At 48.8% G+C, this 57,671-nt stretch carries 57 protein-coding genes and 1 tRNA gene (1 of these 58 running past the window's edge); 50 read left to right on the top strand and 8 right to left on the bottom strand.

What is annotated here, in order from left to right:
• The 19 genes from V2P20_RS04665 to V2P20_RS04575 all read left to right on the top strand — a co-directional run.
• A protein-coding gene (locus V2P20_RS04665; protein ID WP_331816598.1) for a mannose-1-phosphate guanylyltransferase/mannose-6-phosphate isomerase crosses the window boundary here: on the top strand, positions 1 to 1,246 show its 3' portion. The gene continues 191 nt to the left of window position 1, outside the view; the window shows 1,246 of its 1,437 coding nt (coding positions 192-1,437); the start codon falls outside the window, past its left edge; it ends in the stop codon at positions 1,244 to 1,246.
• Positions 1,243 to 2,610 (top strand): phosphomannomutase CpsG, encoded by a 1,368-nt coding sequence (locus V2P20_RS04660; RefSeq protein ID WP_331816596.1) that lies wholly within the window; start codon positions 1,243 to 1,245, stop codon positions 2,608 to 2,610. Before V2P20_RS04665 ends, V2P20_RS04660 begins: the two co-directional genes overlap by 4 nt.
• Positions 2,610 to 3,404 carry an ABC transporter permease gene (locus tag V2P20_RS04655; RefSeq protein WP_331816595.1) on the top strand — a complete coding sequence of 265 codons (795 nt, stop codon included), beginning with the start codon at positions 2,610 to 2,612 and terminating at the stop codon, positions 3,402 to 3,404. Before V2P20_RS04660 ends, V2P20_RS04655 begins: the two co-directional genes overlap by 1 nt.
• Positions 3,401 to 4,651, top strand: a complete 1,251-nt coding sequence (locus tag V2P20_RS04650; RefSeq protein ID WP_331816594.1) for an ABC transporter ATP-binding protein — start codon at positions 3,401 to 3,403, stop codon at positions 4,649 to 4,651. The genes V2P20_RS04655 and V2P20_RS04650 overlap by 4 nt, the downstream gene beginning before the upstream one ends.
• On the top strand, positions 4,648 to 6,246 hold the full coding sequence (locus tag V2P20_RS04645; RefSeq protein WP_331816592.1) for an FkbM family methyltransferase: 1,599 nt from the start codon (positions 4,648 to 4,650) through the stop codon (positions 6,244 to 6,246). Before V2P20_RS04650 ends, V2P20_RS04645 begins: the two co-directional genes overlap by 4 nt.
• Complete coding sequence (locus V2P20_RS04640) at positions 6,246 to 9,971, top strand: glycosyltransferase (RefSeq protein WP_331816590.1); 3,726 nt, start codon at positions 6,246 to 6,248, stop codon at positions 9,969 to 9,971. The genes V2P20_RS04645 and V2P20_RS04640 overlap by 1 nt, the downstream gene beginning before the upstream one ends.
• Before the next feature lie 199 nt (positions 9,972 to 10,170).
• Positions 10,171 to 11,145, top strand: coding sequence for a glycosyltransferase (locus V2P20_RS04635; RefSeq protein WP_331816588.1), 975 nt, complete (start codon positions 10,171 to 10,173; stop codon positions 11,143 to 11,145).
• 31 nt (positions 11,146 to 11,176) lie between these two features.
• Complete coding sequence (locus tag V2P20_RS04630) at positions 11,177 to 11,572, top strand: hypothetical protein (RefSeq protein ID WP_331816586.1); 396 nt, start codon at positions 11,177 to 11,179, stop codon at positions 11,570 to 11,572.
• Between the two features lie 21 nt (positions 11,573 to 11,593).
• The gene (locus V2P20_RS04625) at positions 11,594 to 13,726 is read left to right on the top strand and encodes a glycosyltransferase family 39 protein (protein ID WP_331816584.1); all 2,133 of its coding nucleotides are present in this window, start codon (positions 11,594 to 11,596) and stop codon (positions 13,724 to 13,726) included.
• Positions 13,727 to 13,740: 14 nt separating this feature from the next.
• Positions 13,741 to 14,832, top strand: coding sequence for a GDP-mannose 4,6-dehydratase (gmd, locus tag V2P20_RS04620; protein WP_331816582.1), 1,092 nt, complete (start codon positions 13,741 to 13,743; stop codon positions 14,830 to 14,832).
• Entirely contained in the window at positions 14,829 to 15,677 is an 849-nt protein-coding gene (locus V2P20_RS04615) for a GDP-mannose 4,6-dehydratase (RefSeq protein ID WP_331816580.1), read from the top strand. The genes gmd and V2P20_RS04615 overlap by 4 nt, the downstream gene beginning before the upstream one ends.
• Positions 15,677 to 16,840, top strand: a complete 1,164-nt coding sequence (locus V2P20_RS04610; RefSeq protein WP_331816578.1) for a glycosyltransferase family 1 protein — start codon at positions 15,677 to 15,679, stop codon at positions 16,838 to 16,840. The genes V2P20_RS04615 and V2P20_RS04610 overlap by 1 nt, the downstream gene beginning before the upstream one ends.
• Positions 16,841 to 17,019: 179 nt before the next feature.
• The gene (locus V2P20_RS04605) at positions 17,020 to 18,171 is read left to right on the top strand and encodes a glycosyltransferase (RefSeq protein WP_331816576.1); all 1,152 of its coding nucleotides are present in this window, start codon (positions 17,020 to 17,022) and stop codon (positions 18,169 to 18,171) included.
• A gap of 37 nt (positions 18,172 to 18,208) precedes the next feature.
• Entirely contained in the window at positions 18,209 to 18,340 is a 132-nt protein-coding gene (locus V2P20_RS04600) for a hypothetical protein (RefSeq protein ID WP_331816574.1), read from the top strand.
• Entirely contained in the window at positions 18,337 to 19,170 is an 834-nt protein-coding gene (locus V2P20_RS04595; RefSeq protein ID WP_194969603.1) for an ABC transporter permease, read from the top strand. The genes V2P20_RS04600 and V2P20_RS04595 overlap by 4 nt, the downstream gene beginning before the upstream one ends.
• 285 nt (positions 19,171 to 19,455) lie before the next feature.
• A complete protein-coding gene (locus V2P20_RS04590) occupies positions 19,456 to 20,364 on the top strand; it encodes a glycosyltransferase family 2 protein (RefSeq protein WP_331816571.1) in 909 nt (302 codons plus the stop codon).
• A complete protein-coding gene (locus tag V2P20_RS04585) occupies positions 20,357 to 21,247 on the top strand; it encodes an NAD-dependent epimerase/dehydratase family protein (protein WP_331816569.1) in 891 nt (296 codons plus the stop codon). Before V2P20_RS04590 ends, V2P20_RS04585 begins: the two co-directional genes overlap by 8 nt.
• Before the next feature lie 178 nt (positions 21,248 to 21,425).
• Positions 21,426 to 22,688, top strand: a complete 1,263-nt coding sequence (locus V2P20_RS04580) for a lipid II flippase MurJ (RefSeq protein ID WP_331816567.1) — start codon at positions 21,426 to 21,428, stop codon at positions 22,686 to 22,688.
• A 78-nt stretch (positions 22,689 to 22,766) separates the two neighbouring features.
• Complete coding sequence (locus tag V2P20_RS04575) at positions 22,767 to 23,693, top strand: glycosyltransferase family 2 protein (RefSeq protein WP_331816565.1); 927 nt, start codon at positions 22,767 to 22,769, stop codon at positions 23,691 to 23,693.
• Here V2P20_RS04575 and V2P20_RS04570 read toward each other — a convergent pair.
• Positions 23,653 to 24,027, bottom strand: a complete 375-nt coding sequence (locus tag V2P20_RS04570; RefSeq protein WP_331816563.1) for a hypothetical protein — start codon at positions 24,025 to 24,027, stop codon at positions 23,653 to 23,655. The genes V2P20_RS04575 and V2P20_RS04570 overlap by 41 nt on opposite strands.
• Before the next feature lie 300 nt (positions 24,028 to 24,327).
• On the opposite strand from V2P20_RS04570, the gene V2P20_RS04565 reads away from it, so the two are divergent.
• The 17 genes from V2P20_RS04565 (at position 24,328) to tatC (ending at position 39,039) form a co-directional block, all read left to right on the top strand.
• Complete coding sequence (locus V2P20_RS04565) at positions 24,328 to 25,479, top strand: glycosyltransferase family 4 protein (protein ID WP_331816561.1); 1,152 nt, start codon at positions 24,328 to 24,330, stop codon at positions 25,477 to 25,479.
• Entirely contained in the window at positions 25,476 to 26,426 is a 951-nt protein-coding gene (locus V2P20_RS04560; RefSeq protein WP_331816559.1) for an SDR family oxidoreductase, read from the top strand. Before V2P20_RS04565 ends, V2P20_RS04560 begins: the two co-directional genes overlap by 4 nt.
• A gap of 8 nt (positions 26,427 to 26,434) precedes the next feature.
• On the top strand, positions 26,435 to 27,430 hold the full coding sequence (locus V2P20_RS04555; RefSeq protein ID WP_331816557.1) for a glycosyltransferase family 4 protein: 996 nt from the start codon (positions 26,435 to 26,437) through the stop codon (positions 27,428 to 27,430).
• 72 nt (positions 27,431 to 27,502) lie between these two features.
• Positions 27,503 to 29,389, top strand: coding sequence for a nucleoside-diphosphate sugar epimerase/dehydratase (locus V2P20_RS04550; protein WP_331816555.1), 1,887 nt, complete (start codon positions 27,503 to 27,505; stop codon positions 29,387 to 29,389).
• Positions 29,390 to 29,861: 472 nt separating this feature from the next.
• Entirely contained in the window at positions 29,862 to 30,770 is a 909-nt protein-coding gene (locus V2P20_RS04545; protein ID WP_194969612.1) for a LysR family transcriptional regulator, read from the top strand.
• 92 nt (positions 30,771 to 30,862) lie between these two features.
• Complete coding sequence (locus tag V2P20_RS04540) at positions 30,863 to 31,354, top strand: methyltransferase domain-containing protein (RefSeq protein ID WP_331816552.1); 492 nt, start codon at positions 30,863 to 30,865, stop codon at positions 31,352 to 31,354.
• A gap of 7 nt (positions 31,355 to 31,361) precedes the next feature.
• A complete protein-coding gene (locus tag V2P20_RS04535; protein ID WP_331816550.1) occupies positions 31,362 to 31,754 on the top strand; it encodes a rhodanese-like domain-containing protein in 393 nt (130 codons plus the stop codon).
• A gap of 161 nt (positions 31,755 to 31,915) precedes the next feature.
• Entirely contained in the window at positions 31,916 to 33,727 is a 1,812-nt protein-coding gene (gene typA, locus V2P20_RS04530; protein ID WP_331816548.1) for a translational GTPase TypA, read from the top strand.
• 420 nt (positions 33,728 to 34,147) lie between these two features.
• Positions 34,148 to 34,741 carry an imidazoleglycerol-phosphate dehydratase HisB gene (gene hisB, locus V2P20_RS04525; RefSeq protein ID WP_331816546.1) on the top strand — a complete coding sequence of 198 codons (594 nt, stop codon included), beginning with the start codon at positions 34,148 to 34,150 and terminating at the stop codon, positions 34,739 to 34,741.
• 36 nt (positions 34,742 to 34,777) lie between these two features.
• The gene (gene hisH, locus V2P20_RS04520; protein ID WP_331816544.1) at positions 34,778 to 35,419 is read left to right on the top strand and encodes an imidazole glycerol phosphate synthase subunit HisH; all 642 of its coding nucleotides are present in this window, start codon (positions 34,778 to 34,780) and stop codon (positions 35,417 to 35,419) included.
• 24 nt (positions 35,420 to 35,443) lie between these two features.
• Positions 35,444 to 36,175, top strand: coding sequence for a 1-(5-phosphoribosyl)-5-[(5-phosphoribosylamino)methylideneamino]imidazole-4-carboxamide isomerase (hisA, locus tag V2P20_RS04515; protein WP_331816542.1), 732 nt, complete (start codon positions 35,444 to 35,446; stop codon positions 36,173 to 36,175).
• An 8-nt stretch (positions 36,176 to 36,183) separates the two neighbouring features.
• A complete protein-coding gene (gene hisF, locus V2P20_RS04510) occupies positions 36,184 to 36,960 on the top strand; it encodes an imidazole glycerol phosphate synthase subunit HisF (RefSeq protein ID WP_331816540.1) in 777 nt (258 codons plus the stop codon).
• Complete coding sequence (gene hisI, locus V2P20_RS04505; RefSeq protein WP_331816538.1) at positions 36,957 to 37,349, top strand: phosphoribosyl-AMP cyclohydrolase; 393 nt, start codon at positions 36,957 to 36,959, stop codon at positions 37,347 to 37,349. The genes hisF and hisI overlap by 4 nt, the downstream gene beginning before the upstream one ends.
• Positions 37,346 to 37,672, top strand: coding sequence for a phosphoribosyl-ATP diphosphatase (locus tag V2P20_RS04500; protein ID WP_331816536.1), 327 nt, complete (start codon positions 37,346 to 37,348; stop codon positions 37,670 to 37,672). Before hisI ends, V2P20_RS04500 begins: the two co-directional genes overlap by 4 nt.
• 32 nt (positions 37,673 to 37,704) lie before the next feature.
• Complete coding sequence (gene tatA, locus V2P20_RS04495; protein ID WP_331816534.1) at positions 37,705 to 37,920, top strand: twin-arginine translocase TatA/TatE family subunit; 216 nt, start codon at positions 37,705 to 37,707, stop codon at positions 37,918 to 37,920.
• Positions 37,921 to 37,922: 2 nt separating this feature from the next.
• Positions 37,923 to 38,249, top strand: coding sequence for a Sec-independent protein translocase protein TatB (gene tatB / locus V2P20_RS04490; protein ID WP_331816532.1), 327 nt, complete (start codon positions 37,923 to 37,925; stop codon positions 38,247 to 38,249).
• On the top strand, positions 38,236 to 39,039 hold the full coding sequence (gene tatC, locus V2P20_RS04485; RefSeq protein ID WP_331816530.1) for a twin-arginine translocase subunit TatC: 804 nt from the start codon (positions 38,236 to 38,238) through the stop codon (positions 39,037 to 39,039). Before tatB ends, tatC begins: the two co-directional genes overlap by 14 nt.
• Positions 39,040 to 39,053: 14 nt before the next feature.
• On the opposite strand, the gene V2P20_RS04480 is transcribed toward tatC, so the two are convergent.
• Positions 39,054 to 39,659 (bottom strand): arylesterase, encoded by a 606-nt coding sequence (locus V2P20_RS04480; protein WP_331816529.1) that lies wholly within the window; start codon positions 39,657 to 39,659, stop codon positions 39,054 to 39,056.
• 20 nt (positions 39,660 to 39,679) lie between these two features.
• Between V2P20_RS04480 and V2P20_RS04475 the strand changes: the two genes are divergently transcribed.
• Positions 39,680 to 40,411, top strand: coding sequence for a pteridine reductase (locus V2P20_RS04475; protein WP_331816527.1), 732 nt, complete (start codon positions 39,680 to 39,682; stop codon positions 40,409 to 40,411).
• On the opposite strand, the gene folK is transcribed toward V2P20_RS04475, so the two are convergent.
• Positions 40,400 to 40,900: a 2-amino-4-hydroxy-6-hydroxymethyldihydropteridine diphosphokinase gene (gene folK, locus V2P20_RS04470; protein WP_331816525.1), complete on the bottom strand. Its 501-nt coding sequence runs from the start codon at positions 40,898 to 40,900 to the stop codon at positions 40,400 to 40,402. The genes V2P20_RS04475 and folK overlap by 12 nt on opposite strands.
• 3 nt (positions 40,901 to 40,903) lie before the next feature.
• A complete protein-coding gene (folB, locus tag V2P20_RS04465) occupies positions 40,904 to 41,257 on the bottom strand; it encodes a dihydroneopterin aldolase (protein WP_331816523.1) in 354 nt (117 codons plus the stop codon).
• Between the two features lie 92 nt (positions 41,258 to 41,349).
• On the opposite strand from folB, the gene plsY reads away from it, so the two are divergent.
• Positions 41,350 to 41,934 carry a glycerol-3-phosphate 1-O-acyltransferase PlsY gene (plsY, locus tag V2P20_RS04460; protein ID WP_331816521.1) on the top strand — a complete coding sequence of 195 codons (585 nt, stop codon included), beginning with the start codon at positions 41,350 to 41,352 and terminating at the stop codon, positions 41,932 to 41,934.
• Here the strand turns inward: plsY and tsaD are convergent.
• Positions 41,923 to 42,933 carry a tRNA (adenosine(37)-N6)-threonylcarbamoyltransferase complex transferase subunit TsaD gene (gene tsaD / locus V2P20_RS04455; protein ID WP_331816519.1) on the bottom strand — a complete coding sequence of 337 codons (1,011 nt, stop codon included), beginning with the start codon at positions 42,931 to 42,933 and terminating at the stop codon, positions 41,923 to 41,925. The two genes, plsY and tsaD, sit on opposite strands and share 12 nt — an antisense overlap.
• Before the next feature lie 107 nt (positions 42,934 to 43,040).
• Here tsaD and rpsU point away from each other — a divergent pair, with 107 nt between their 5' ends.
• The 11 genes from rpsU (at position 43,041) to V2P20_RS04400 (ending at position 53,988) form a co-directional block, all read left to right on the top strand.
• Positions 43,041 to 43,274 carry a 30S ribosomal protein S21 gene (rpsU, locus tag V2P20_RS04450; protein WP_194969631.1) on the top strand — a complete coding sequence of 78 codons (234 nt, stop codon included), beginning with the start codon at positions 43,041 to 43,043 and terminating at the stop codon, positions 43,272 to 43,274.
• Between the two features lie 15 nt (positions 43,275 to 43,289).
• Positions 43,290 to 43,739, top strand: a complete 450-nt coding sequence (locus V2P20_RS04445; RefSeq protein ID WP_331816516.1) for a GatB/YqeY domain-containing protein — start codon at positions 43,290 to 43,292, stop codon at positions 43,737 to 43,739.
• A 31-nt stretch (positions 43,740 to 43,770) separates the two neighbouring features.
• A complete protein-coding gene (gene dnaG, locus V2P20_RS04440) occupies positions 43,771 to 45,504 on the top strand; it encodes a DNA primase (protein ID WP_331816514.1) in 1,734 nt (577 codons plus the stop codon).
• Between the two features lie 80 nt (positions 45,505 to 45,584).
• Positions 45,585 to 47,390 carry an RNA polymerase sigma factor RpoD gene (gene rpoD / locus V2P20_RS04435; RefSeq protein ID WP_331816512.1) on the top strand — a complete coding sequence of 602 codons (1,806 nt, stop codon included), beginning with the start codon at positions 45,585 to 45,587 and terminating at the stop codon, positions 47,388 to 47,390.
• A gap of 12 nt (positions 47,391 to 47,402) precedes the next feature.
• Positions 47,403 to 47,479, top strand: a tRNA-Ile gene (locus tag V2P20_RS04430).
• Between the two features lie 67 nt (positions 47,480 to 47,546).
• Complete coding sequence (gene metK / locus V2P20_RS04425; protein WP_331816510.1) at positions 47,547 to 48,707, top strand: methionine adenosyltransferase; 1,161 nt, start codon at positions 47,547 to 47,549, stop codon at positions 48,705 to 48,707.
• 25 nt (positions 48,708 to 48,732) lie between these two features.
• Complete coding sequence (gene ahcY, locus V2P20_RS04420; RefSeq protein WP_331816508.1) at positions 48,733 to 50,025, top strand: adenosylhomocysteinase; 1,293 nt, start codon at positions 48,733 to 48,735, stop codon at positions 50,023 to 50,025.
• Positions 50,026 to 50,124: 99 nt separating this feature from the next.
• On the top strand, positions 50,125 to 50,985 hold the full coding sequence (gene metF, locus V2P20_RS04415; RefSeq protein ID WP_331816506.1) for a methylenetetrahydrofolate reductase [NAD(P)H]: 861 nt from the start codon (positions 50,125 to 50,127) through the stop codon (positions 50,983 to 50,985).
• Positions 50,986 to 51,005: 20 nt separating this feature from the next.
• Complete coding sequence (locus tag V2P20_RS04410) at positions 51,006 to 52,355, top strand: adenosylmethionine--8-amino-7-oxononanoate transaminase (protein WP_331816504.1); 1,350 nt, start codon at positions 51,006 to 51,008, stop codon at positions 52,353 to 52,355.
• A 2-nt stretch (positions 52,356 to 52,357) separates the two neighbouring features.
• A complete protein-coding gene (locus tag V2P20_RS04405) occupies positions 52,358 to 53,095 on the top strand; it encodes a 16S rRNA (uracil(1498)-N(3))-methyltransferase (protein WP_331816502.1) in 738 nt (245 codons plus the stop codon).
• Entirely contained in the window at positions 53,092 to 53,988 is an 897-nt protein-coding gene (locus V2P20_RS04400) for a CPBP family glutamic-type intramembrane protease (RefSeq protein WP_331816500.1), read from the top strand. The genes V2P20_RS04405 and V2P20_RS04400 overlap by 4 nt, the downstream gene beginning before the upstream one ends.
• On the opposite strand, the gene V2P20_RS04395 is transcribed toward V2P20_RS04400, so the two are convergent.
• Together V2P20_RS04395 and V2P20_RS04390 are read right to left on the bottom strand one after the other, a co-directional pair.
• The gene (locus V2P20_RS04395) at positions 53,978 to 54,460 is read right to left on the bottom strand and encodes a YajQ family cyclic di-GMP-binding protein (protein WP_331816498.1); all 483 of its coding nucleotides are present in this window, start codon (positions 54,458 to 54,460) and stop codon (positions 53,978 to 53,980) included. The genes V2P20_RS04400 and V2P20_RS04395 overlap by 11 nt on opposite strands.
• Positions 54,461 to 54,509: 49 nt before the next feature.
• Positions 54,510 to 55,736, bottom strand: coding sequence for a multifunctional CCA addition/repair protein (locus V2P20_RS04390; protein WP_331816496.1), 1,227 nt, complete (start codon positions 55,734 to 55,736; stop codon positions 54,510 to 54,512).
• Positions 55,737 to 55,822: 86 nt separating this feature from the next.
• On the opposite strand from V2P20_RS04390, the gene V2P20_RS04385 reads away from it, so the two are divergent.
• On the top strand, positions 55,823 to 56,614 hold the full coding sequence (locus V2P20_RS04385) for a sulfite exporter TauE/SafE family protein (protein ID WP_331816656.1): 792 nt from the start codon (positions 55,823 to 55,825) through the stop codon (positions 56,612 to 56,614).
• Positions 56,615 to 56,747: 133 nt separating this feature from the next.
• Here the strand turns inward: V2P20_RS04385 and V2P20_RS04380 are convergent, their stop codons facing one another.
• Positions 56,748 to 57,587 carry a heme-binding protein gene (locus V2P20_RS04380; protein ID WP_331816494.1) on the bottom strand — a complete coding sequence of 280 codons (840 nt, stop codon included), beginning with the start codon at positions 57,585 to 57,587 and terminating at the stop codon, positions 56,748 to 56,750.
• Between the last annotated feature and the right edge of the window lie 84 nt (positions 57,588 to 57,671).

Raw genomic sequence — 57,671 nt, 5'->3', positions numbered from 1 at the left:
TTTCTTCAAAACCGAGGACGAGTATCGCCAAGTGGCCGGCAGCACTTATAAACATCTTGGCAATAGCTTCATCCTGGAGCCCTTTGGCCGCAATACGGCTCCGGCTATCGCCGCAGCTGCGCTGCAAGTAGCGAAAACCCATGGGCAAGACGCTCTTTTGCTGGTGTTGGCCGCCGACCATCTGATTGTTGATCAGCCGGCTTTTGCCGAGGCCGTGGCGCAGGCCAAGCAGCTTGCGCAGCAGGGCAAGCTTGTCACTTTCGGCATTCGGCCCGAAGCACCTGAAACCGGCTACGGTTATATTGAAGCCGAAGGCAATGCCGTCCTGCGTTTTGTAGAGAAACCCAGCCTCGATAAAGCCAGGGAATATGTCGAATCAGGTCGCTATTTCTGGAATTCGGGTATGTTCTGCTTTGCCGCCGGTACGCTGATACATGAAATGGAACAACATTGCCCGGCGATATTGTCCGCTGTCCGCGCCTGCATGGAGCAATCCCGCAGGGCCGAAGGCAAAGGCTTTACGCAGGTCGAGCTCAATCCGGAAGCCTTTGATCCAGTGCCCGACGATTCCATTGATTATGCGGTGATGGAAAAATCCGGCAATGTTGCGGTCGTGCCCTGCAGCATCGGCTGGAGCGACATCGGTTCCTGGAGCGCACTGGGCGATCTGTCCGAGCCCGATGCGCGAGGCAACCGCATTGAAGGCGAAGCGCTGCTGCATGATGTGAGCAACTGCTATATTAAAAGCAATGGACGCATTATCGGCGCCGTGGGCGTCAACAATCTGATCGTTATCGATACGCCGGACGCGCTGTTGGTTGCGGACCGCGATCGTGCCCAGGATGTCAAACATCTTTATGCCGGCCTTAAAACCCAAGGTCACGAAGCCCATAAACTCCACAGGACCGTATATCGCCCCTGGGGGACTTACACCGTTCTGGAAGAAGGACCGCGCTTCAAGATCAAGCGAATCGAAGTCAAGCCGGGCGCCAGCCTCAGCTTGCAATTGCATCACCACCGCAGCGAACACTGGATTGTGGTCAGCGGCATGGCGAAAGTGGTCAATAGTGATCGAGAACTATTCGTCAATACTAACGAGTCTATATGTGTTCCAGCCGGTCACAAGCACCGCCTGGAAAATCCGGGGGTAGTCAATCTGATCATGATTGAAGTGCAGAGCGGTGAATATCTGGGCGAGGATGATATCGTCCGTTTCGATGATAAATATGGTCGGGTTGCATCATGAAGTTACCTTGTTTTAAAGCCTACGATATTCGCGGGCGTTTGGGCGAAGAGCTCAATGAAGAAATCGCCTACCGCATTGGCCGCGCCTATGCGCAACATCTAGGCGCCAAGCGGGTTGCTGTCGGAGGTGATATTCGCCTCACCAGCGAGCCTCTCAAGCAGGCTCTGGCCAATGGCTTGATGGATGGCGGCGCCGATGTGATCGATATCGGCATGACCGGCACCGAAGAAGTGTACTTTGCCGCGTTCCATCTGGATGTTGACGGCGGCATCGAAGTGACCGCCAGTCATAATCCCATGGATTATAACGGCATGAAGCTGGTGCGCCGCAATGCTCAGCCTATCAGCGGCGATACGGGGCTGAAGGCTATTCAGGCGCTGGCCGAAGCTAATCAGTTTGAACCGGCAGCCGGGCGAGGCACACTGACCCGACAATCCGTTCTTGCCCCCTATGTGGCCCATTTGCTGACCTATATCGATACCGCCGCATTGAAACCGCTTAAACTGGTCGTCAATGCCGGCAATGGCGCGGCCGGCCATGTTATTGACGCGATAGAGTCAGTATTCAAGCAACAGGGCGTGCCGGTTATGTTTATCAAAGTTAACCATCAGCCCGACGGCACTTTTCCGAACGGCATTCCCAATCCCTTGCTGCCGGAAAACCGCGCCGCGACGGCGCAGGCTGTCAAAGACCATCGAGCCGATATGGGCATTGCCTGGGACGGTGATTTCGACCGCTGCTTCTTGTTCGATGAAAACGGCGAATTTATTGAAGGCTATTACATCGTCGGCCTTTTGGCGGCCGCTTTTCTGGCTAAGCACCCCGGCGAAAAAATCATCCATGACCCGCGCCTGACCTGGAATACGATTGACGTTGTGACGTGCGCAGGCGGTATTCCCGTCCAGTCCAAAACCGGGCATGCTTTTATTAAAGAACGCATGCGCGCTGAAAATGCCATCTATGGCGGCGAAATGAGCGCTCATCACTACTTCCGTGATTTTGCCTACTGCGATAGCGGCATGATACCCTGGCTGCTGGTAGCCGAATTGATCTGTCATAGCGGCAAACCTTTGTCGCAACTGGTGGGCGAACGTATTCAGGCCTATCCGTGCAGTGGCGAAATCAATTACACAGTTGCTGATGCCGAAGCGGCGTTGCAGGCAGTACGCGATTACTATGCTGATTCACACGCACTCACAGACACGACTGACGGTCTCAGCCTGGAATTTGCCGATTGGCGACTTAATTTGCGCAGTTCAAACACTGAACCGTTGCTGCGCTTGAATATTGAAACCCGATCCAATCCATCAGCCGTACAGGAACGGCTTGCTGAAGTTGAATCACTTATCCGGAAAAACGCTTGATGTTCGGAATGCTGTCTGCCGCTTGGCGTTATCGCTTTTTTATTTTTTCATCCATTAAAACTGAATTACAGACTAAATTCATACGCAGTAAATTGGGCGGCCTTTGGATGATTCTGCACCCGCTTTCGCAGGTGCTTATTTTTGCCTTTGTGTTGTCGGCCGTGTTGTCGGCCAAGCTGCCCGGCATCGATAATCAATACGCTTATGCCATTTACCTGATGTCGGGTACTTTGGGCTGGTCTTTGTTTGCTGAAATCGTTAATCGTTGCTTGACGCTGTTTATCGATAACGGCAATCTCCTCAAGAAACTGGTATTCCCGAAGATTGCCTTGCCGCTTATCGTTACCGGCAGTGCTTTAGTCAACAATACCTTGCTCTTTGCCGCCATTTTGGCGATTTTCGGTGCGCTGGGGCACATGCCCGGCGTAGAGGTTTTTTGGCTGCCTGTGCTCATGGTAGTCAATATCGCACTGGCGCTCGGGCTGGGTCTGGCCTTGGGCGTGCTCAACGTCTTTATGCGCGATATCGGACAGATCGTGCCCGTCATTATGCAATTTCTGTTCTGGTTCACCCCTATTGTTTACATGGCAAATATTATCCCGGAAGAATACCGAAACTGGCTTGAGTTTAATCCGCTGATTCCCATCATCACGGGCTATCAAAATATACTTTTGTATAACCATGCCCCTGATTGGGCCGGTTTAGGCGTAATCGCTCTTATCGCAATGATTCTGCTCGCTTTTGCTCTGTTTTTGTTTCGCAAAGCCAGTCCTGAAATGGTGGACCAACTATGAGTGGTGAACTGCACGTACAAAATCTGGGAAAGTCCTACCGCCAGTGGGGCAGCGAATGGCGGCGGATGGCTTCGTGGTTTTTTCCATTCATCGCGCCACGCGAGGAGCACTGGGTTCTCAAAGATGTGAGTTTTTCCATTGGCCCTGGCGAGGCTGTAGGCATCGTCGGCCAGAATGGTGCCGGCAAAAGTACTCTGCTCAAGCTCATTACCGGCACTACCAGCCCTACGCAAGGCCAAGCCCAGGTGTGTGGGCGCGTGGCGGCAATCCTGGAGCTGGGCATGGGCTTCAGCCCTGATTTGACGGGGCGGCAGAACGCCTATCATTCCGCTGGGCTCATGGGATACAGCCAGGCTGAAATTGAACGGGCAATGCCTGAAATCGAAGACTTTGCCGAAGTCGGGGAGTATTTTGACCAGCCTGTGCGCACTTACTCCAGCGGTATGCAAATGCGCGTGGCATTCAGCGTGGCAACGGCTTTTAAACCTGACCTGCTCATTGTGGATGAGGCGCTGTCAGTGGGTGATAGTTACTTTCAGCACAAGAGCTTTGATCGTATGCGTCAGTTCCGAGATGAGGGCGTTTCCATCATGCTCGTTACCCACAGTATGGGGGATGTGCGTACCTTGTGTGATCGTGTCATTTTGCTGGATAAAGGGCGTGTGCTCAAAGACGGTCAACCTGACGAAGTCGTCGATTATTACAACGCACTTATCGCCGAAAAAGAAAACGCCAATCTGAATGTCGAACAGCGTCGTGAAAAAAATGGCTGGTTGTTGACCAAAAGTGGTACCGGCGAGGCACGCGTTAAAAAGCTTCAGTTGCTGGATGCCGCTTCAGGCGACGAGTTAGCCGCTGCCCAAGTCGGGCAAGCCGTGGAACTGCGGTTAGAAGCATCCGTTCATGCAGATATCCCCAATCTGGTTCTTGGCTACATGATCCGCGATAAACAAGGCCATGTAATATGGGGTACCAATACATGGCACACGCGCCAAATACAAAAGGATGTCAAACCTGGCGAGACAGTTGTCTTCAGATTGCCTTTTACTTGCACCTTAGGGCCGGGTTCTTACTCTGTATCCCCGGCATTGGTTAGCTCTGATACACATCTAACCGATAACTATGAATGGGTGGATAACCTTCTTGTGTTTGATGTAATCAATATGAATCAAGAATATTTCATCGGTAGTAACTGGCTTGATGCTCAGTTTTCCATCTTTCGCCAGCAAGAGGAATATGCTCAATGAGTTTTGTCTCATATGCTCAAAATTTTGAAGATGTGATGCTTTGGCGTGCGCTCAAGCATGTGCAAAATGGTGTTTATGTTGATGTAGGCGCACAGCATCCTGTAGTTGATTCTGTCAGCAAGGCCTTTTATGAGCATGGTTGGCACGGTATTCACATTGAGCCAGTTCCCGCCTATGCTGAGCTTTTGCGAAAAGACAGACCTGATGAAACGGTGTTGCAAGTGGCATTGGCAGATGTCGAAGGTATGCTTGAACTTAATGTCATTCCTGATACGGGTTTAAGCACCGCTGTGGATGAGTACGCGCAGCTCCATCGGATTGAGAGAGGCTATGTGCCTCAACGTATCCAAGTGCCTGTTTTAACATTGAAAACAGCAACTGAGTCGCTAATGGGTAAAGATGTCCATTGGCTAAAAATCGATGTTGAAGGGCTTGAAGAACAAGTACTCAAAGGCTGGGACAGCCAAGTTTTGCGCCCTTGGGTTATGGTTGTAGAAGCTACCATTCCTAGTTCACCAGAAACTGGCTATACAAGCTGGGAACCCGTTTTAACAGCGGCTGAGTATCAGTTTGTCTATTTTGATGGGCTCAACCGTTTTTATGTAGCCAGAGAGCATGCCGAACTTGCTGAAGCGTTTTCTTCTCCACCCAATGTATTTGATCGTGTAGAACTAAGCGGCTTGGCAAGCTCAACATTGTGCCAAGGGCTGATAGCAGCACATCAGGCAAGTGAACAAGCATCAGCAGCTCAAATTAATGCTGCCAATGAACATAATACTCAATTGCAAGCCCATGCCCAATGGCTACAAAACGAATGGGATGCGGCAAACAATCATAATACTCAATTGCAAACCCACGCTCAATGGCTACAAAATGGATGGGATACTGCAAGGCAGCGGATCGAAGAACTAAGCAGGAGCATGGGGCAGTTAGAAGCACAGCTTGCATCTGATCAGCAGAGAAATGGGCATCTTGTCTCTGAGCTAAAAGCAGCCAATGAACATAACACTCAATTACAAGCTCATACTCAATGGCTGCAAAATGAGTTTAACGCAGCCAACGAACATAATGCTCGGCTACAAGCCCATGCTCAATGGCTGCAAGGTAATCTAGATGAAGCTAATGCCAAAGTTCATGAACTCAGCCAGGAACATCAACGCATTTATGCCAGCACATTCTGGCGTCTTACCTGGCCATTGCGTAAAACTATGCAAATTGCTAAATGGTCACTGGCTTTACCTGCACGCATAATAGAATGGGCCATTCGCCTGCCCAAGCGTATGGCCAAGCTTTTATTGGTATGGGCTATGCGCAAGAGCCTCAATAATCCTAGTATAAAAAATCGTGCATTAAGTAAGCTTGCTAAATACCCTCGCCTTAAACAACACCTGCGCCTATTAGCCACGAGATCGGGCTTAATAGCTGGTGGAAATATGACATCGAGAGCGGGTCACTCCTTTAGCTTTGAATCTCAGAGTGCTGTTGCGACTACGTATTCATCAAACATGCAAGAAGAGTCAATAGACACCCTCTCGCCCCGTGCCGCTCGTATCTATGCTGAACTCAAAAAATCTATTGATACTAGGAACAATTGATGCGCATTGTGATTGATATGCAAGGAGCCCAATCTACAGGCTCTCGAAATCGCGGCATTGGTCGCTATACTCTTTCTTTGACGCAGGCTATTGCACGCAATCGTGCCGAGCATGACATATTTCTCACTCTCAATGGCTTATTCCCCGACACGATTGAAACGATACGTGCTGCGTTCGAGGATTTGGTGCCGCAAGAAAACATCCGTGTCTGGCAGATGCCCGGTCCGGTGTGTAGCTCGAATAATGAGAATGATTGGCGTCGCCGCAGCGCTGAATTGGTTCGCGAGGCTTTTTTAGCTAGTCTTAAGCCGGATATCGTCCTTGTCAGCAGTTTGTTTGAAGGATTAGGTGATGATGCTGTAACTAGCGTCGGAATTCTAAGCCGCATCATACCAACGGCAGTGGTTCTATACGACTTGATCCCATTGATTCAGCGTCGGCCTTATCTAGAAAATCCAGTGGTTGAATCCTGGTATGAGAATAAACTCGACCATTTGCGACGGGCAGATTTGTTGCTCGCCATTTCTGAATCATCCCGGCAAGAAGGAATTCGATACCTCGGTTTTCCGGGTGAGACATGCGTTAATATCTCAACGGCCGCTGATCCGCAATTTCAACCGCAACAAATTAATTGCGAGAGAGAACAGGAGATTCGTCAGCGTTACGGTTTAAATCGGCCATTCGTGATGTATACAGGAGGCATTGACCACCGCAAGAATATAGAAGGTCTTATTCGCGCCTATGCAATGCTGCCCAAAGCAATCCGCACTGTTCATCAACTTGCCATTGTCTGTTCTATTCAGCCACAAAGTCGAGACTCGCTTGAGAAGCTGGCTAAGGAACAAGGGCTGAAGTCTGATGAGCTAGTGCTGACAGGATTTGTGCCTGAAGAAGATTTGTTGGCGCTCTACAATTTGTGCAAATCATTTGTATTCCCGTCGTGGCATGAAGGCTTTGGCTTACCCGCATTGGAAGCCATGTCTTGCGGCAGGGCGGTGATCGGCGCTAATACTTCCAGCTTGCCGGAGGTAATTGGGCGAGACGATGCATTATTTGACCCGATGTGTGACGAGGCAATCGCTGAAAAACTTGAAGAAGTGCTTACTAATGACGCCTTTCGGTTGGAACTGGAGCGGCATGGGCTGGAGCAGGCTAAACTCTTCTCTTGGGATGTTTGCGCGCGACAGGCAATCACTGCATTTGAAATATTGCATGATAAAGAGATTAGTCAATCGTTGCCAAATGTCATATCAGTTCGCCGTCCTAAACTGGCGTATGTATCGCCATTGCCTCCAGAGCGGAGCGGCATAAGTGATTACAGCGCCGAGCTTCTGCCCGAGCTTTCTCGGCACTACGATATCGATGTAATTATAGCGCAAGAAGCGGTATCCGATCAGTGGATCAAAGCCAATTGCCCGTTACGTAGTGTGGAGTGGTTTAGGGCTCATTCAGATCGTTACGATCGGGTGCTCTACCATTTTGGTAACTCACATTTCCATCAACACATGTTCAGTTTATTAGAAGATGTGCCGGGCATTGTTGTTCTTCATGACTTTTTCTTGTCAAGTATTATAGCGCACATGGAGTTCGTCGGTTATCAGCCTAATTCTTGGGTGAAAGCTCTTTACCGAAGTCATGGCTATGCGGCTGTGCAGAAACATTTTCATGCATCTGACAATGCAGAAGCAGTTTGGCATTATCCGTGCAACCTTGGAGTGCTTCAGAGTGCGCTGGGTGTGATTGTACATTCCGAAAACTCCAGGCGACTGGCAACCCATTGGTATGGTAAAGATGTGGCAAATGATTGGGCCATTGTTCCACATCTGAGAGTCCCAAGATTTAATATTGCTCGAGCGGAAGCACGTAGCCGATTAAAATTAAGCAATGATGATTTTGTGGTGTGCAGTTTTGGTTTGCTGGGACCAATCAAGCTGAACCACCGCTTGCTCAATGCGTGGCTAGCCTCGACGTTGGCGAAAAACGCCAATTGCGTGTTGGTGTTTGTCGGAGAAAATCACAGCGGTGATTACGGAACGGACCTCGTTGCCACGATACGCCGCAGCGGCTTGGACAAGCGTATACGCATCACCGGCTGGGCAGATGCCGATACTTTTCGTCATTATCTTTCGGCGGCCGATGTTGGCGTGCAATTGCGTACACAATCCCGTGGTGAAACGTCGGGAACCGTGCTGGACTGTATGAATTACGGTCTTCCAACTATCGTCAATGCCAATGGTAGTATGGCGGATTTGCCGGATGACGGAGTGTTGAAGCTAGCGGATGAATTTGATGATACGGCATTGATAGCAGCGTTGGAAACTCTATGGCGTGATCCTGCATATCGGCATCAACTGGGGGCAAAGGCGCGAGAGATTATTCTTGAACATCATGCGCCTCGAGCCTGCGCCGATCTCTATGCGGAGGCAATCGAGACAACATACAGAGCGGAGCATACCGGCGTGTCTGCGTTATCCCATGCATTGGCTCACCTTGAGTCGGCGCCAAAAGAAGCACAATCATGGATTTCGTTGGCGGAAGCAATGGCTCTTGTTATTCAGCCCCGGATTGCTCCGCGACAGTTGCTGGTGGATGTCTCGGAACTGGTGCAATATGATTTAAAAAGCGGTATTCAGCGTGTAGTACGCAGTATTCTGAAAGAATTGCTTATCAATCCGCCTGATGGTTATCGGGTGGAGCCAGTCTATGCCTCTACAGATCAAGGCTATCGCTATGCACGCTGCTTTGCTCTCAATTTCCTTGGCATATCCGAGCCCTCTCTAGAGGATGACTTCATTGAGTATCATGCAGGCGACATGTTTCTCTGCCTCGATTTGTCTCATCTAGTCATTTCTCGCCGAGCAGATTTCGAGCAAATGCGGAATCATGGAGTACAAATCTGGTTTACAGTTTATGACCTTCTGCCGATTTTATTACCTAAGGCATTTCCTGATGCGGTCGAGCAACTGCACCATGATTGGCTAGAGGTGCTTGCCGAAGTCGGTAATGCCATATGCATATCCAAGGCTGTAGCAGATGAATTAGCGGCATGGCACAAGATGAGCAGAACAGTCCTTCGACGCCCTTTTAAAATAGACTGGTTTCATTTGGGAGCGGATATAAATGCTTCGATGCCATCGAAAGGTATGCCGGATGACACTAAGCTGGTGTTAAACGCCATTAGCGCTTATCCGAGTTTCTTAATGGTCGGCACACTGGAGCCCCGCAAAGGGCACATTCAAACACTCGACGCGTTTGAAAAAGTATGGTCGCAGGGTATCGAAGTGAATCTGGTTATCGTCGGCAAACAAGGCTGGAAAATGGATTCACTGGTAGATCGCTTGCGTCATCACCCTAGGCTGGGGAAGAATCTATTTTGGTTAGATGGTATCAGCGACGAATACTTAGAAAAAATCTACGCAGTCAGTACGTGTTTGATTGCCGCTAGTGAAGGTGAAGGTTTTGGTTTGCCTCTCATTGAAGCTGCGCAACATAAATTGCCTATTATTGCGCGGGATATTCCAGTATTTCGCGAGGTAGCTGGCGATCATGCATACTACTTCAAAGGCCAGAAGGCTGATTCTATTAAAAAGGCACTTGTTTCATGGCTGAGTTTGAACGCCCAAGGCAAATCGCCAAGTGCAGAAGGGATGGAGTGGTTGACTTGGAAAGGTAGTGTACAGCAGCTTATGGCCAAAATTTTGCCCACTTTACAGCCCAAGAATTAAATAAAACGCTTATAAAAAATATTATTTATACATCCTAAATTATCAACAGCTAGACGAAGCAGATATCGAAATATTACACGCGATACTCAAACTCGCACCATATAGTGAGCTCGTTTTTACGGGATAAGAGTGATTGATTATTAACTCGTAGCGAATGCCAGGAAACATCACTGAACAAGAATCAAGGAGACTAGAAAATATGAGTAATATCGCCACACCATCCTTAAAAATTGCGGTTGTAATACCTGCTTATAAAGTTGGCAATCACATTTTTGGGGTAATAAATAAAATTGGTCCGGAGGTGTGCCGTATTTATGTTGTCGATGATTGTTGTCCTGAGGGATCTGGGGAGCAGGTTAAGGAAACCTGTACAGACGAGCGAGTTAAGGTCATTCGAAATTCAGAAAATCAAGGGGTAGGTGGTGCGGTAATAATAGGCTACAAAGCCGCGATTGCTGAAGGAATGGATATTATCGTTAAGGTAGATGGTGATGGTCAGATGAATCCAGGCCTAATTCCAGATTTTGTGGCGCCGATTGCAGGCGGCGAGGCCGACTATACGAAAGGAAATCGCTTTTTCGATCTGGAAGAAATTCATGTGATGCCGAAAATGCGCTTATTCGGCAATGCAGTATTGTCCTTTATGACGAAGCTTTCGTCTGGCTATTGGGATTTATTTGACCCAACCAATGGCTATACGGCGATTCATGGGGATGTTGCCCGATATCTTCCGTTCAATAAGATTAGCCACCGCTATTTTTTTGAGACCGACATGCTCTTTCGGCTTAATACCCTACGTGCAGTGGTTGTGGATATACCGATGGATGCGAAGTATGACGATGAAGTTAGCAATCTGAAAATATCAAAGATTGTTGGGGAGTTTTTGTTCAAGCATATCCGAAATTTCGCGAAGCGAATTTTTTATAATTATTACCTCAGGGATATGTCGATAGCGTCGATTGAACTGCCTTTGGGAATAATTATGCTGGTGTTTGGGCTTGTGTTTGGAAGTTATCATTGGATAACTTCTTTGCAAGCGGGAGTAGTAACTCCGGTCGGCACGGTTATGCTTGCGGCACTGCCTGTAATAATAGGCCTTCAATTTATTTTGGCTTTTTTAGCATATGACATTTCCGCCACCCCTCGACGTCCTTTACATCGCAATAAAAATTAACAATATCTTTGACAAATAAACAGGTTCTTTAATGTCTTTATTACAGCTTGTGTTCATCCTCTTGACAGTGCTGGCACTGTCTGCTGGTCAGATATTGTTCAAAATGGCTTCAAGCAGTTTTGAATTTTCCATTGCTGGATTAGCTGCTAGTCTTCTAAATATCAAACTTATTGTTGCGCTAGTCGTGTATTTTTTTGCCACAATTATGTGGCTTCTTGTACTCAAAGTGACTCCATTACGAGTGGCATATCCTTTTGTTGCTTTAGCTTTCTTCATTGTACCGATACTTGCCCATTTTTTGCTGAATGAGAATATAAGCTGGAATACCTTTGTTGGAGCCATTTTCATAGCACTTGGTGTCTGGGTTTCTGTATATCCAGGGCTTCCTCTTCTCATTAAAAAATTTGCCAGACTATGGTTTTTTTGAGTGGAAAGAAGGTAAGCGGTAATGATGGAATCGGAAGAGATGAGCTTTGGGAGTGTTTCTTGCGTTGTTTCAATGCAAAAAACATTGAGAGGATGTGTGCTTAAAATAAAATCAAACCTTAACAGTGAAATTAGAAAAAATTTCCTAACTTTTGCTGTTTGCTTAAGCATAGTATTTGCTGCTCTTTTATTTAGAAACTGGGATATTTATCCTACTGTTTTTGCCGATGAATATATCTATAGCAAATTCTCTAGACTTTTACCGCTCTCGGATTCAACAATTCCGGGCTACGTATATTTAGCAATATACAGTATTACCAATACGTGCGGAGATGGTTTTCTCAGTTGCGCGAGAATATTAAATGCCCTGTTTTTTGTTGCGGCCGCGCCTTTTATTTATCTAACGGCCAGACGGGTATGCACTAGAGGCATTGCGTCAATTGTTGCATTTCTGGCCCTATTGGGGCCAATTAATAGTTATACAGCGTATTACATGCCAGAAGCGCTATATTTCTTTTCCTTTTGGCTCTTCACATGGTTTGTCTTGCAGTTAGATAATTCGTCTGATTCAGTGGCATGGAGCTTGGGGGGAATACTATTAGGCCTTTCTGCACTGGTTAAGCCCCACTCTCTGTTTTTCTTGCCTGCAGTCGTGATATATGTCTTATATGCCAGCAGAAAAAATGGAGATGACTGGATTCTGCAGGCCTTCAGGAATGTCTTCTTTTTTATTGCCTTTGTTTTTTTTACGAAATTATTACTTGGTTATTTTCTTGCCGGTAAGTCTGGAATTACTATTTTTGGTCCTATGTATAGTTCAGTAGCGAGTTCTACTACATCAAATTTTCAACGCTACTTGGAACTATTAAATGCGTCAGCTGAAATTCTCAAAGGGCATGTATTAGCAATTTCCTTAATGTTTGGTATGCCGATCGCTTTCGCGATTAGTTTCTTATTTAATGCGATAGGCACTAAAACAGAAGTAAAAACAGATCAAAAAATTACGTTTTATACCCTTGCGATTCTGGCTAGCCTTATTTTAGTTACTTGCCTTTTTACAGCTTCGGTTGCAAATACTGGACCATACGAGACGGCCGCCCGTCTTCATATGCGCTACTATAATTTCATGCTACCCTTATTACTCATAATTGCTACTTCCCAGTTGTCTTTAGAGCCAATTAATGGCACGCTCAAATGGAGGGCGATTGCTGCTTTTCCAATTGGTGCTACGATTTTATATGCTGTTTATACCCATTTGATGCCTTATACACCAAGTCTTGTTGACAGCCCAGAACTACGCGGTTTTACTTCTAACTCGACTGTCTTTCATGTTTTGAGCGGAATATCTTTTGTCACTCTTACTGTATGGGTTTACGATGCTCGAGCCGGTGCTAAATTTTTCATTTATCTATTTATGCCGCTTTCAGTGTTTTTTTCAACAATATATATCAATCAGGAACTTAGACAGAGACTTATCCCTGATGTTTATGACAAGGCGGGAATATTCGCTAAACAGCATTTATCTAATGAGGAAATTTCGAAGCTATTGATTGTTGGTTCAGATCTATCTGGATTGTTCCGCTCACTGTTTTACCTTGATAGTACGCAGGCTTCATTTGAGGTAATTCCTGAAGGAACAAGCTATGATTTATCGAAAATTCCGGTTGGCAAAGAGTGGGTTTTGGCTATTGGAGATCATTTATTGCGAAAAGAAATGTCTTCCCAATTTCCAATGAATGGTTTTACTCTGGATCGGATAGTTATTGTTGATTTCAAAAAGTCTTCATGGCCGGGCGTTATTACAAAAAGTCGTGGATTGTGCTCTGCAGAGGGATGGGGGCGATGGTCAGCAGGTGAGACTGTAACTCTTGAGTTTGCAATGCCTTTGCCAGAAAAATTTGCGGTTCAGCTAGTGGCGCGCGCATTCGGACCTAATGTTGGAAAAGAATTTATGGTCCATGTAGGTGGAATTACAAAAAACTTTAAGTTGAATGCCTCACATGAAAGAAAGGTGATTGAGTTTGTTAACTCTCAAAAAGATAAAACTATTAAATTTGATATTCCATCTCCGGCTTCGCCTAAAGATTTGGGTTTGAGTGCCGATGAGCGAAAATTAGGTATTGCTTTTACTGAATTAAGAATTGTTCCTTTATAAAGTTGGATGTAAAGATGTCTAGTAATAAAAAATTAAAGAAAGCGGTTATTACAGGAATCACCGGTCAAGATGGTGCTTATCTGACGGAGTTACTGTTGGAAAAAGACTATACCGTCTATGGCACTTACCGCCGCACCAGTTCCGTCAACTTCTGGCGCATAGAAGAGCTGGGTATCCAGAACCATCCCAATTTGCATCTGGTGGAATATGATCTGACGGATTTGGGTTCCAGCATCGCGCTGGTGCAGAAGGTGCAGCCGGATGAAATTTACAACCTGGCAGCGCAAAGCTTTGTCGGCGTGAGTTTTGAACAGCCTAGCGCCACGGCCCAGATTACCGGCATTGGTGCATTGAACTTGTTGGAAGCCATTCGTCTTGTTAATCCGAAGATCCGGTTTTATCAAGCGTCCACATCCGAGATGTTCGGCAAGGTTCAGGCCATTCCCCAGGTGGAAGATACCCCGTTTTACCCGCGCAGCCCTTATGGTGTGGCCAAGCTCTATGCGCACTGGATGACGGTCAATTACCGTGAAAGTTATGACATTTTTGGTTCCAGCGGCATTTTGTTCAACCATGAAAGTCCTTTGCGGGGCCGCGAGTTCGTTACGCGCAAGATCACCGATTCAGTAGCCAAAATCAGGCTGGGCAAGCTGGATGTTCTGGAACTCGGCAATATGGATGCCAAGCGCGATTGGGGCTTCGCAAAGGAATATGTGGAAGGCATGTGGCGTATATTGCAGGCTAATGAGCCCGATACATTCGTGCTGGCGACCAATCGCACGGAAACCGTGCGTGATTTTGTACGCATGGCGTTCAAGGCGATTGGCGTAGAGCTTGAGTTTAAAGGCCACGGCGATGAGGAATATGCTGTGATTGCAGCTATTCACTCTGACTCCGCTCAAGGCGAGAAGGCGTTACAAGTAGGACAAACGGTGGTACGCGTTAACCCCAGATTCTATCGCCCTGCCGAAGTGGACTTGCTGATCGGCAATCCGGCCAAGGCCAAAGCCAAGCTGGACTGGACGCCTAAAACTACGCTGGAGCAGTTGTGTCAGATGATGGTGGAGGCTGATCTGCGCCGCAATACACAGGGGTTCTCATTTTGAGGCTGCTGGTCACGGGCGGACAGGGTTTTACCGGGCAGCACTTTGTCAAGGCTGCCCGTGCCTGTGGGCACGAGGTTATTACTCTGCAAGCCGATCTCAAAGATCGTGAAGCAGTACGGCAGCAGGTAATTGAAGCAGCGCCGGAAGCCGTCGTTCATCTGGCTGCGATCAGCTTCGTCGGGCACGCCGATGCCAGTGCGTTTTACAATGTCAACGTGATTGGCACGCTGAATCTGCTGGAGGCTCTGGCCGCCCTTGCGCAGCCGCCACGCAGTGTCTTGATCGCCAGCAGCGCCAATGTGTATGGAAACTGCGAGCGGTCACCCATTACGGAAGAGCAAGCGCCGGCGCCGGTCAATCATTACGCCATGAGCAAGCTGGCCATGGAGTATATGGCCAGAACTTATCTCGACAGGCTGCCGTTGTTTTTCGCGCGGCCTTTTAACTATACAGGCCCGTTGCAGGCCAAGTCGTTTGTCATTCCCAAGCTGGTCGCGCATTTTGCGCAGAAGGCAGAGGCGGTTGAGCTAGGCAATCTTGATGTGGAGCGCGAGTTTAACGATGTGCGCTTTGTCTGCGAAGCCTATTTGCGATTGCTGCAGAAGGCTACTCCCGGCGAGGTCTATAACATCTGCTCCGGCAAGCCGGTAACGCTCAAATCCGTGATTGAGCTGTTGGGCCAGATCACGGGTCATCAATTGCAGGTCAACGTAAACCCGGCCTTTGTACGCAGCAATGAGATTCACCGCTTATGCGGCAGCCCGGCAAAACTGGTTGGTACAGTAGGGGAGATTCCGTCGCCGGCCTTGGTTGATACGCTGCGCTGGATGTTGGTCGAAAGTTGATGAAGGTTATTGTATCGATTGACCCGGTACGATTCCCTCTGACAGGCATTGGGCGTTATACCTTTGAATTAGTGCGCCACCTTGCTAAGCTGGACGATGTCGGTGATCTGAGGCTGCTGTCCGGATCCCGTTTTGTGCCGTCTCTGCCAGCGGCGGCAGCGTGTGTTGACGATGGCAGAACATCGCTGATCAGGCAGTTAAAAAAACAGCTGCTGAAAAGCCACACAGTAGTGGATCTGGCCAGTGGATTCAAGAACTGGAGAAGGCAGCGCGTTTTGCTTGGGCTTGAGGATTTTGTCTTTCATGGGCCTAATTACTATCTGCCCGGGTTTGCCGGCGTCAATGTCAGCACTTTTCATGATCTGTCGGTGTATAGTTGGTCTCACTGCCATCCGCCGGAGCGTGTGCGGTTCATGCAAAAACAGATTGTGCTTTCGTTGCGCAGGGCCGACATGTTGATTACGGACTCCGAATTTACCCGGCAGGAAGTCGCGCAGCATTTCTCTTGGCCGCTCGATAAAATTCGCAGCGTATCGTTGGCCAGCAGTCCGGAGTTTTATCCTCGCAATCAGGCCGAATGGTCTGCAACAGGTGCTCGCTATGGTTTAACCATGGGTGGGTATACGCTTTTTGCAGGGACCATAGAGCCTCGTAAGAATCTGGATGTCCTGCTCGATGCTTATGGGTTACTGCCTCTGAACTTGCGGCAGCGATGGCCGTTGGTTATGACGGGCTATCAAGGCTGGCAAAGCGAAAAACTGCATGAACGCATCAAGGCGGCCAGTCGTGAGGGTTGGGTACGTTACTTAGGCTATGTGCCTGCCGAGGATTTGCCCTTGCTTTATGCCGGCGCCCGTCTGTTTGCATTTCCTTCGCTGTATGAGGGTTTTGGCTTGCCGATACTGGAGGCGATGGCTTCCGGAGTGCCGGTGGTCTGCTCAAATGCTTCTTCCTTGCCCGAGGTCGCGGGTGATGCGGCCGGCATGTGCGAAGCAATGGACGTGGATAGTCTGTCGGGATTGATTGCGGCAGGGCTGGAAGACGACATCTGGCGTAACAGTGCAATTGAAAAGGGACTGGCCCGGGCCGCTGGATTCAGTTGGCAGCGTTGCGCCGAAGAAACGGTTGCAGTTTACCTTGAAGCAATCAGTGCCAGATCTTAGCTTCTAAAATAACGTAGGAACAGTTGCTGAAATACCGTAATGAAAAAAGCAGTTGCTGATCTGGCACAGGGATGTGATAGGCTATGACTATATAGCATTGGCTATCTGCACTACATTTACATAGATAGCTGTCACCGGTTTCTATTTTTGCGAGTTAATCGATTGCAACAGGCGTTTTAATGAAAGTTCTTCATGTTTATAGAACTTATTTTCCCGATACCCAGGGCGGTCTGGAAGAAGTGATTCGGCAGATCTGCCGTAATACCAAATGCCATAATGTGGAAAGCAGGGTTTTTACCCTAAGTCCGCAATCGGGGCAATCTGTCATATCGAGAAAAGAGGCCGATGTTTACCGTTTTAACCGGACCTTTGAAATTGCTTCATGCAGTGTGTCTATCAGTGCATTGTCAGGCTTCAAGCAATTGGTGGAATGGGCGGATATTGTGCATTATCATTTTCCCTGGCCTTTTGCCGACTTGCTTCATTTGTTAGGGCAAGTCAAGAAGCCCTCGATTGTTACTTATCATTCCGATATTGTCAGGCAGAAGGGTTGGTTAACGTTATACCGTCCCTTAAAGCAGTATTTTCTTACGCACGTTGACTGTATCGTTTCAACCTCGCCCAATTACTTTGCAACGAGCGATGTCCTGGGGACTTTTTCCGAAAAAGTGGAGATTATTCCTATCGGATTGGATGACGCCAGCTATCCGGTTGTAGATGCCGAACAGATGGAATCCGTTCGGGCGCAATGCGGGGAAGGTTTCTTTCTATTTATAGGCGTGCTTCGTTATTACAAAGGACTGCGTATTCTGCTTGAAGCCATTAAAAATACGGCATTGCGGGTCGTCATCGTCGGTTCGGGACCGATAGAGAATGAATTGCGGCAGCAGGCCAGTGAACTGGGTTTAGAAAATGTCCAGTTTCTGGGCTACGTCAGCGATGAAGAAAAAGTCGCACTGATTCGATTATCAAGAGCAATTGTTTTTCCTTCTTATCTACGCTCGGAAGCCTTTGGCGTCACTTTGCTGGAAGGGGCCATGTTTGGCAAGCCCTTGATTTCTGCGGAAATCGGCACAGGCACCAGCTATGTCAATAGTGACAAGGAAACGGGTTTTGTAGTGCCGCCATCCGATTCAAGACGGTTACGCGAAGCCATGGAAAAACTGGATCAGGATGAGCAGCTGGCTAAACGCATGGGACAAGCGGCACGAGAAAGATATGAAAAATTGTTTACCGGGAAAAGAATGGGCGAACAATATGTGCAGTTGTATAAGAAATTGCTGGCCGAAGTGGTTTACGCGAAACCAGAGGCACAATCTAAAATAATCTAGGCAGGGTAAGTGTCCAGACATCCACCAAGAGAACTACATGTCATTTTATCAAGGTTTCAACCACAATACCGGCAGTCAGGCGGCGGATCTGGGTATTGAATTTACAATCAACGTTATCATCTGCTTGATTCAGGCTATACCTTTGAAACAAACCGGGACATGCCCATGAATCCATATGCCGTGCAATCCGCATCACCCAAGGCGCTGGCACGAAGCCTATGGTGCAACCGGCAGCTTATCAGGCAAATGACCGTGCGCGAAGTAGTCGGACGCTATAAAGGTTCTGTCATGGGATTGTTCTGGTCGTTTCTCAATCCCGTGTTCATGCTGGTGGTATATACCTTTGTTTTCTCGGTTGTCTTTAAAGCCCGCTGGGGCGTGGGAGGCGCGGAGGAAACCAAAACCCAGTTTGCCGTGGTGTTGTTTGTCGGCATGATTGTGCATGGGCTGTTTGCTGAAGTGCTCAACCGCGCGCCTGGCTTGATTCTGGCCAATGCCAATTATGTCAAAAAGGTGGTGTTTCCGCTGGAGATATTGCCTATTGTCAGCATGGGAGGAGCGCTGTTTCACAGCCTGGTCAGTTTAAGCGTGCTGCTTGCCGCGTTTGTTATATTTAACGGCTATCTGCATTGGACGGTAATTTTCATTCCATTCGTATTGCTGCCTCTGGTTATCCTCGCCCTGGGCCTTGCCTGGATGCTCGCTTCCCTGGGGGTATTCCTTCGGGATGTGGGGCAAACCATCGGCATCATTACCACGGTAATGATGTTTTTATCGCCGGTGTTTTTTCCTGTTACGGCCTTGCCGGAACAATACCGTCCCGTCATCATGGCCAATCCACTCACTTTTATTATCGAGCAGTCGCGCGATGTGCTCATTTGGGGACGATTGCCTGATTGGACCAGCTTGGGTGTGTATATGTTAGTCGCTAGTGTTATAGCCTGGGCAGGTTATATCTGGTTTCAAAGGACCAGAAAGGGTTTTGCCGATGTGCTTTGATCTGCGGGATGTCGTTTATCCACTGACCCTACACAACGGTAGGGGTAGGCATTCCGGTGGGGCAAAATGCATAAGTCCTGATAGTCTCTAATTTAATGGCAGTGATATACTTCACAATTGCACAGATAGGGCAAAGTTATTCTGTGGGTAAAGTGGCTACTATTTCAATGATGGTGACACTCTAAATCAATCGAAGCTCACTGTATCAGTGTGCAAGATTTGACAATTAATTAAATAATCAAATTATTCCTGCAAGACAATGCAGCGGAGAGAAGTTCGAGGTCGATGAGTAAACAACTTGATGCTGTGACCCTGGTGACTGTCAATTATAATGCGGGCGATATGCTTTTGAGCTGTATTCGTTCCGCGGCAGGTCAAGTCGGGGAAATCATTGTTGTGGATAATGCTTCCTCCGACCAAAGCCTGGTGAACTTGAGCGCCCAGGATGAGTTGTTGGGAACCGTCAAAATTATCCGGAATTCACGAAATCTGGGATTTGCCGCAGCTTGCAATATCGGAATGCAGGCTGCCAAAGGCGACTACATATTGTTTCTTAATCCGGACTGTGAGCTTAATCCCGATGCCATTCAAGCCATGCTGGATGTGTTCCATGAGTGCGCCGAGGCCGGCATGGCAGGCGGATTGCTGATTGGTCCCGATGGCAGGGAGCAGGGCGGCGGAAGGCGGGCCATTCCCACACCTTGGCGTTCTTTTGTAAGAGCCTTCGGTTTATCTCGATTTGAGCACCGCTGGCCAAAACTGTTTTTTGATTTCCACCTGAATAAGCAGCCGTTGCCGGTTCATCCTGTCGAAATAGAAGCCATCTCCGGGGCTTGCATGCTGGTCAAACGCAAAGCGATTGAAGATGTCGGGCTGTGGGATGAGGCGTATTTCCTGCATTGCGAAGATCTGGACTGGTGCATGCGCTTTCGTCAGAAAAAATGGAAGATTCTATTTGTGCCGGATGCGCACGTGGTTCATCACAAGGGCATGTGTAGCCGCTCTCGTCCCATATTTGTGGAATGGCACAAGCATAAAGGCATGATGCGCTTTTACCGTAAGTTTTTCAGCCATCAGTATCCAAGGCCTTTAATGTGGCTGGTCGGCGCGGGTATCGGCCTGCGGTTCAGCATGCTGGTTGTTTATTTTACCAGTTGTCATATTGTGCATCGTCTGAGGTTGTTGAATGGATAAGCAGCAAGTAGGGATTATTGGTGCGACCAGCTTTGTCGGAGAATGTCTCCTGGATAGATTGGCAGGGCTGGATGTCGAGATTACGGCATTTTCGCGCAAACCTCAGAAAATCAGCTCTGATCATCATGCATCAAAACTAAGTTGGCGTGTTTTAGGTGAGAACGCGGCCGATCCGTTGACCACGCCTTATTCTGTTGAAACGCGAACAATTGAAAATTGGGTCAGCCTGGGACCTATCTGGGTTTTGCCAGCGTTGTTTCCGATGCTGGAAGCCTATGGCATTCGCCGTATCGTGGCGTTGAGTTCAACCAGTCGCTTTACCAAAAAGACATCCAAGGATGCATCGGAGCAGGCGCTGGCCGAGCATCTGATCAGCGGTGAAGAAAGCTTGAAAGCTTGGGCTGAAAAACAAGGCGTGGAATGGGTCATTATCCAGCCGACCATGATTTATGGCTACGGCAAGGACAGGAACATTGCCAGGATAGCGCATTTTATCGAGCGCTTCGGCTTTTTTCCCTTGCTTGGCAAAGCTACAGGCAAGCGGCAGCCGGTGCATGTTGAGGATGTCGTTGATGCCTGCTGTTCGGCGCTTTTTTCAGAGCGGGCGCTAAACCGCGCTTATGTTGTGTCGGGTAAAGAACGGCTGACTTACCGGGCAATGGTTGAGCGCATATTTTTATCAATCGGAAAACCGCCTGTTTTGCTATCGCTGCCATTAGGCGTGTTTCAATATGCCGTTATGTGTTTGCGGGTCCTGCCCAGATTCAAGTCGCTGACCGTTGAAATGGCGTCTCGCATGAATCAGGATATGGTTTTCGATCATGAAGAGGCGGCACAGGATCTGGGGTTTAAGCCCAGAGGTTTTTTAGATAGCAAAGGCTGACGGCTCAACGGGTTATCTCAACCCAAGCGTAGCGCTTGCTCTGGATCGCTGGCTTTGCCAAACTTCGGCGTAGCCATAGCCGCTATTCGCGCCAGGCATGGCAGTCATCATAAACGAATGGATGTTGTCCATTCAGCCTGAAAATAGTCCAATTCTTGATATAACATCTTAAATAGCAATGAAATTTGTTTTTTCGCTGGGTGGATTGACCGCTCTGAATCTGGCTATTGCCATGGCCATCCAGTGGCTGGTTTTGGTCTATATCGGCCCAGGCGCCGATACCGATGCTTATTTTTCGGCGCAGATGCTGACCTTAATTCCTCTGACAATTTTCAGCGATATCCTGATCAGGGTATTGGTGCCTTTGTTGATAGGGTTAGCCGGGGAAAATTTGACCGCGAACGTAAAATCTTTGCTGTTACAGTCATTTTTTGCCTTTGCGGTTATCGCTGCCATGTTGAGCTTGTCGGCTTATCTGTGGGTTCCGCTATTGTCGCCGGGACTTTCGAAGCAAGCGCTCGATCGGGCGATTGAAATGGCTGAGGTGATGTCGGCTACCCTGGTTTTTGGCGGACTGACGACGGTGTTGACATCGGCTTATCATGCCGAGCAGCGGTTTATTTATCCGGAATTGTCCCAATTTATTGCCGGTATGGTCGTACTGGCCGGCGTATTTTATGCAATGCCCGTTTATGGCATCGTATCGGTCGCCTGGGGCGCTGTCATGCGTTGGGGATTATGGGCTGTTATGCTGTTCAAATGGGTCGATTGGCGCGCTCGCTCGAGGTACGACCGGACGCTGACCAAAATGGTCTGGCAACGCATGCGCGCTTTGCTGTATGGCGAATTGATCAACAAAAGCGGCCCGGTCGTTGACCGTTACTTGGCTTCATTCGGCTCCGCAGGCAGTATCAGCTTGCTGACCTTCGGCAACCAGCTCTACGGGATATTTTTGGCGCTTACCAATACAGTATTCGCCATGCCTTTGCTGGCATTTGCGGCAAGGAGCATGAAGTCAAACGATACTTCCGGGCTTAGGCAAAATTATCGACGGAAGCTGCTGCTGACCGGAACAATGGCGCTGGCTGTATGGGGTATTTTCGTTTTGTGCGGGAAATGGGCGCTGACTTTGCTGGTCGGCTATGGGAAATTCGGCGCCGGGCAAATCGATGTGCTGTGGCAGCTTATGATGGTGATGGGCGGCATGCTGGTCGCAGGCGTAGCCGGCCAAATGGCGGTCAGTTGCCTTTACGCATTGGGCCGGACGAGCGTGGTAGTCAGGCTTGCGATGGTCAATTTTTTCATTTGTGCAGGCATAAAAGTGCTGGCGTTCAATGCAATCGGTATTGTCGGCATCGCAATCGGAATCGTCGCTTATCAATTATTGAATGCTGTTGGATTGCATATTGCGCTGCTGCGCGCATTGAAACAGGCTGACTGAAAGAGCGCGAAAAAACGCCAATAACGCACAATATATGGTGATAGCCATGCTTTATCACGACTCGAACAGGAAAAACCCGTGAATACGACTATGAACGAAGTCTATGTTATTCTCTCGACCTATAATGGCGAGCGATTTTTATCCGAACAGCTTGAATCCATTCTTGCGCAACAATCGGTATCAATCAGACTCTATATACGCGACGACGGATCAAGCGATGGAACCAGGGCCATATTGGCGTCCTTTGCCCAAAGCCATGCTCATATCGACGTTGAGTATGGCGACAACATCGGCGTCATCAACAGTTTTTTTGCCTTGCTCAGGAAAGTTCCGCCGGATGCCGAGTTTGTCGCTTTCGCCGACCAGGACGACATCTGGCTGCCGGACAAACTTATCCGGGCCGTCGACCGGTTAAAGGACGCATCAAAACCGGTCATGTACTGTTCCTGCTATAAGGCCGTTGATGAAAATGGAGATTTTCTCTGGCAATCCTTGCCGCCTGAAAAAGAGATAAGCTTCAAAAACGCTATTGTGCAAAATATCACGACTGGCTGCACAGTAGTTATGAACGGGAGTCTATTGACCGCCCTAAAAATACACCAGGTCAATACAAAAAATTTGATCATGCATGACTGGTGGGTCTATCTGGTGGCCGTCTGCTTCGGGCAGGTTATTTATGACCGGGAACCCTCTATGCTGTACAGGCAGCATGGCGGCAATGTGGTCGGCGCAAAAAACGGTTTCGCTTTGTGGCTGGGCAGAATTAAACGGTTTTTTCTGTATCGGAAGAAAAATTCCAGAATTGCCCAGGCCAGGGAATTTCTTGAACGCTATAAAAGCGACTTAAGCACTGAAGACTCGTATTTGATTTCGGCGTTTCTAGCTTATCGGCAGGCCGGATTATTGAAGAGAATACGTTACGCGATTGAAATGCCCTTATACATGCAAAAAAAATCCGACAACCTCATTCTAAAATTGCAATTGATCTTAAACAGCGTGCACTGACATCTGTTGCATCGTTATGGTCAGGCGGAAATCCTGGTGCCGGCCTGGTTTTCTGACCAGCCAGCTCTGCCTGGTCATTCTTTGGCAAAAAATATAGCGGCAGGGTTTTATGATTGTTGTCATTCAAAAAGCCTGTAATTTGTTGATTAAACGACTGCCTATCCTTGATAATATTCTGATGCCTGACTGACGGCTGAATTTTATTATTCAGTATGCAGTACGGAGTTATTTTTCGACAGAGGTCTTTTTGACAGCCGCTGTATGGAATTTTATTAGCGGCTTGGAGCGCTGGAAAGGCCAGTAAAAAGGTTTTTAGCCGGAAATAATCCGGCATAAAGTGCAAAAAAGACAGGTGTTAAACTTGTTGAAGGCTTCTGGCGGCTTATTGAATGACACAGCTAAAATAAGTTAATAACCCATGTTTCTGATAACGGCAACTCTAATGGCAAAAATTAAAATGCTATTTTTAAATGAATCGATTTGCAGTCAGCGCCCGAGGGATTTTTTCTCTATCAGTTTATTGCTGATGATGGGGGTTGATCATGTTATTGTTTTTATCCGCGAGCGCTGCAGTACGCATGAATGCTGAAAACCTGCGGTTTTATCAGGCATGCGCCTATAACTGAGATCTGTCTTGCATAGTCTTAAGAAAGCCCCCGTCTTCGTCTACGTTATTAACGTAGACTGGTATTTTGAGCTGCACTGGCTCCAGCGCGCGCTTGCGACTTTAAACGCCGGGGCTGATGTGCATCTGGTGATGGGCATGACGGACCCTCGGTTGATTGACAGCTTCAGCCAATACGGATTTACTTGCCATCAATGGAATATCGACCGTAAGTCATTGAATCCTTTTTTTAATTTACAAGGGCTGATCGAGCTTTACCGTCTGCTTAAATCCATTTCCCCTGACGTCATTCATGCCATTACCATCAAGCCCAATATTTATGTCGGTTTGATTTTTTATCTGTTAAAAGTTCCTTATCTGTTAAGCATTACCGGAACCGGCATTATTTTTTCGGGCAAATCCTTATCGACCAAATTGATAAAGCCTATTATCAGGCTGCTTTATAAAGTATCAAAAAGAAAAGACGTCAATCGCAGGATAGTGTTTGAAAACAGTGAGGACAGGGCCTATTTCATCAATACCGGGCTATGCGACAGTCACGAAGCGGTCACCATTCTCGGGGCCGGCGTGGATCCGGATATTTATGAGCCGGTCGCTGAACGTGAAACCGACGCGCCCATTATTTTGTTCGCAGCCCGGCTATTATGGGATAAAGGGCTGGGCGATTTGGTTGAGGCGGCAAGACGCCTGCGCAGCCAGGGCTTGAATTTTGTGATACAGGTCGCCGGCATTATTGATAATTCAACGGTCAATGCCATTGATGAACAGACGTTGAAAGCCTGGAGCCGGGAAGGGGCGATACAATGGTTGGGTACGGAAAAAAATATGCCCAATCTGCTTGCGCAAGCCAATATTGTGGTGCTGCCGACTTTTTACGGTGAAGGCGTGCCGCGCATTTTGATCGAAGCCGCTTCCTGCGAAAGAGCGATTGTGGCGACTGATATGCCCGGATGCCGCGAGATAGTAAAACACGGCATTAACGGATTGCTGGTGCCGGCCCGCGACATAGGGGCGCTGGCAGAGGCGCTTGCGCGGTTGATCCAAAATCCGGAGATCAGAAAAAGAATGGGAAAACAAGGCCGAAAAATTGTCGAGCGCGACTTTTCCGAGCAGCAAGTGATTTCTGAAACACTGTCTTTATATAAAGAATTATTGTCATGAACAAAGTGTTAGTTACGGGCGCCAATGGCTTCATAGGCAAGATCCTGTTGGCGGAGCTTATTGCCGCCGGCTTTGACGCGAAAGGCGCAGTTCGCTCATCCGCATCCATCTCCGGCCAGTCGGCTGCCATTGCGGTCGGCGATATCAATGCAGGAACATCATGGCAGGAGGCTCTGCAGGGCGTTGATGTCGTAGTGCATCTGGCCGCGCGCGTGCATGTCATGAAGGAAACGGTGCTTGATTCACTACGGGCTTTTCGCGAAGTCAATGTGGCGGGCACCGAAAACCTTGCCCGGCAGGCTGCGGCGCATGGCGTCAGGCGCTTCATTTATTTGAGTTCGATTAAAGTAAACGGCGATCAGACTGACAGGGCCTTTTCTGCCGATGATAATGCGATTCCTCGGGACTCCTACGGCTTGTCCAAATGGGAAGCCGAGCAGGTATTAAGAAAAGTCAGTGCGGAGACCGGTTTGGAAATCGTTATTATCCGCCCGCCTTTGGCCTATGGGCCTGGCGTTAAAGGCAACTTTTTGCGTTTATTGAAACTGGTCAATTCAGGATGTCCCTTACCGCTGGGCAAAGTCAGCAACAAGCGCAGCATGGTCAGCGTCGATAATCTGTGTGATTTGATAAAGACTTGTATTGATCATCCCGGCGCTGATGGTCAGGTCTTTCTGGTCTCCGATGGCCATGATCTGTCTACGCTTGATCTGATCAGGATGATGGCGGCTCATATGCGGCAGTCGGCACGCTTGTTCTCGCTGCCGCTAGGCTGGTTATACGGATTAGGCAAGATAGTCGGTAAAAAGCCTGAGATAGATCGGCTCTGCGATTCGTTGCAAGTCGATATTCAGCAAACCTGTAATAAATTGCAATGGATGCCGCCGTATTCAGTGGATGAAGAGGTCAGAAAAACGGTGGCCTGGTTTATGGCGCAAAAGCAATAAAACACTGCATGCTTACTGTCTTACTGTCAATTGGCGTATTATCGCTGTCGTGGCTGAGCGTTTATTTCATCAAAGCTTATGCGTTGAAGAATCTTCTGGATATTCCGAACCAGCGCAGTTCTCACCAGATGCCTACTCCCAGAGGCGGCGGTTTAGGCATCGTTGTGGCTTTTACCGCGGCTTCCTTGATGTTGTTTCTTGGCGGCAGTCTTGATCGGGCTGGTTTTCTGGCTTTAACGGCGGCTCTGTTGGTGGCCGGCATCGGCTTCTGGGATGATCACAGGCACATACCGGCCCGCTGGCGCTTCCTGGTCCATATGGCCGCGGCGGTAATCGCGCTTGGTTTGATACAGGGATTTCCGCTATTAGTCATGGGCGACTGGCGCATTGAACTGGGCTTTCTCGGTTATGCGCTGGGCATGGCTTATCTGGTTTGGCTGCTTAATCTGTTCAATTTTATGGATGGCATTGACGGGATCGCCGCTTCTGAAGCCGTATTTATATCAGGGGCTCTGGCCGGCTTTCTGGGCTTTATCGATTACGAGCTTGCGCTTATTGCCCTTTCGTTGTGTTTCGCTTCATTGGGGTTCTTGTTGTGGAACTGGCCGCGGGCGAAAATTTTCATGGGCGATGTCGGCAGCGGTTTTCTGGGGTTTGTATTGGGGTTGTTGACTTTAATGGCGGGCCATCAGGAGCCCATTTATGTCTATGTCGGGCTGATCCTGTTCGCGGCGTTCATAACGGATGCCACCGTTACCCTGGTGCGCCGTTATATCGGAGGGCAGAAATGGTATGAGGCGCATTGTTCTCATGCCTATCAGCATGCTGCAAGACGCTATGGCCATTTGAAAGTGATTCTGGCTGTCTGGGCCATTAATTTGTTCTGGCTGCTGCCGGTTGCGTCAGCCGTGTTCAGATACCCTGCCTATGCATTGCCAGGACTAATAATGGCCTATTTGCCGCTGATTTATGTTACTGTTAAGTTTGAAGCAGGCAACGCATGAACCGATGTTATTTGGGTATACTGCAACGTTTGCATGATGTTTCTTTTCTTCATGACAGGCCTATTCTAATTCGTGAAATTTAAATTCCGCTCCCGCACGACTATTTTCATCCATGATCTGGCCATGGTGGCCTTGGCCTGGTTTGGCGCGTACTGGCTGCGTTTTAACCTGGATGTCATTCCCGATAGGTACTGGCAGGATATCAAGCAGGATTTGCCTTACATTATTGCCATCCAGGGCGTTGTCTTCTGGTTTCTAGGCTTGTATCGCGGTGTTTGGCGTTTTGCCTCCATGCCGGATTTAATCCGGATCACGAAAGCGGTCATGATCGGCATAGGCCTGATTGCCTTGAGTTTCTTTTTGTACAATCGCGTCGAAGGCGTGCCGCGCGCCGTACTGCCGCTGTATTTGTTTTTATTGTTGCTGCTGTTGAGCGTGCCCCGCTTCTGCTATCGATTCTGGAAAGAGAATATCCTGATGGAGCGCTCAGGCAAGAGGGCCTTGATTGTCGGCGCCGGCGCGGCAGGAGAAATGCTGGCCAGGGATTTATTGGGTGAAACCAATTCCGGCTATGTGCCGGTCGCCTTTGTCGATGATGACCGTCATAAGTGGAAAAGGGAAATCAGGGGCATCCGGGTTGTCGGCGATATCGAACAATTGCCGTTATTTGTCAAGAAACTGGATATTGAGACGGTACTGATCGCCATTCCTTCCGCAACAGACAGTCAAATGCGGCGCATTATCGAGACATGCGAGCTGTGCGAGCTGCCTTTTCAAACCTTGCCGTCGGTTAAGGATTTATTGTCAGGCAGGATTTCGCGCGACAGCCTGCGCGATGTTTCGATTGAGGATATTTTAGGCCGCGATCCGATTCATCTGGATTGGCAGTTGATTGCCGACAATCTTCGCGGTAAAAGCATCATGGTGACCGGCGGCGGCGGGTCGATCGGCTCGGAGCTCTGCAAGCAGTTGGCCAGAGTCAATCCGACCAGGCTTATTGTTTTCGATCAGTCGGAATTTAATTTGTACAAAATAGACGCTGACTTAAGAGCGTCTCACCCTGAAATAAGGCTTAAGGCTGTTTTAGGGGATGTTACCGACAGGTTGTCGGTGCGCCGCATTATTCAGAAATTAAAGCCCGATGTTATTTTCCATGCCGCCGCTTATAAGCATGTGCCGCTGCTGGAAAATCAGGTGCGAGAGGCTGTGCATAATAATGTCATCGGCACCAAGACGGTTGCCGAAGAAGCGATCGCGGCCGGTATCGAGCGCTTTGTCCTGATCTCCACCGACAAGGCCGTGAATCCGACCAATGTCATGGGCGCGACCAAAAGGGCGGCTGAGATACTCTGTCAGAACCTGAATAGCCGCGGCGGCACGCGTTTCATGACCGTGCGCTTCGGCAACGTACTGGATTCCGCCGGCAGTGTCGTGCCCTTGTTCAGGGCGCAAATCAAAGCCGGCGGGCCGGTCACGGTCACTCATCCTGATATTACGCGTTATTTCATGACGATTCCGGAAGCCTGCCAGTTGATTATGCAGGCTGAAGTCGCCGGCAAAGGCGGCGAAGTTTTTGTCCTGGATATGGGCGAGCCTATCAGGATTGCCTATCTGGCCGAGCAAATGATTCGCTTGAGCGGCAAGCGGGTCGGAGAGGATATAGTAATTAAATATGTCGGCTTAAGACCCGGTGAGAAATTGCACGAGGAATTATTTCATGAGCATGAGCAACTCAGATCAACGGGTTATGAAAAATTATTATTGGCTAATGCGCGGCTATATGACGAAGTCTTGTGGACAACGCATATTGAAAAGCTGGTTCAGGCCTGTCAGCAGGATAATGAAACTGAGATTTTAAGGGTTTTGCGAAGTCTTGTGCCCGAATACCAGGCCGAGGCTCCGGAGTATCAAGCCAGGGAAGATATTGTGCTGCATGATTTGATGCCGGCTAATCCATAGGCAAAAAAAACCTCCCTTCGCGTTAGCGGAGGGAGGCAAAAAATCAAGCAGAGTGTTATGAGGAGGATCTGCTTGTAGGTATAACACTAGGAGTGTGTAGTTAATCCTGCCGAGCTTAACTGTTCAGTTTGACTCTTATTGCAATATTTCTGCAAGTTGCAGCAATTACAAAAAGATAAGAAGGATGACCGGGGTCGGCAGCTTTACAGCTCAGGCTTTTTATTGAAAGCCAAAATAATGAGCTTAAGCATGACCGATTTATTTATCCGTCAATTGATGCGCACTATACAGAGGATATTTATTGGATACAATATGACAAATAATAAATTTATTGTTTTATAATAGTAAACAATTATGACACCTTGTTTTTGAATTATTGTCAACCATTAATATTCAGGAAAAGTGACAGTGTATTTCAATAGTAAAAACAGAACCTGAAATTGGCTATTTTTTAAGATGAAGAGGAGATGCAGTGGATAAATTAACCAGCATGAATGTCTTTGTTCGCGTGGCAAAGGCAGGAAGTTTCGCTGGCGGTGCGCGTGATCTGGGAATTTCTCGGGCGATGGCAACCAAACACATCATGCAGCTGGAGAGTAATCTAGGCACACGCTTATTCAACCGGACTACGCGCAGTTTGAGCCTGACTGAGGTAGGGGCTCAATATCTGGAACGCTGCCAGCAGGTGCTCGGTGATGTTGAAGAGATGGAAGCGGCTGTAACGCATCTACAGACTGAGCCGCGAGGCGTCTTGAAAATCAGTGCACCGCCAGTGATTGGCGCAACACATATTTCCCGCGCCTTGGCCGAGTTTCTTAAAATTCATCCGGAATTAAACGTCGACATGATTTTGCAAGGCAGTCCGGGTGATTTAATCGACGAAGGGATTGATCTTGCGGTCCATCTTGGCGACTTGGAGGATACCAGCATGGTGGCCCGGAAGCTGGCCAGTTCGTCCTTAGTAGTTTGCGGTTCGCCCGAATACTTGGAACAGTACGGCATCCCGCAGACGCCGGAAGATCTGGCGCATCACAGCTGTCTGGTCAATTGGGCGATCCCGCCAAGAGATAAATGGGAATTTAAGGATGAAGGCGGCTATAAGACCATACATGTGTCCGGGCGGATGCAAGCCAATGCCGCGCATCCGATTCGTATCGCTGCCATTAATGGACTGGGTTTGGTTATGCTGCCCACCTATATCGTAGGGAGTGATTTAGAAAAAGGTAAACTTAAGCTGGTGCTGGAGAATTACGTATTGCCGCCGTTGGATATCCATGCGGTCTATCCCCATAGAAAATATTTGTCGGCCAAGGTCAGAAGTTTTATGGATTTTCTGCAGGAGTGGCTGGAGCACAGAGTCAGTATGCCTGGAACGGAATAATGGATGCGTTAGTCAGTAAATGGAATCGTATTTATAGTCAGTCGGAGCATGAGTCCTATGTGCCGGCTCAGGTCCTGACCGACAATGAATTTTTGCTGCCGGAAGCCGGAACTGCTCTGGATCTGGCTTGCGGATTAGGCGCCAATGCTGTTTTCTTAGCGCAACAGGGATTGGCCGTGACGGCATTGGATATCTCTTCTGTTGCGATTGAAAAACTAACAGCATACGCAGCTCAGCAGGGGCTAAGTATCGACGCCCGCCAGCAAAAAATCGATCATTACAGCTTGGCAGATCTGAAATTTGATGTTATCGTCGTGAGCCGATTTCTTGACCGCGCTTTGAGTGATGCGATAATAGATGCACTTAACCCGGCCGGATTGCTTTTTTATCAGACTTATACGCGAGAAAAAGCCGGCTGGCACGGCCCCAATAATCCTGATTATCTGTTGGAAGAAAACGAGCTGCTGGACTTATTTTCACCGTTGCGTGTAATTTTTTACAGAGACAATGGTCGAATTGGCAATAAAAATCTGGGATTAAGGGGCGAGGCTCAGTTTATCGGCCAGAAATACATAGAGATTTAGTTAAACGATGATAGAAAATTTAGATCCCAGACAATGCTGGGATTTCCTGCAAAAGAATGCTCATGCAGTATTAGTGGACGTAAGAACCAAGATGGAACATACATTTGTTGGCCATCCGCCAGGTGCCGTGCATATTCCCTGGAAAGAGGCGCCTGACTGGCAAGTTAATCCACAATTCGTTGCCGAAGTCGAAAAGGCTGTGCCTGACAGACAGGCGCCGGTTTTACTGCTTTGCCGCAGCGGCCAGCGTTCGCTGGATGCGGCCAAAGCGCTGGAAGAGGCGGGTTATCAGCATCTAATCAATATTGTCGACGGTTTCGAAGGTGCTTTGGATGAGAACAAGCATCGCGGTAACCTGGGCGGTTGGCGCTTCCATGGGCTGCCTTGGGAGCAAAGTTAATCTTCTTTCCTTGTCTAGGTTGGGCTAGCCGGGCGTGTCCGACATCTTCTTAAACTGCCTTTATGATGGCGCTCCGCCATCTTTTCCCTGCCCGATTTTTTTAACCGGAGCGTGCTCAATTCCGCGCGCCTGTTCATTTAAACATTAGAGTAAATTTAAAAGTGATCCAGAAATTAAGAAACATTGCCATTATTGCCCACGTAGACCACGGTAAAACGACGCTGGTTGACAAACTGCTACAACAATCAGGAACTTTCGCCGCGCATGCCAAGGTTTCAGAGCGGATTATGGACTCTAATGATCTTGAAAGAGAGCGCGGTATCACGATTTTGGCCAAGAACACAGCGTTGGACTGGAACGACTATCACATCAACATCGTCGATACGCCGGGCCACGCCGATTTTGGCGGCGAAGTCGAGCGCGTCTTGTCCATGGTTGATTCGGTATTATTGTTGGTTGATGCTGTTGACGGACCGATGCCGCAGACACGATTCGTTACTCAAAAGGCTTTTGCCTTGGGCTTAAAGCCGATTGTGGTCATCAACAAGATTGACCGCCCGGGCGCGCGTCCGGATTGGGTGGTTGACCAGACATTTGATCTGTTTGACCGCTTGGGCGCAACGGATGAGCAACTGGATTTTCCGATTGTTTACGCATCGGCATTGAACGGCTATGCCGGCCTTGATGTATCGGTCTCAGGCGGCGACATGACGCCGCTGTTCGAGACGATTGTTGAAAAAGTCAGCCCGCCGGCCGTTGATCTGGATGGGCCTTTCCAAATGCAGGTCACGACGCTCGATTACAACACCTATGTCGGCGTCATCGGCATCGGCCGTATCCAGCGCGGCACGATCAAGCCAAATATGCCCGTGACTATCCTTAATCGCGAAGGCGTTGAGCGTAAAGGCCGCATGCTGCAGGTTTTCGGTTTTCACGGATTGGAACGTGTCGAAGTGTCCGAGGCGCGCGCCGGCGACATTATTGCCTTTACCGGCATCGAAAAGCTGGAAATATCCGACACGATCTGCCATCCGGAGGCGGTAGAAGCATTGCCGCCGTTGACGGTCGATGAGCCGACTGTGACCATGACTTTTCAGGTCAACAACTCGCCTTTTGCTGGCAAGGAAGGCAAATTCGTCACTTCACGGCAGATCCGCGATCGTCTGGAAAAAGAATTGCAGCATAACGTAGCGTTGAGAGTTGAAGACACCACTGACCCTGACAAGTTTAAGGTGTCCGGGCGCGGCGAATTGCATTTATCGGTCCTGATTGAAAATATGCGCCGCGAAGGCTTCGAATTGGGTGTCTCCCGGCCTGAAGTGATCATGAAAGAAATCGACGGCGAAATTTGCGAGCCTTTTGAAATGGTGACGATTGAGGTGGAAGAAATCCATCAAGGTTCCATCATGGAAAAAATGGGCGAACGTAAAGGTGATTTGCTGAACATGGTGCCGGACGGTAAAGGTCGTATTCGTCTGGAATACATGATACCGTCGCGCGGACTGATCGGTTTCCAGACCGAGTTTATGACTGCTACCTCAGGTTCAGGTTTGTTGTACCACGTGTTTGACCACTACGGTCCAGTGAAAAAAGGCGAACTGGGCACGCGCAAGCGCGGCGTGATGGTTTCCATGACGCAGGGCAAGGCATTGGCTTATGGGTTGTTCGCTTTGCAGGAGCGCGGCGAGCTGTTCCTGGTTCATGCCGATGAAGTGTATGAAGGCATGCTGGTGGGCATCCATTCGCGCGCTAATGATCTGGTTGTTAACCCGACCAAGGCTAAGCAGTTGACGAATATTCGCGCCGCCGGTACGGATGAAAACCTGATTTTAACACCGATTCAAAAAATGACTTTAGAGCAGGCGCTGGAGTTTATTGATGAGGATGAGCTGGTAGAAGTAACGCCGAAATCAATCCGCCTGCGCAAGAAGCATTTGACCGAGAATGAGCGTAAGCGGGCTGCAAAAGGCTAAGCAGCGTAGATAAGCGATACGGGTGGGCAGGTATTGTCCGCCTGTATCAAAATTGCCGTTCGGCAGAGAGTTGAATCCAATAAAAAACCCCGAGGCACTGACGTACCCCGGGGTCTAAAATCGCCAGCTTGGTTGGCATTTCCATCCATGGCAACATCCTATTGAAAATTCCTTGAAATCCTTATCCTGTTTTGGCGATGTGTATATTCTCTCAAAAAGTTCCAAGAAAAAAAGCCGGCTAAGGCGGAAATTCATGTAGGTTAAAGATTACGCATAGAATTGCCGTTTTTTAAGGTCGGCTTCGTTTGTATTTTGGCTAAAAAAGTATATCTGATTCAAGCGGCAATGATTTAACAATCACTGCGAAATCTGTTAATTCATAGTAAAATGGCGACAGACACTAATTCAGCTCTTGAAATCATGAATCAACGCACTGCCGAAGTAGAGCGCAATACGCTTGAAACTCAAATTAATATCAAAATCAACCTGGATGGATCAGGAAAAGCCTCGTTTCTAACAGGCGTGCCTTTTCTTGAGCACATGCTGGACCAAGTCGCCAGACATGGATTGATCGACATCGAAATCGATGCCAAAGGTGACTTGGAAATTGATGATCATCATACGGTGGAAGACATTGGCATTACCTTGGGCCAAGCTTTTGCTGCAGCCATCGGCGATAAAAAAGGCATTTATCGCTACGGCCATGCCTATGTGCCTCTGGATGAAGCGTTGTCCAGGGTGGTGGTTGATTTCTCGGGCCGCCCGGGCCTGTTTTATGAAGTGAAATTCCCGAAAGCCATGATCGGCAGTTTTGATGTGGATTTGTTCCGCGAGTTTTTCCAGGGCTTCGTCAACCATGCCGGCGTCACGCTTCATATTGATAATTTGAAGGGCGCTAATTCTCATCACATTGCCGAAACGATCTTCAAAGCCATGGGGCGGGCAATACGCATGGCCATTGCCGCCGATCCGAGAATGGCAGGCATGATGCCTTCCACCAAAGGCAGTCTTTAGTTTCAAATCCGCTTTCAATTTTTACTCTTGAGTTATATGTCTTCTGTTGCCGTTATTGATTATGGAATGGGCAATCTGCATTCGATTGCAAAAGCCCTGCAGCATGCTGCGCCGCAAGTGGATGTGCGAATAGTATCCGACGCCGACGCAATTTTGCGCGCTGACCGGGTGGTTTTTCCCGGCGTCGGCGCCATACGCGATTGTATGCAGGCGCTGAACCAGTCGGGTTTGTCCGATGTGATAAAAAGCGTCGCTGCAACTAAGCCGCTGCTGGGCATTTGTCTAGGCATGCAGGCTTTACTGACTGATAGCGAGGAAAACGGCAATACCCCCTGCCTGAATATTTTTCCCGGCCATGTCGTGCATTTTCGTGAGCCGTTGCAGGACAGCGGCGGCAATCGCCTGAAAATTCCTCATATGGGCTGGAATCAGGTTCATTTTGCGCCCCATCCGCTATGGGACGGTATTGCGCAGGACAGCCGATTCTATTTTGTGCACAGTTATTACGCGCGCCCCGATGAGGCTTCCGTCATTGCAGCGACTGCAAATTATCCCGATCCATTTGCTTGCGCCTTGGCAAGGGATAACGTTTTTGCCGTACAATTTCACCCCGAAAAAAGTCAGGCAGCCGGTTTGCAACTGCTGAAAAACTTTTTGCATTGGAATGGACAAGTTTAAATTTACCATTGAGGTTTTACGTGTATGTTGCTAATACCAGCAATTGATTTGAAAGAAGGGAAATGCGTCCGTTTGCGGCAGGGACGTATGGAGGATGACACGGTGTTTTCGGACGATCCTGTCGCCATCGCGGGCAAATGGGTAGCGGCCGGCGCCAAAAGAATTCATCTGGTCGATTTGGATGGCGCTTTTGCAGGGAAACCTAAAAATGCGGCTGTGATTCATGCCATTGTCAATGCGTATCCCGACGTGCCCGTGCAGATCGGCGGGGGCATTCGCGATGAAGACACCATTCAAGGCTATCTGGATGCCGGCGTTCAATACGTCATTATCGGCACCAAGGCTGTCAGCGAACCGCACTTTGTCAGAGATGTTGCGCTGGAATTCCCGGGCCATATCATTGTCGGACTGGATGCCAAAGACGGCAAGGTCGCAGTGGACGGCTGGTCCAAGCTGTCGCGCCATGACGTGATCGATCTGGCCCAACACTTTGAGGAAGACGGCGTCGAAGCGATCATTTATACCGATATTTCCAGAGACGGCATGATGTCCGGCGTCAATGTTGAAGCCACCGCGAAGCTGGCGCGCGCAATCCGTATTCCGGTCATCGCTTCCGGCGGCATTACCAATATGGACGATATCAGAGCCTTGGGTGCTGTGGCTGATGACGGCATTATGGGCGCCATTACCGGCAGGGCTATTTATGAAGGTACGCTGGATTTTGCCGAAGCGGAAAAACTGGCCGAGTCATTCTAAAGAAAATCATGAGCTTAGCTAAACGTATTATTCCCTGCCTCGATGTCGACAATGGCCGTGTCGTGAAAGGCGTAAAATTTGTCGATATCCGCGATGCCGGCGATCCGGTTGAAATTGCCAGACGCTACGACCGTGAAGGCGCCGACGAAATCACGTTTCTGGATATTACCGCGACCCATCATGATCGCGACACTATCGTACATGTGGTCGAGCAGGTCGCCAGCGAAGTTTTCATACCGCTGACAGTGGGCGGCGGTATCAGAACGCTGGACGATATCCGGCGCATGCTTAATGCCGGCGCCGATAAAGTCGGTATCAACAGCGCGGCGGTTTTCAATCCCGAATTCGTGCGTGATGCCGCAGAGCGTTTCGGCTCTCAGTGCATCGTGGTCGCCATTGACGCCAAGAAAGTCAGTCTGCCAGGCGAAGAAAACCGCTGGGAAATTTTTACGCACGGCGGCCGTAAAGCCACGGGCATCAACGCCGTAGAATGGGCTAAGAAAATGGTAGCCTACGGCGCGGGTGAGATTTTGTTGACCAGCATGGACCGGGACGGCACTCGGGAGGGCTTTGATTTGCCGTTAACGCGCGCTATCAGCGAAGCAGTGGCTGTGCCGGTTATCGCCTCGGGCGGCGTCGGCAATCTCGACCACTTGGCCGAAGGCGTGATTGAGGGCAAAGCCGACGCAGTATTGGCAGCCAGCATCTTTCACTTTGCCGAATACAGTATTCAACAGGCAAAAGAACACATGGCTTCTCGCGGGATAGAGGTGCGTCTAACATGAGTTCTTCCTGGCTTGATGAGATTCGCTGGACCGCAGATGGTCTGGTGCCGGTGATTGCGCAGCAGGCGGATACCGGAAAAATACTAATGTTTGCCTGGATGAATCGCGAATCGTTAGCTTTGACGGCTCAGGAAGGTTATGCCGTTTACTGGTCAAGGTCGCGCAATAAACTATGGCGCAAGGGCGAAGAATCAGGGCACAGGCAGAAAGTCGCTGGCTTGTTTCTGGACTGCGATGAGGACGTTATCCTCCTTAAAATTGAACAGGAAGGTGGTATCGCTTGTCATACCGGCCGCGAAAGCTGTTTTTACCGTAGTCTGGTTGATGGGCAATGGCAGCCTGTCGAGCCGGTGTTGAAAAATCCTGATGCCATTTATGGAAAGCAATGAACGACGTATTAAATCAACTGGCGCAGATTCTGGAACAGCGTAAGCAGGAGTCGGCCGATAAGTCTTATGTGGCCAGTCTTTATGCGAAAGGTTTGGACACCATACTGAAGAAAATCGGCGAAGAAGCCACAGAAACAGTCATTGCGGCTAAAGGCGGCGATAAAAAGCAGATTGTTTATGAAACGGCTGACCTTTGGTTTCATTGCATGGTGTTATTAGCCGATCAAGGACTGGGACCGGACGATGTGTTGCAGGAATTGCAGCGGCGTTTCGGCTTGTCCGGACTGGAAGAAAAAGCCCGGCGTAATCAACAAATTGAGTAAGGCCGATCTTGAGTCGGCATTTGGAGTTGTAAATGGGTATAAGTGTCACTCAACTATTAATTGCACTGGCCATTGTCATTATTGTCTTTGGCACCAAACGCCTGCGCAATCTGGGCACTGATTTGGGCGAAGCCATTAGAAATTTTCGTGCTGCCGTTAAAGGCGATGAAGACGAAAAAAACGTCGTCAAAGAAAAAGGGATAACCATTGACGGCGAAGTCGTTTCCAAGAAAACTGAAGAGATCTGATTATGTTTGATATCGGTTTTTCAGAGCTTTGTATGGTCGGATTGGTTACTTTATTGGTCGTCGGTCCTGAACGTCTGCCCAAAGTTGCGCGGCTTGCGGGATTCTGGATTGGCAAGACCCGGCATATGATCGCCTCCGTTAAGGCAGAGATCAGGGATGAATTGCAAGCCGAAGAAATGCGTCAGGTCTTTAAAGAGCAGTCGGAATTGAAAGAGATTCAGCGCATGCTCGATGATGCTTCCGATGCGGCCAATGCCATAAAGTCTTCAATTGAGCAGCCGCAGCAAGTGAATGTAACACAGGTTAAACAGCCGCATGAGTCAGAATAATTTCGAAGAAGAGTCGGTCGAACAGCCTTTTATCAGCCATTTGATTGAGCTGCGCAGCCGTTTGTTGCGCGTAGTGCTGTTTGTGTTGGTTGTTTTTGGCGGATTGTCTTTCTATGCCAATGAGATCTATACGATTCTGGCTGGGCCTTTGATGCGCTACATGCCGGCCAATAGCTCGATGATCGCTATTGATGTCGCTTCACCTTTTTTCACGCCATTCAAGCTGGCGCTTGTTTTGGCCGCATTTATTTCCGTCCCCTTCATTCTTTATCAATTCTGGGCTTTTGTCGCGCCGGGCTTATACAAGCGCGAGCGGCGCATGATTCTGCCGCTGCTGATTGCCAGCACGTTTCTGTTTTATTTGGGCGTGGCTTTTGCCTACTTTGTTGTTTTCCCTCTGATGTTCCAATTCCTGACGGCGGCGGCTCCTGCCGGCGTTGCGGTTATGACCGACATCACCAAATACCTGGATTTCGTCTTAACGATTTTCTTCGCGTTTGGCGTTTGTTTTGAAGTGCCGATCTTTACTATCGTCATGGTCTGGACGGGGCTGACTTCGCCGGAAAGCCTGGCTGAGAAGCGGCCTTATGTCATTGTTGGGGCATTTATTGTCGGCATGGTATTAACGCCCCCCGATGCGATTTCGCAAACGTTATTGGCAATTCCTATGTGGATGCTGTTTGAGGTGGGGTTGCTGTTTTCGCGCTTATTCGTACGCAAGCACGACGATGCGGATGATATGGTATTGGAAGCCAGGCTGGATGCGCTCGAGAAGCAGGAAGATGAGTAGGGGCGACAGAAGGCTTATAATGCTCCGGCTTTCTGAAGTAATTTGAAGATATTGTCGGCCATCAGTCGATAGCCGGCATCATTGGGGTGGATCATGTCGGATTTTAAACCATTGTCCCCCAGAATGTCGGGTAAGGTATTGAGATCGACAGGAATATCCCGGTCTTCTGCAATGCGCTGATAAAAATCTGCGCTGGTCAATGTCCATAAGCTGGGCTGGGGTACGCCAAGCATAACCACATCGATATGGCGATTGGCGGCCTCTTCAATCATCCTGTTCAGATTATCGGCGGTTTGCTCAGGCGGAATTTTTCTTAACATGTCATTGCCGCCGTGTATCAGGATCAACAGTTTCGGCTGGTATTCATCAAGCAAGGCCGGCAATCTTTTCAAGCCTTCGCTGCTAATCTCGCCGGGCACGCCTTCATTGATCACTTCAAGCGCAGTCAATTCGGCAAGAATATTGGGATAATCCTTGAGCTTGGATGCGCCTGTGCCATACGTCAGACTATCACCAAAGGCTAAAACGACGGCGTCATTGGGCAGCTTAGTCAGACTTTTGGGCGAATCATTGCAGGCTGTAAGCGAAAGGAAGATCAGAGATAATAATTTCTTTCTCATAATTCAGCAGGACCAAGGAAATGCAAAAAAATATTCTGATTACCGGTGCAGCAAAGCGCATAGGCGCTGCTTGTGCGCGTTTACTGCATAGTGAAGGCAACAATATTGTTTTGCATTATAGATCGTCAAGAGAAGATGCGCTGCAGCTTTGCGATGAATTAAATCAAAAACGCCCCGATTCGGCAAAAACGATCCAGGCCGATTTGCTGAACATGCATGAACTGGCAGCGGTTGCCAGAGAGGCGGCCTCGGCCTGGGGTGGCATACATGTGCTGGTCAATAATGCCTCGGCGTTTTATCCGACTGCGGTTGCGGATGTGACCGAACAGCAATGGGATGATCTGCTGGGCAGTAATTTGAAGGCGCCTTTTTTTCTGGCAAAAGCCTTGTCTGAAACCTTGATCGATCACAACGGCTGTATCGTCAATATTGTCGATATTCATGCGGAGCGCGGCTTGAAGGGGTATCCGGTTTATAGCATCGCGAAAGCCGGTTTGGCGGCCATGACTCGCGTTTTGGCCAAGGAGTTGGGGCCGGACGTTAGGGTAAATGCAGTTTCACCTGGCGCCATATTATGGCCTGAGAGCGAGTTGTCCGAGCAAGACAAAGCCGAGATTCTGCAGCGGATTATATTAAGGCGGCGCGGGGAGCCGCTCGATATTGCCAAGGCGGTGCTTTTTTTAATCAAGGATGCTGATTATATGACTGGACAGATTCTGACTGTGGATGGCGGAAGAACTTTATTTTGTTAGCATCCAGGAAGGCGTGATGCGCTTTTGCTTGAGGTTGGCCTTATCGAATCTATCCCACAGTTCGGCATAACTTATATGGCTGATAGGATGCTCCAGGGTCGGTGCAATTTCCGCTAAAGGCTCAAGCACGAAAGCATAACGCTCAATTTCATCGCGAGGTATCTGTAACTGCTCATCTCGGAGCACGAGATCGCCATAGAGGATCAGGTCCAGATCCAGTGTTCGGGCAGTAAATTTTTTACAACCACGGGCACGGCCATGATCCAGTTCAATTTGCCTGAGTTGTCGGGCGACTTCTTTTGCACTCAGGTCAGAATCAAAACCTACGACCAGATTGTAGAATGGATCGCCTGAAAAACCGACCGGCTCGGTGTCATAAATGCTTGAGACAATCAATTCGCCGAAGCAATGTTCAAGAGCCTGTAGGCTGGCAGGAATATTGCGATCCCTGTCTATATTGCTGCCAATACTGATATAGCCGCGCGGCATGGCTTACTTTGTGCCTCGCTCGATTATGATGCCTACATCTCTGGCACTACTGATAGCGCCCCTTTTGTTCAGCCTAATTTTAACCCAAGGCACGTTAAACTCATTGCGGATGATGGCAGCGATTTCTTCAATGAGCTTTTCGACCAGAAAAAAACTGCTTTGTTCGACAAAGGAAATGATGCGTTGCGAAACAGCTTTGTAATCAAGCGTGTATTGAATATCATCGGTTTCAGCGGCTTTTTTGATGTCATAAGCCATTTCAATATCAAGAACGACGGCTTGTTTGATTTCTCTTTCCCAATCGTAAATGCCGATAACAGTCTGAATTTCAAGTCCGCCTAAAAATATGATGTCCATAGTGATTTCCGGTTATGATGTGCGATTTAAAATCGGCTAAGTATCGGGGAAACGGTCCCGGCTTACAAGTTCTGAATGACAAAAGGTATAGAATGTTTGAATGGTTGTTTGTTCCGGCTGCCTATCTGATAGGCTCGATTTCCAGTGCAATTATTATTTGCCGTTTGATGGGATTGCCCGATCCCCGCGAGCAAGGGTCTGGTAATCCAGGTGCTACTAATGTCATGCGCATCGGTGGAAAAAAGGCGGCTGGCATTACCTTGCTGGGCGATTTGCTGAAAGGTTTGATCCCAGTCTATATAGCTAAACTACTGGGGTTGCCCGCGGAATTGCAGGCTGCTACAGGGTTGGCCGCGTTTTTTGGGCATCTTTATCCGGTTTTTTTCGGTTTCAAGGGCGGCAAGGGCGTGGCGACATCAGTCGGCGTATTGCTCGGGTTTTCTTGGTGGCTGGGACTGTCATTCGTGGGTACCTGGATCCTGATTTACAAGCTGGGCAGAATATCTTCCCTATCAGCATTGATAGCCTCAATCTTATCTCCAATTTATGCTTGGTTTATTGTTGGCGATGCGGCAATAGTCGCAGCTTCAGTGGGCATGATGGTGTTTTTGTTGTGGCGGCATGAAAGCAATATCCAGCGCTTGTTATCCGGCGAGGAAGGCAAATTAAAGACCTGACAATTCGCTGATTGGCCAGCGAGGCCGGGCAAAAATTTCAAGTTCCTGCTGCTGGCCGGCCAGTAGTCGCTGGCAGCCGGCATAAGCGATCATGGCGCCATTGTCGGTGCAGAATTCCGGCCGAGGAAAGTAGATTTCCGCATTTTCACGGCCGGCCATTTCGGTCAGACAGGCGCGTATGTGCTTGTTGGCGCTAACGCCGCCTGCCACGACCAGTCTTTTCAGTCCGGTCTGTTTCAGGGCGCGCCTGCATTTGATGCTGAGCGTGTCGGCAACGGCATTTTGGAAGGCCATAGCGATATCGGCTTTGTCCTGTTCGGTTTTTTGCGAGCCGTTAAGCGTATTCATGGTATAAGTTTTCAAGCCGCTAAAACTGAAATCCAGTCCAGGCCTGTCGGTCATCGGGCGTGGAAACTGAAAAACCGGCCGGCCATTTTCGGCGAGTTTGGACAGTTTGGGGCCTCCAGGGTAACCGAGGCCCAGCATTTTGGCGGTTTTGTCAAACGCTTCTCCGGCGGCATCATCGAGCGATTCGCCTAATAGCCGATAATGACCGATGCCATCGACTTGCACCAATAGCGTATGTCCTCCGGAAATCAGCAGGGCCACAAAAGGAAAGGCTGGGGGCTTTTCTTCCAGCATGGGCGCCAACAGATGTCCTTCCATGTGATGAACAGCAACTGCGGGAATCTGCCATGACCAGGCCAGACTGCGGGCTGTGGCTGCGCCGACTAGCAGAGCGCCCATAAGTCCTGGGCCTGCCGTGTAGGCGATGCCATTAATATCGGTGCTTTTCAGCTGGCTTTCTTGCAGGGACTGCCTGATTAGAGGCACTAATTTCCGGATGTGGTCCCGCGAAGCCAGTTCCGGGACAACGCCGCCATATTCGCTGTGCATTTCGATCTGGCTGTACAATAAATGATTGCACAGCCCGCGCTTGGAGTGATAAATGGCGACGCCGGTTTCATCGCATGATGTTTCTATGCCTAGAACGTACATTGAGTTTTTGAAAATTGTAAAAGTAAACGGTATAATTAAGGGTTCTGTTTGTTCAGTGGGCCGCAAGGCTTTTAATTTTTAGATACTAACACATTTGGGTCATTAATATGCCGTCAGTTAAAGTTAAAGAAAACGAACCTTTCGATATCGCGATTCGTCGCTTCAAACGTGCCTGCGAAAAAGCGGGTGTCCTGTCAGAAGTGCGTCGCCGCGAATTTTATGAAAAACCAACGGCAGAGCGTAAACGCAAAGGCGCTGCCGCTGTTAAGCGTCATTTGAAAAAGCTGGCTCGTGAACGTTATGCACTGAAAAATTTACGCCGCGGCCGTCCTCAGATGTAAAACGGGGTTAATGAGATGGATTTGATATTAGATCGTATCAAGGATGATATGAAAGCTTCCATGAAAGGCGGCAATAAATTCAGATTGGCAGTGATTCGTTTGATTCTGGCTGCAGTCAAGCAGGTTGAGGTCGATGAGCGGATTGAGCTGGATAATGATCGCGTTATCCAGGTTCTCGATAAGATGCTGAAGCAACGCCGCGAATCTATCCGTCAGTACACTGATGCCGGTCGAAGCGATCTGGCAGAGATTGAAGAGGCTGAGATTGCGGTGATTCAGGATTTTCTGCCTCAGCCTTTCACCGAAGCCGAAATTGACGCCATGATTAAGGAATCGGTAGCTGAATCTGGCGCGGCGTCAGTTAAGGATATGGGTAAGGTCATGGGCCTGCTTAAGGCAAAAATGCAAGGTCGTGCCGATATGGCGGTTGTTGGTGCGAAAATTAAGGCTGTCCTGGCTGGCTAGTTTGCTTGTGCCGATTTTGTCCGGGTAGATCATGTCCGGTAGGATTCCTCGCGAGTTTATTGATGAGCTTTTAGTGCGGGTTGATATCGTCGATTTAATCGATTCGCACGTTCCTCTAAAAAAAACGGGTGCTAATTATGTCGCCCGCTGTCCTTTTCATACTGAAAAAACGCCCAGTTTCTCTGTAAATCGCAAAAAGCAATTTTTCCATTGCTTTGGCTGCGGAGCCAGTGGTAATGCCATCAGTTTTTTGATGGATTTTAATCATCTTAATTTTGTCGAAGCAGTTGAGGATTTGGCGACCTTTGTCGGTGTCGATGTGCCGCGGGAGTCGGTAGCCTCTCAATCCGGGCAAAAGCAGAATAAAGAAGATTTACGCAGCTTGTACCAGGTTATGGAGGATGTGGCGGCTTTTTATGTGGAGCAGCTGCGCATTCATGCTCAGGGGAAAAAAGCGGTTGACTATTTAAAGGCACGTGGAGTCAGTGGCCAAGTTGCCCGTGATTTTATGCTTGGTTATGCGCCCGACGAATGGGCGGCCTTGACTGATCGGTTTAATCAGAAGTTGCTATTGGAAGCCGGTTTGCTGGTCAGTAACGAGAGCGGGCAGATTTATGATCGGTTTCGTGATCGGGTTATGTTTCCCATCCGGGACAGGCGAGGCCGCATTGTCGGTTTTGGTGGGCGGGTGCTCGATGATTCTTTGCCCAAGTACTTGAATTCTCCGGAAACATCCCTATTTCATAAAAGCCGGGAAGTTTATGGTCTGTACGAGCTTCTGAAAAAGAATTCGAAACCAGAACGGATTTTGATTGTCGAGGGTTATATGGATGTTATCGCCTTGGCTCAGTTTGGAATTAATTACGCAGTGGCAGCGCTAGGGACAGCAGCATCGCAAGCGCATTTTGATCTGTTGTTTCGGTTTTCTTCGGAGTTGGTATTTTGCTTCGACGGTGATAAAGCGGGGCGTCAGGCGGCGTGGCGCGCCATGGAGCCTGCTTTTTCCGGTTTGAGGGATGGGCGATTGATACGCATCATGTTGTTGCCGCAGGGGCAGGACCCCGATTCATTAGTCCGTCTGGAGGGCGTGGATAAATTTTCAGAACGTGTGCAGATGGCTGCGACTTTATCGGATTATTTTTTTGGGCATTTTGAAGAAGAGTTGAATTTATCCGAAATGGAAGGGCGTGCGCAATTGGTCGGCAAGGCTAAGCCGTATCTGGAGAGGTTGCCGGAAGGTGTGTTTCGGGAAATGATGTTTGCGCGGCTTAAGCAATTATCGGGCTTTTTGGCGCTGGACGTTTCAACAAATGCGGCTACACTTAGACCAGCAAAGGAAAATAGTAAACGCCAAGAGCGTGGCCGACTATCATTGGCGCGCGTGGCAATAGCTTTGTTGATTCAGAATCCTAGATTGGCTGAACTTGTTGAGCAAAGGGAGATTGATTGGTGTGGATTGGAATTTCCCGGTATTGATCTGTTCAAGAGTGTGCTGCGCATGATTCTTGATAAGCAACCGGCGAATGCTGCTGTTTTGGTTGAGTCTTATCGTGATGCTGCCGAAGAGAAATCAGTGAAGGCACTGGCGTTCTTGGATTTGCTGGTTCCGGATGAAGGTGTGGAGGCGGTGTTTTGTGATGCGTTGGATCGGTTGCTTGATCAGGCGCGAAAAGCAAATATAGATAGATTGCTAGCCAAAGCGAAAGTCAATGGATTGAATGCGCAGGAAAAAGAGGTGTTGCGTAAGATGTTGGCAGGTAAATAATTTAATGCCAAACAGCAAAGTTTATAGTACAATTTCCGGTTCAGCGTAGTCGTGCTGAACCGAGCATTCAGTGAGTAAATATGAATCAAGAACAGCAACAATCCCAACTTAAACAATTGATAGCCAAAGGCAAGATTCAGGGTTACCTGACCTATGCCGAGGTTAATGATCACTTGCCTAGCGATATTGTCGATCCGGAACAGATTGAAGATATCATTGGCATGATTAATGATATGGGGATTCAAGTTTACGAAGTTGCGCCGGATGAAGATTCCCTGATCACCGATTCTGCGGCGGTTACTACCGATGACGAGGATGCCGAAGAAGTTGCGGCTTTAGCGTCTGTTGATAGCGAGTTTGGCAGAACTACGGACCCGGTGCGCATGTACATGCGTGAAATGGGCTCAGTTGAGCTGTTGACGCGTGATGATGAGTTAAAAATTGCCAAGCGGATTGAAGAAGGCCAGCAGCAGGTTGTTAAGGCTATTGCCAGGTCTTGCGTTGTTGTTGATCACTTTTTGCAGTCATTTGACGCTATTTCCGGAGAAGAGGGTGGGATCAGGCTGGCTGATTTGATTTCAGGCTTTGTCGATTTAAGCGAGTCGGAGCCTTTGGTCAGCGCGTCCTCTGCAACTGATGATGAAGAAACGGCAGTTGAAGACGAAGCCAAAGGCCTCGACTATGAAGAGGTCAAGTTAAAAGTAGAAGAGCTCCGGAAACAGCTTAAAACGGCTTCATCAGCAATCAAAAAATACGGCTATTCCAGTGATAAAACAGAACAGGCCTTCGAAGCATTGGCTGACCTGTTCATGGAATTCAAGTGGACTCCGCAATACTTGAAAAAATTGACGGCTATTATTCCTGACGGCGTCGCCACTGTCCGCGAACAGGAAAAAGTGATTATGGATATTTGCGTCAGGCATGCCAAAATGCCGCGCAAAGAGTTTATTGCTTTATTTACCGAAAGCGAAGTGAATGCGGAATGGTTTGACCGGCTGTTGAGCAACGACAATAAATATTCGGCAACTCTGAAAGAGCACGAAAAAGACTTAAGAAAGGTCCAAAAAGTGCTGGCGGATATTGAGGCTGAGTATGGTCTGACTATTAACGGGCTGAAAGATATCAACCGGCGCATGTCTATTGGCGAAGCCAAAGCCAGGCGCGCGAAAAAAGAAATGATCGAAGCAAATTTAAGGCTGGTTATTTCGATCGCTAAAAAATATACTAATCGCGGTCTGCAATTCCTGGATTTGATTCAGGAAGGTAATATCGGTTTGATGAAGGCGGTCGATAAATTCGAATACCGCCGCGGCTACAAGTTTTCAACCTATGCAACCTGGTGGATCAGGCAGGCGATTACCCGCTCCATCGCGGATCAAGCCAGAACGATCCGTATTCCAGTGCATATGATCGAAACGATCAATAAATTAAACCGTATTTCCAGGCAGATTCTGCAGGAAATGGGGCGCGAAGCGACGCCGGAAGAGCTGGCGGAGCGCATGGAAATGCCGGAAGACAAAGTTCGTAAGGTATTGAAAATAGCCAAAGAACCTATTTCCATGGAAACCCCCATAGGAGATGATGAAGATTCTCATTTGGGAGATTTCATAGAAGATGCTAAAGTATTGTCCCCGGTTGAGTCTGCTACAATTGCGGGATTGCGTGAATCAACACAAAATGTGCTGGCTGGATTGACGGCAAGAGAAGCCAAAGTTCTGCGCATGCGTTTTGGCATCAATATGAATACCGATCACACGCTGGAAGAAGTCGGCAAACAGTTTGATGTGACGCGTGAAAGAATTCGTCAGATTGAAGCCAAGGCGTTGAGAAAGCTCAGGCATCCATCAAGGTCAGAGCAGTTGAGATGCTTTTTGGATGGCGAATAGTTAACAGTTAGAGGGCCCTTAGCTCAGTTGGTCAGAGCTTCCGACTCATAATCGGCAGGTCGTAGGTTCAAGTCCTACAGGGCCCACCACAAATGTAAAAGGCTGCCTCGGCAGCCTTTTGTCTATCTGGGTTTTATATTTTTAGAAGGCAGCATCGTGAGCAATAATTTCATTTTTACATCAGAGTCAGTTTCAGAAGGGCATCCGGATAAGGTTGCGGATCAAATTTCAGATGCGGTATTGGATGCAATATTAGTGCAGGATCCTAAGGCTCGGGTTGCTTGTGAAACATTGGTAAAAACCGGCATGGTCGTTTTGGCCGGTGAAGTTACCACGGATGCCTGGGTTGATACCGAAGAGCTGGTGCGTAAAGTGGTTTGCGGAATCGGTTACGATCACGGCGATATCGGCTTTGATGGTCAAAGCTGTGCTGTTCTGAATGCAATCGGCAAACAGTCTCCTGATATTGCGATGGGCGTTGATGAGTCCGGCGATCATGAACAGGGTGCGGGCGATCAGGGCTTGATGTTCGGTTATGCCAGCAATGAAACTGATGTTTTGATGCCGGCGCCTATTACTTATGCGCATCTGCTGGTAAAACGCCAGGCTGAAGTCCGTAAAAACAAAACATTGCCTTGGCTGCGCCCCGATGCAAAAAGCCAGATTACATTCCGCTACGAAAATAACAAGCCGGTTGCCATAGACGCGGTTGTCTTGTCGACTCAGCATTCACCTGAAATCGGTGCAAAACAACTGCATGAAGCGGTCATGGATGAAATTATCCTGCACACGTTGCCTAAGGAATGGCTGCATAAAGACACCAAATATTTTATCAATCCAACCGGACAGTTCATTATCGGCGGTCCTGTCGGCGATTGCGGCCTGACAGGCCGTAAAATTATTGTTGATACTTATGGCGGTATGGCGAGACACGGCGGCGGTGCGTTCTCAGGTAAAGATCCGTCAAAAGTTGATCGTTCTGCGGCTTATATGGGCCGGTACGTGGCAAAAAACATCGTCGCGGCTGAGTTGGCCGATCGTTGCGAAATTCAGGTATCTTATGCGATTGGCGTGGCCGAGCCGACTTCTATCAGCGTTGAAACATTCGGCACTGGCAAAATCAGTGAAGATCGATTGGTACAGATTATCCGCGACAATTTCGACCTGAGACCGAAAGGTTTGATTGCCCAGCTCGACCTGATGCGTCCTATTTATCAACCGACGGCGTCCTATGGACACTTTGGTCGCACGGAAGAGAGTTTTACTTGGGAAAGAACCGATAAAGTGGACGCTTTGAGAGAAGCGGCCGGGCTTTAATCTTATAAAATACAGGCAGGAAACGATGAGCTTACCAGATTATAAAGTTGCCGATATCGCTTTGGCAGAATGGGGTCGCAAAGAAATCAACATTGCTGAAACGGAAATGCCGGGCTTGATGGCATTGCGGGAAGAATACGGTCTGGAACAACCGCTAAAAGGTGCGCGCATCGCCGGCTGTTTGCATATGACCATTCAAACGGCGGTATTGATTGAAACCTTGATTGCATTGGGTGCGGAAGTCCGCTGGTCATCCTGTAATATTTTTTCCACCCAAGATCATGCCGCAGCAGCAATAGCCGTGGCCGGTATTCCTGTTTTTGCCTGGAAAGGCGAAACGGAAGCCGAATTTGAATGGTGTATTGAGCAGACTATTGAAGGGCCTAACGGCTGGCGTCCCAATATGATTTTGGATGACGGCGGTGATTTGACTCTCATGATGCACGAAAAATACCCTGAATTAATGTCAGGCGTGAAAGGCCTATCGGAAGAGACAACAACCGGTGTATTGCGGCTTTATGAAATGGTGTCCAAAGGCACGCTGAAAGTGCCGGCATTCAATGTCAATGATTCGGTGACCAAGTCAAAATTCGACAACCTGTACGGTTGCCGCGAATCATTGGTCGATGGCATCAAGCGCGCTACGGATGTGATGGTGGCTGGCAAAATCGCCGTTGTTTGCGGTTATGGCGATGTCGGCAAAGGCTGTGCGCAATCGCTGCGTGGCTTGGGCGCGACGGTTTGGGTAACTGAAATTGACCCGATTTGTGCATTGCAAGCGGCGATGGAAGGTTATCGTGTCGTAACCATGGAAGACGCCGCACCTGTTGCCAATATTTTTGTGACTGCAACTGGTAACGTCAATGTTATTACGCATAGTCATATGGCTGCGATGAAAGACCAGGCTATCGTCTGTAATATTGGTCATTTCGATTCCGAGATTGATATCGCCTCATTGCGCCAATACACATGGGAAAACATTAAACCACAGGTTGATCATGTCATTTTCCCTGATGGCAAGCGATTGATCGTGCTGGCGGAAGGGCGATTGGTGAACCTGGGCTGCGCGACGGGTCATCCGAGCTTTGTGATGTCCAATTCATTCTGCAACCAGGTTCTGGCTCAGATAGAGCTTTGGAAGAATGCAGATCAGTATGAAAACAAGGTTTATATTCTGCCCAAGAAACTCGATGAAAAAGTGGCGGCTGCGCATCTGAAGCAGCTGGGCGTCAAATTGACCCGCTTGACTGACGAGCAGGCCAGATACATCAGCGTCTCTGTTGACGGCCCGTATAAAGCCGATCATTACCGTTACTGATCAAGTAGACGGGTTTGTCAGTATTGGCAAACCCGTTCCGCTATAGTATAAGTATCGGAACATCCAAAGCAGGTTTTTACATTTCCCTTTCAAATAAAAATGCAATCACAGAAAAAGCATCCACAGCTGTTCAGTTTTGAGTTTTATCCGCCCAAATCAGAAGAAGGCGCCGCAAACCTACAGGTGGTGCATAGCAAACTGGCCAAGCTCAATCCGGACTTTTTTTCAGTCACCTTCGGCGCTGGCGGTTCAACTCGCGAAAAAACCTTCGAGTCAGTTATCGAGATTCAATCTAAAGGAATTGCTGCAGCACCGCATTTATCCTGTGTGGCATCGACCAGAGAGAATATCCGCGAAATCCTCAAACGTTACCAGGATCATGGCATATCAAAAATCGTAGCCTTGAGAGGTGATCTGCCATCCGGAATGTTGTCAGCCGGTGAATTCCGGTATGCTAACGAACTGGTGGAATTTATCCGGCAGGAAACCGGGGATCATTTTCAAATTCATGTGGCTGCTTATCCTGAAGTGCATCCTCAGGCTGTGAACGGCGACCAGGATTTCAAGAATTTCAAGCGCAAAGTCGAAGCCGGCGCCAACGCCGCTATTACGCAGTATTTTTATAACGCCGAAGCCTATTTTTATTTTATTGATCAGTGCGAAAAAAACGGTATCGATATTCCCATCGTGCCCGGCATCATGCCGATTACCAATTATTCGCAATTATTCAGGTTTTCAGAGATGTGCGGTGCCGATATTCCGCGCTGGATGAGAAAGCGGCTGGAGTGTTTCGGCGATGATCGCAAGGCCATACAGGCTTTCGGCATTGATGTGGTGACGGCGCTTTGCGGGCGCTTGCTTGAAAGTGGTGCGCCGGGACTGCATTTTTATACGATGAATCAGGCCGGACCGACATTGACCATCTGCGAAAATCTGCATATTGGGCAGCGGACTGAATAAGGCTCTGCCTGCCTCCGTTCATGACTAACCGAGTAGTTTCCGATCGCGATTTGTCGGTTTTATGGCATCCATGCACTCAAATGAAGGACCATGAAGCGTTCCCGATTATCCCGATAAAAAAGGGCAGCGGCGTCTGGCTGGAAGATTTTGAAGGCAATCGTTACCTGGATGCGATCAGTTCCTGGTGGGTCAATCTATTCGGGCATGCCAATCCTGCCATCAATGACGCGATAAAAGAGCAGCTTGATACGCTGGAGCATGTGATTCTTGCCGGCTTCACGCATGAAGCGGCCGTCAGTCTGGCGGAAAAGCTGGTCGAGATCACGCCCCGAGGACTTAACTGGTGTTTCTATGCCGATAACGGTTCCTCAGCCGTAGAAGTGGCGCTCAAAATGAGCTTCCACTATTGGCGTAATCTCGGGCAGACTCAAAAGACTAAATTCATCACGCTGGAAAACAGCTATCACGGCGAAACCCTGGGCGCTCTGGCTGTCGGTAATGTAGCGCTCTATAAGGAAACGTATGGCCCATTGCTGATGGACGTCATTACGGTTCCGGGACCGGATTGCTATTATCGGGAGCCCGGCGAATCCTGGGAGAATTACTGCATCCGCCGGTTCTCGCTCATGGAGGCGACACTCGCACGGCATGCCGATACAACCTGTGCAGTCATTGTCGAGCCTTTGGTGCAGTGCGCCGGCAACATGCGCATGTATGATCCCGTCTACCTGAAACTGCTGCGTGAAGCCTGCAATAAATACAATGTGCATCTGATTGCCGATGAAATAGCGGTCGGATTTGGCCGGACCGGGTCTCTGTTCGCCTGTGAACAGGCGGCAATCACGCCGGACTTTATCTGTCTGTCCAAGGGCTTGACCGGCGGATATCTGCCCTTGTCGGCCGTTTTGACTACCGATCAGATCTATCAGGCCTTTTATGATGATTATCAGAAATTGACGGCTTTTTTGCATTCCCATAGTTATACCGGCAATGCCCTGGCATGCGCGGCCAGCTTGGCAACCATAGCGATTTTCCAGCAGCAAAATATCATAGAGAAAAATAAAAAACTGGCTGAGGCAATGGCTAAGGCGGCAGCGCGCTTTAGCGGGCATCCGCAGGTGGCGGAAGTCAGGCAGACCGGCATGATACTGGCTATCGAGCTGGTCAAAAACAAGCAGACGCGAGAGCCCTATCCCTGGCAGGAGCGCCGCGGCTTACGGGTTTATCAGTATGCCTTATCCAAAGGCGTCTTATTGAGGCCGCTGGGCAATGTCATCTATTTTATGCCGCCTTATGTGGTGACCGAGGATGAAATTCGGCTGATAGCGGATGTGGCCTGGGCTGGCATACAACTAGCTGTTCAGGATTAAACATGCGTATTTCACGATTATATGTGCCCGCAGATCTGGCCGAAGGCCGGCAAATAATACTTGATGAGGACAGTGCTCATTACGTCAGGACGGTTCTGCGGCTGAAAAAAGATTTGCAGATCATTTTGTTTAACGGCAGCGGCGGCGATTATATATGCACGCTGGTCGAAGTCAGCCGCAAGCAGGTACTGATCGATGTGCAGCAATGGCTGGACCGCACTGTCGAATCGCCGTTAACGGTAACGTTCGGGTTAGGTATTTCGCGCGGCGATAGAATGGATCTTGCGGTACAAAAGGCCGTTGAGCTCGGTGTTAATGTCATGACGCCGCTGCTGACCGAACGTTGCGTCGTGCAGTTTAAAGGCGAGAAAAAACAGCAGCGCCTGCAGCATTGGCAAAAAATAGTGCAGCATGCTGCCGAGCAAAGCGGCAGAACGTTGCTGCCTGAACTGGCCGAGATTGAGCATTTATCGAATTGGGTGGATCAACAGAGCGGTTTGAAGGTTTTTCTGGATCCCTACGCCGAAGCATCTTTAGCTGATTTAAAACCCGAAGACATGAAGGTCACGCTGCTGTCCGGACCCGAAGGGGGCTTTTCTGATCAGGAGCGGGAGTTTGCGAAAGCGGCGGGCTTTATTCCGGTGCGATTAGGCAGTCGGATACTAAGAACAGAAACGGCTTCATTGGCCGCATTATCGGCTGTGCAGATGCTGTGGGGCGATTTCGGAAGTTGGAAATGATCAAGTCTATTTATTACGCCCTTGTGCCGCTGCTGGTTCTGCTAGGGGCTATTTTTATAGCCTGCCTGGTCGGTTATTTTATCGCTCTGGGCATCGGCGATCAGTTCCCGTTAAGCAAAATAATCAAGAAGTCGGCACAACTCTTTCTGGTGCTGAGTATTTTTCCGGTCATGGCCTATTTCAGATTCAAAAAAGCAGATATCGGTTTCGCCGGCAAGGCTGTTTTTTTTAAGCAGATGCTGCAGGGCTTTGGGCTCGGCTTTGTAACCTTAATGCCGGTTGTTATCGTGCTGTATGGACTCGGCGTCAATGTTGTCGATCAGAGTCATGTTTGGACAATTTCGCTGCTGGCAAAAAAAATGGCGCTGTCATTGTTGTTGGCGCTGATTATCTCCTGGGTTGAGGAGCCTTTGTTTCGAGGCGTACTGTTAATGGGGTTGAAGCGCAAAATGTCTGTCATAGCCGCCATTGTGATCAGCGCTATCTATTACGCGGTGCTGCATTTTCTGGATAGCGACACTAATATCCCATACCAAGAGCTGACGCTATTGAGTGGGTTTAAACTGCTGGGAGAGGCGTTCGCCAATCTGTTGAATCCGGATGTTCTGTCGGCGTTCTGGGCTCTGGTTATGGTCGGTATTTTCTTGGGTATCCTCCGGACGGAGTTCAAAGCCAGCCTGGGTTTGTGTATCGGCTGCCATACCAGTTGGGTCTGGCAGATAAAGATGAGCAAGAGCCTGTTCAACACCAATTTCAGCTCGGAGTATCTTTATCTGGTCAACAGGTATTATGATGGTTTGATCGGGCCTCTGGTGATAGGCTGGCTCGGCCTGGCAATATCCGGATATCTTGTTTACCGCTGGATTAACAAGCCCGCATTCATCAATCCCTGAAATTGGTGAATTGCAGCGGCATGTCGATTTTTTCATCCCTGATCATCTGAATTACTTCCTGCAGGTCATCCCTTTTCTTGCCGGTCACTCTGACCTGATCGCCTTGGATAGCTGCCTGGACTTTCAGTTTTTTGTCCTTGATCAATTTAACGATCTTTTTTGCTAATGTCGTATCCAGTCCCTGCTTCAGTGTGATTTCCTGGCGCATGCCTTTGCCGCTAGGTTTAGGATCGGCGACATCCATGCAAGCAATGTCTATGCCTCGCCGGGTGAGTTTGGAGCAGAGAATGCTGAACATTTGCTGCAACTGAAACGAGGATTCAGAAATCATGGATATCTTGTCATCATTTAATTCAAAGCTTGAATCTGTGCCTTTGAAATCAAAACGCGTGCTGATCTCTTTATTGGCCTGATCAACGGCATTTGTAACTTCGTGTTTGTCAAATTCGGAAACAATGTCAAATGAAGGCATGGCGTATGATTTAGTCAGTAAAATTTTTACTATAATTCGATTGAGTGCATTATTCAACCGCAATAAATTCGGCAACGGCCCTAATTCTTAGGCGGCGTATGGCTTCGCCGATTTCCGCGCCTTGAAGTTTGCTCTTTAATATTGCCGAGGTATCCACCGAGGCGGCGGCCTTGGCGGCGCCTTTTATATAGTCTGCCTGAGGATAAGGATTGTTCTCATGATTTATGCGGCCTTTGGCATCGGCCGCACAAGCCAGCAGGAAATGGTCCAATGTATTATTGGTCGGTTTAAAGGCGCCTAAAGCCATCAACATGTCGGTTAAGGTCGAAGGGCGTAATTCAAAGACTCGGTGACAGTGCGTGTGATGGCGCATAACCAGCATGGCCAGCGATTTGAATGAATTAGGCACGCGTAGACGGGCACATAAATTTTCCAATATGGGCAGGCCGTTTTTTTCGTGATTATAATGATGCGGCCAATTTTCTTTGGGCGATACGGCCTTGCCGAGATCATGCATCAGAGCCGCAAATCTGACTTCAGGGCTCGAAGATAACACCGCGGCTTGTTCCAGACAAAGCATGACGTGCACGCCGGTATCGATTTCAGGGTGATGCTTTTCCGGTTGAGGCACGCCGAACAGGTCATGAATTTCAGGAAAAATTCTCTCCAGTGCGGAGCAGTCTTTTAGCGTATAGAAAAAAGCGGACGGTGATTTTTCGTTAAGCGCTTTGAATAGCTCCGCCCAGACACGCTCCGGCACGAGGTGATCGACTTCGCCGGCCGTCACCATTTGCCGCATCAACTCCCGGGTTTCTTCAGCCAGTTTGAAGCCGAGATGGCTGTATCGGGCTGCAAATCGGGCCACGCGCAGTATGCGTACAGGGTCTTCGGCAAAGGCCGGCGAGATATGGCGGAAAATGCGATTTTCAATATCGTTTTTGCCGCCATACGGATCGATGATTTCGCCTTGCGGCGTCATCGCGATCGCATTAATCGTCAAATCACGGCGCAATAAGTCCTGTTTCAGAGTTACATCAGGAGAGGCATGCACGACAAATCCCTTATAGCCTGGAGCGGTTTTTCTTTCGGTTCTGGCTAACGCATATTCTTCACCGTTTTCCGGATGCAGAAATACCGGAAAATCCTTGCCTACCGGGCGAAAGCCTTTTTTTACCATTGATTCAGGTGTCTCGCCGATGACAACCCAATCCTTTTCCTTGACTGGATAGTTGAGTAGTTTGTCGCGTACGGCACCACCTACCAGAAATGTTTTCATCGAGTTATACGGGCGCTTTATTAGTGTCGGACTTAGAATAACATAATCGGTGGCTGCCGCGCGTTAGCGGTTATTTATAGAGGGCAATAATGATATTTTTTTTGTTGAGCGTGATATTGGGGATGGTTTCAGGATTGCTGGCCGGTCTTTTCGGCATTGGCGGAGGAGTAGTCATTGTCCCTGTTCTGGTTTTGCTATTTACAATGTACGGTATGGTTTCCGATCTGGTTATGATAATGTCAGTGGCAACCTCGTTGGCGACGATAATTGTTACCTCAATGGCTTCTGTGCTGGCGCATCATCGCTTAGGATCTGTGATGTGGAGAAAAGTGCTCAGGCTTGCGCCAGGCATTATGGTCGGGGCAACGCTCGGAGCTGTAGTAGCAAACCATATAGACGCTGATGTATTGCGTTACATCTTTATTGTATTTTTACTTTATGTCGGTGTGCAGATGGCTTTTCAGATAATGCCGGAACCCGGAGCGGTCAAGGAGTCTAAAGTGTTGGATTTTATCGTGGCGAACCTGATCGGCTTGATGTCGTCCATAGTGGGAATAGGCGGGGGGACGCTAACCGTGCCTTATTTGGTGCGCTGCCGATATGCCATGCGTAATGCGGTGGCGATATCAAGCGCCTGTGGTTTGCCGATAGCTGTGGCGGGCACTATCAGTTATGCGGCATTGGGCTGGAATCAAGTTCAGTTGCCGGGATGGAGCCTGGGCTATGTCTATCTGCCTGCTTTTTTAGGCATCAGCCTGGGCAGTTCCCTTACGGCTCCGATTGGCGCCAAACTGGCTTATCGGCTGCCGGCGCAGAAGCTGAAGCGCTATTTTTCTATCTTGATTTTTTTAATGGCGGCCAAACTTATTTTAACTTAAACCATGGAATTGCTAAGTCAAAGGATTGCGGCAGCCTTGTTGCTAGAGGTTATTCATCAATTTCCATATTTCATTTATTGCATGAAAAAAGCCGCTGGAAGGCGGCTTTTTTGCGTATGGAGCGACGCTTGTTTTAGGAGCCTGAACCCGCTTTGGCAAAGCCTTCGGCGATTGTTTTGGCTGCATTGCTGCAAGAAGGATGGCCCCAGCCGTCTTTACTCTTGGAAGTGGTGGGATCAATGTCGTAAATGATATTGTCATCCTTGTTTGCAGTTACGCCTCCTGGGACATGGTCCATGTTAGCGTCTTGGCGCATGCGCCAAGCGATGTTGTGATCCGCGCATGAGGAGTCGCCACTTACGCCAACTGCGCCTAAGAGTGCTCCGTTGACATCATACAGTGGTAAGCCGCCGCCAAACACATTGACGCCGCCAATTTTCTTGCCGACCATGGGATCATTGGCTGTGCCGTAAGCTGCAGCATCTCCAGCATAGGCGACGCTTGTGTCGACTGGGTTGCTTTCTTGCAAGCCAAATAGAGTGCCTCCTGGTTGTACAGCAGAATACAGATTGGCTGTTGATAAGGCAAAGTCAGGGAGACTGAAACTGTTGGCTGTATTAGCTTTTTGTGCCGAAATGACACGGCTGCCCGGCCATTGTTCACCACTATCGGCACCGGATTTAGCTACCGCGCAGACTACACCGGCCCGATTGACAACCGTTGCCCACATATTGAAACCGAAGCCACCATTCTTATCAGATGACGCTTGAACTTGTTTCAATAATGTTTCTAATTGATTATGAATAAACGTTCTGGATGCCGCATCCGGACAAATGTCCACTGGCTCTGCCGCATTGGCGGCAATAGAAGTGAGTGCAATTGCGCAGCCTAGCAGTAAACTTTTAGATTGAGTTAATATTTTCATAAAAATGTAAAGATAATGGCTCTTATTGGATTCCGGGGAGATACCCAAGCATTGTTGACTCCTTGAATTTGAGGTTCAGTATCGCCATATAGGACGGATGATTACCTTACCTCAACTATTAGACAACGCCAA

It is taken from the genome of Methylobacter sp. Wu1 (assembly GCF_036553575.1).
Classification (GTDB): domain Bacteria; phylum Pseudomonadota; class Gammaproteobacteria; order Methylococcales; family Methylomonadaceae; genus Methylobacter.
The sequence above is the reverse complement of the archived record's forward strand: the minus strand, read 5'-3'. Positions and strand labels throughout refer to the sequence as shown.

Excerpts from the sequence above, each read along its gene's own strand:
- V2P20_RS04660 (WP_331816596.1), top strand. The coding sequence starts at position 1,243 with ATGAAGTTACCTTGTTTTAAAGCCTACGATATTCGCGGGCGTTTGGGC.
- V2P20_RS04655 (WP_331816595.1), top strand. The coding sequence starts at position 2,610 with ATGTTCGGAATGCTGTCTGCCGCTTGGCGTTATCGCTTTTTTATTTTT.
- V2P20_RS04650 (WP_331816594.1), top strand. The coding sequence starts at position 3,401 with ATGAGTGGTGAACTGCACGTACAAAATCTGGGAAAGTCCTACCGCCAG.
- V2P20_RS04645 (WP_331816592.1), top strand. The coding sequence starts at position 4,648 with ATGAGTTTTGTCTCATATGCTCAAAATTTTGAAGATGTGATGCTTTGG.
- V2P20_RS04640 (WP_331816590.1), top strand. The coding sequence starts at position 6,246 with ATGCGCATTGTGATTGATATGCAAGGAGCCCAATCTACAGGCTCTCGA.
- V2P20_RS04635 (WP_331816588.1), top strand. The coding sequence starts at position 10,171 with ATGAGTAATATCGCCACACCATCCTTAAAAATTGCGGTTGTAATACCT.
- V2P20_RS04630 (WP_331816586.1), top strand. The coding sequence starts at position 11,177 with ATGTCTTTATTACAGCTTGTGTTCATCCTCTTGACAGTGCTGGCACTG.
- V2P20_RS04625 (WP_331816584.1), top strand. The coding sequence starts at position 11,594 with ATGATGGAATCGGAAGAGATGAGCTTTGGGAGTGTTTCTTGCGTTGTT.
- gmd (WP_331816582.1), top strand. The coding sequence starts at position 13,741 with ATGTCTAGTAATAAAAAATTAAAGAAAGCGGTTATTACAGGAATCACC.
- V2P20_RS04610 (WP_331816578.1), top strand. The coding sequence starts at position 15,677 with ATGAAGGTTATTGTATCGATTGACCCGGTACGATTCCCTCTGACAGGC.
- V2P20_RS04605 (WP_331816576.1), top strand. The coding sequence starts at position 17,020 with ATGAAAGTTCTTCATGTTTATAGAACTTATTTTCCCGATACCCAGGGC.
- V2P20_RS04600 (WP_331816574.1), top strand. The coding sequence starts at position 18,209 with ATGTCATTTTATCAAGGTTTCAACCACAATACCGGCAGTCAGGCGGCG.
- V2P20_RS04595 (WP_194969603.1), top strand. The coding sequence starts at position 18,337 with ATGAATCCATATGCCGTGCAATCCGCATCACCCAAGGCGCTGGCACGA.
- V2P20_RS04590 (WP_331816571.1), top strand. The coding sequence starts at position 19,456 with ATGAGTAAACAACTTGATGCTGTGACCCTGGTGACTGTCAATTATAAT.
- V2P20_RS04585 (WP_331816569.1), top strand. The coding sequence starts at position 20,357 with ATGGATAAGCAGCAAGTAGGGATTATTGGTGCGACCAGCTTTGTCGGA.
- V2P20_RS04580 (WP_331816567.1), top strand. The coding sequence starts at position 21,426 with ATGAAATTTGTTTTTTCGCTGGGTGGATTGACCGCTCTGAATCTGGCT.
- V2P20_RS04570 (WP_331816563.1), bottom strand. The coding sequence starts at position 24,027 with ATGCCGGATTATTTCCGGCTAAAAACCTTTTTACTGGCCTTTCCAGCG.
- V2P20_RS04560 (WP_331816559.1), top strand. The coding sequence starts at position 25,476 with ATGAACAAAGTGTTAGTTACGGGCGCCAATGGCTTCATAGGCAAGATC.
- V2P20_RS04555 (WP_331816557.1), top strand. The coding sequence starts at position 26,435 with ATGCTTACTGTCTTACTGTCAATTGGCGTATTATCGCTGTCGTGGCTG.
- V2P20_RS04535 (WP_331816550.1), top strand. The coding sequence starts at position 31,362 with ATGATAGAAAATTTAGATCCCAGACAATGCTGGGATTTCCTGCAAAAG.
- hisB (WP_331816546.1), top strand. The coding sequence starts at position 34,148 with ATGAATCAACGCACTGCCGAAGTAGAGCGCAATACGCTTGAAACTCAA.
- hisH (WP_331816544.1), top strand. The coding sequence starts at position 34,778 with ATGTCTTCTGTTGCCGTTATTGATTATGGAATGGGCAATCTGCATTCG.
- hisA (WP_331816542.1), top strand. The coding sequence starts at position 35,444 with ATGTTGCTAATACCAGCAATTGATTTGAAAGAAGGGAAATGCGTCCGT.
- hisF (WP_331816540.1), top strand. The coding sequence starts at position 36,184 with ATGAGCTTAGCTAAACGTATTATTCCCTGCCTCGATGTCGACAATGGC.
- hisI (WP_331816538.1), top strand. The coding sequence starts at position 36,957 with ATGAGTTCTTCCTGGCTTGATGAGATTCGCTGGACCGCAGATGGTCTG.
- V2P20_RS04500 (WP_331816536.1), top strand. The coding sequence starts at position 37,346 with ATGAACGACGTATTAAATCAACTGGCGCAGATTCTGGAACAGCGTAAG.
- tatA (WP_331816534.1), top strand. The coding sequence starts at position 37,705 with ATGGGTATAAGTGTCACTCAACTATTAATTGCACTGGCCATTGTCATT.
- tatB (WP_331816532.1), top strand. The coding sequence starts at position 37,923 with ATGTTTGATATCGGTTTTTCAGAGCTTTGTATGGTCGGATTGGTTACT.
- tatC (WP_331816530.1), top strand. The coding sequence starts at position 38,236 with ATGAGTCAGAATAATTTCGAAGAAGAGTCGGTCGAACAGCCTTTTATC.
- V2P20_RS04480 (WP_331816529.1), bottom strand. The coding sequence starts at position 39,659 with ATGAGAAAGAAATTATTATCTCTGATCTTCCTTTCGCTTACAGCCTGC.
- V2P20_RS04475 (WP_331816527.1), top strand. The coding sequence starts at position 39,680 with ATGCAAAAAAATATTCTGATTACCGGTGCAGCAAAGCGCATAGGCGCT.
- folK (WP_331816525.1), bottom strand. The coding sequence starts at position 40,900 with ATGCCGCGCGGCTATATCAGTATTGGCAGCAATATAGACAGGGATCGC.
- folB (WP_331816523.1), bottom strand. The coding sequence starts at position 41,257 with ATGGACATCATATTTTTAGGCGGACTTGAAATTCAGACTGTTATCGGC.
- plsY (WP_331816521.1), top strand. The coding sequence starts at position 41,350 with ATGTTTGAATGGTTGTTTGTTCCGGCTGCCTATCTGATAGGCTCGATT.
- tsaD (WP_331816519.1), bottom strand. The coding sequence starts at position 42,933 with ATGTACGTTCTAGGCATAGAAACATCATGCGATGAAACCGGCGTCGCC.
- rpsU (WP_194969631.1), top strand. The coding sequence starts at position 43,041 with ATGCCGTCAGTTAAAGTTAAAGAAAACGAACCTTTCGATATCGCGATT.
- V2P20_RS04445 (WP_331816516.1), top strand. The coding sequence starts at position 43,290 with ATGGATTTGATATTAGATCGTATCAAGGATGATATGAAAGCTTCCATG.
- dnaG (WP_331816514.1), top strand. The coding sequence starts at position 43,771 with ATGTCCGGTAGGATTCCTCGCGAGTTTATTGATGAGCTTTTAGTGCGG.
- rpoD (WP_331816512.1), top strand. The coding sequence starts at position 45,585 with ATGAATCAAGAACAGCAACAATCCCAACTTAAACAATTGATAGCCAAA.
- ahcY (WP_331816508.1), top strand. The coding sequence starts at position 48,733 with ATGAGCTTACCAGATTATAAAGTTGCCGATATCGCTTTGGCAGAATGG.
- metF (WP_331816506.1), top strand. The coding sequence starts at position 50,125 with ATGCAATCACAGAAAAAGCATCCACAGCTGTTCAGTTTTGAGTTTTAT.
- V2P20_RS04410 (WP_331816504.1), top strand. The coding sequence starts at position 51,006 with ATGACTAACCGAGTAGTTTCCGATCGCGATTTGTCGGTTTTATGGCAT.
- V2P20_RS04405 (WP_331816502.1), top strand. The coding sequence starts at position 52,358 with ATGCGTATTTCACGATTATATGTGCCCGCAGATCTGGCCGAAGGCCGG.
- V2P20_RS04400 (WP_331816500.1), top strand. The coding sequence starts at position 53,092 with ATGATCAAGTCTATTTATTACGCCCTTGTGCCGCTGCTGGTTCTGCTA.
- V2P20_RS04395 (WP_331816498.1), bottom strand. The coding sequence starts at position 54,460 with ATGCCTTCATTTGACATTGTTTCCGAATTTGACAAACACGAAGTTACA.
- V2P20_RS04390 (WP_331816496.1), bottom strand. The coding sequence starts at position 55,736 with ATGAAAACATTTCTGGTAGGTGGTGCCGTACGCGACAAACTACTCAAC.